We start from the raw sequence: 57,671 nt of genomic DNA, 5'->3' as shown, positions 1-57,671 counted from the left end.
GCGCTGGCAGCGGGCCAGCGGAGCGCCGAGCGCCGAGCCGTTGGTCACGCCAATGCTGGCACGTAATTTCAGGTACGGACCGGCGGCGACGCCGGGGATCCCGACACCGACCACGAACCTGAACTCCGACCCGATGACGAGGCCGCTCGGGCCGGCGCTGATCCCGCCGATCGAGTCGATCATCGGGGCTATCGCGGCGCTGACGTTGGCCGCCGGCTACGCCGTCGGTGCCGGGCTGCCGCCGGTGCGCCGGTCCCGCCGCGCGGCGGCGGCGTGGCTGGCGGGGCTGACCGCCGGGTGGCTGGTGCTGCTCGGCCTGACCCCGGACGGGGTGTGGCTGGCGTTCCCCCTGTTCCTGCTGCACCTGCACCTGCTGCCGGTGCGCTGGGGGATCCTCGCGGTGGTCGTGACGACCGCGGCGGCGGTCGGCGGCGTGACTGGTCACCAGGAGGTCGTCACGCCGGGCGCGGTGCTCGGCCCGGTCCTCGGCGCCGCCGTCTCCGTCGGGACCGTGCTGGGCTACCAGGCGTTGTACCGGGAGAGCGAGCAGCGCCAGCGGTTGATCGAGTAGCTGACCGCCACCCGCGGCGAGCTGGCCGCCGCCGAGCACGCCGCCGGCGTCCTGGCCGAACGCGAGCGACTGGCCCGCGAGATCCACGACACCCTCGCCCAGGGGCTGTCCAGCATCCAACTGCTGCTGCGTGCCGCCCAGCGGGCCCTGCCGGGTCGGGTCGAGGTCGCCGCCGACCACGTCGAGCAGGCCCGCCGGACCGCGCAGGACAACCTGGCGGAGGCCCGGCGGTTCGTCCGCGCGCTGGCCCCACCCGGCCTCGACGGCGGGTCGCTGCCCGCGGCGCTGCGCCGGCTGTGCGCCACGACCGCCGCCCGGTCCGGGTTGGCCGTGCGCTTTCAGCTCGACGGTACGGCGGTGCGCCTGCCGACCCCGCACGAGGTGGCGCTGCTACGCATCGCGCAGTCCGCGCTGGCCAACACGGTGCGCCACGCGGGGGCGACGCGCGCCGAGGTGACGCTGCGGTACGGCGAGCACGGCGTGGTCCTGGAGGTGGTCGACGACGACGGCGGCTTCGACCCCGGCGACGTCGTCGGTCGCGGCGGCGGGTTCGGGCTGGCGGCGATGCGGGCCCGGGCCGGGGAGCTCGGCGGGACGCTGACCGTGGCGTCGTCGCCCGGCGGGGGCACCGCGCTGGCCGTCCGCTTCGCCCACCCGTCGACCGAAGGGACCCCGGCGGGCACATGAGCCGTCCGATCCGGCTGCTGCTGGCCGACGACCATCCGGTCGTCCGTGCCGGCCTGCGCGCCGTCCTCGCGACCGAGCCCGACTTCGAGGTGGTGGCCGAGGCCGCCACCGCCGAGCAGGCCGTCGCGCTCGCCGACCCGGACCGGGTGGACGTGGTGCTCATGGATCTCCAGTTCGGCGCGGGCATGCACGGCGCCGACGCCACCGCCGCCATCACCGCCCGTCCCGGCGGCCCGGTCGTGCTGGTGCTGACCACCTACGACACGGACGCCGACATCCTCGCCGCCGTCGAGGCCGGCGCGACCGGGTACCTGCTCAAGGACGCCCCGCCCGAGGAACTCGCCGCCGCCGTGCGCGCCGCCGCAGCCGGCGGGTCGGCTCTCGCCCCGGCGGTCGCCCACCGGCTGATGGACCGGATGCGCGCGCCGGGCACGGCGCTGAGCCGCCGCGAGACAGAGGTCCTCCAGCTCGTCGCCGACGGGCTGTCCAACCAGCAGATCAGCGGGCGGCTGCACCTGAGCCTGGCCACCGTCAAGACGCACCTGGTCCACGTCTACGGCAAGCTCGGCGTCGACTCCCGCACCGCCGCCGTCGCCGCGGCCCGGGCCCGTGGCCTGATCCGCCGCTGACGGGCCGGGCCCGTCCGCTCGTCCCGCGGCCGGTCATAGCCGGACGACGCCGGCGTACGCGACCACGTCCTGCGGCGGGGCCCCGGGCTGCCGGCATCGACGTCCCGGGCGCGCCCGGTGGGCGGCTCGACGCCGTCGGCGTCCGTTCAGGAGACCGCCTCGATGATGCGCAGGTCGCGCTCGGCTCCGTCACCGAGCACTCGCAGCGCCTGCTGGTAGGCGGGGCTGTGGTAGGCGGCGACCGCGGCGTCGACGCTGTCGAACTCGATCAGCGTCGTGCGCTCCACGATCCCGGACTCGAACGCGCGGGCCGGAAGCCCGCGCGCCAGGAACCTGCCGCCCGCGGCGCGCATCGCCGGCCCGGCCAGCTCGATGTAGGCGGCCAGCTTCCTCTCATCCTTGATCGACTGGAACGTGTTGATCCAGTACGCCTTCGTCATCTTTCCTGCCTCTCGCTCGGAGCGTTCGTGCGGCTCTGCTGGGAACTGGACGGCCGGACACCGGCGCTCGTAACCACCCCGGGGGTGAGCCGGGCCGATTCCGCCGCGGTCATTGATCGGTCTCCCCCCACGCCGCCGTGACCAGGGCCGGGAGGACCTGCGCCGCCGTGCCGCGCAGGTTGACGGCGCAGACCTGATCGAGCGGGGTCGGCTGCGGATTGACCTGGACGACGGTGGCGCCCGAGCGTGCCGCGATGCCGGGGATCTCGGCGGCCGGGTACACGACGCCGGAGGTGCCGACCGCCAGCAGCACGTCGCAGGCGGCGGCCGCGCCGACCGCCGCGGTCAACGCCTCCTCGGGCAGCGCCTCACCGAACCACACCACTCCCGGGCGGACGGGCGCCGCGCAGGACGCGCACCGCGGCGGCGGCATCCGGCGTCCCTCGTCCGGCTGGGCGAGCTCGTCGTCCGTGGTCTCCTCGACGGCCGCCGGGTGGGCCGCCGCCGCGACGCAGCGGGGTGCGAACAGGCTGCCGTGCAGGTGGATCACCGGCCGGGCTCCGGCCCGTTCGTGCAGGTCGTCGACGTTCTGGGTGATGACGGCGCTGCCGGGGACCCGGGTCTGGATGGTGGCGATCGCCAGATGTCCGGGGTTGGGCTCGGCTCGGGACACCCGCGCGCGCCGCCACTCGTACCAGCCCCAGACCAGGTCCGGATCGGCGTGGAACGCCTCCGCCGTGGCGAGCTGCTGAGGGTCGAAGCGCGCCCACAGGCCGGTGAGACCGTCACGAAAGGTCGGCACGCCGCTCTCCGCGGAGATGCCGGCGCCGGTGAGGACGACGACACGGCGGGCGCTGCCGAGGAGTTCGGCGGCGCGGCGGAGCAGCACACCTTCCATGTGTGGAGATCATGCCAGCACGCCACGGACCCCGGCCCGCAACCGCCTCACGGCAGATCCGGATCCCCGTGCCCGGCCGGCCAGGACGGGGGTGGGCCGTCGAGGCTCCGCGCCGCGCGCCGGCGGCACGCCGTCGGGTGTTCCGGCCGCCGTCGAATACTCGGCTGCGGGTGGCCCGGCTCACCCGTAGGCTCCCGCTCGACGGGGCGGTGGGGCTCCTGACGACAGCGGTCGGTCAGCGGGGTCGGAGAGGAGCAGAGGTATGACCAGTCAGTTGTTCGCGGTCAGCTTCGACGCGAACCAGCCACTGCACCTCGCCCGGTTCTGGTCCGGGTTCCTGGGGTGGGAGCTGGCCGACGACCCACACGACGGCGTCACGCTCCTGTCCGACGATGACACCGGGTTCCGCATCCGCTTCCTGCCGACCCGGAACCCGAAGGTCGGCCAGAACCGGATGCACTTCGACCTGACGAGCACGTCCCCGGAGGACCAGCGGCAGACGGTAGCCCGGGCGCTGAGGCTCGGCGCGCGGCACATCGACATCGGCCAGCGCCCCGAGGAGGGTCACGTGGTGCTTGCCGACCCCGAGGGCAACGAGTTCTGCGTCATCGAGCCGGGCAACACGTTCCTCGCCGACTGCGGCTTCATCGGAGCACTCGCCTGCGACGGTTCGCAGGAGGTCGGGTACTTCTGGAGCGAGGCGCTGGGGTGGCCGCTGGTCTGGGACCAGGACCAGGAGACCGCGATCCGTTCGCCGTCCGGCGGCCCCAAGATCACGTGGGGCGGCCCGCCGCTGATGCCGAAGACCGGCAAGCAGCGACTGCACTTCGATCTCGCCCCGCCTGCCCACGGTGATCAGCAGGCAGAGGTCGACCGGCTGGTCTCCCTCGGGGCGACCCGGATCGACATCGGCCAGGGCGAGGTCGACCGGGTGGTGCTGGCCGACCCCGATGGCAACGAGTTCTGCGTGCTGACGCCCCGGTAGCGCGGTGAACGCACCGTCGGCGGCGCGGGGTACCGCGACCCTGGTGGCGGCGCTACGGTGGTCCCGACCTGGAGGTCCACCGACGGCCCGTCGTGGCGGCTGAGGGCCAGCGACAGGTGTCGGGCGTACGGCGCCGAGCCGTCACTGCCCGGCGGACCTGACGATCCTGGCTCGCGCGTCGGCGACCAGGTTGGCCGCGTGGGGGCCGGCGGCGTGGCGGGCCGCGGCGACGGTGTCCGTGACCGCGGCGACCGGGTCCGGGTTGGTCGCGCGGTGCAGGGCGAGCCAGAGCCACCGGTGTTCGCCGTCTTGGAGCTGGGACCGGCGGGCGCGCAGGTGCGCGGGCGGGGTCAGGGCGCGGGCGGCGACGCTGGCGGCGATGTCCGAGTCGTCGCCGAGTCCCGCGTAGCGGGCTGCCTCCGCGGCGGCCCACCAGGCCAGGTCCCGCAGTTCCGGTTCGGGCAGCCCGGTCAGCAGCTCTGGTTCGGGCAGCCCGGTCGGCGCCTTGACGGCGGGACCGAGGGGTCTGCCGGGCCGCGGCCGGCGCGGGTGCAGCGCGGGTAGGTCCGGCACGATCCGGAAACCGATGTCGGCGGCCTCGATCCGGGCCAGGTCCTCGGCGGTGAGGCCGTGGCCGGTGAATCGCTGCACCGCGACCAGGCCCATCATCGACTTGCCGCGGTGGTGGTCGGCGAAGTCGAGGCCGGCGAGCGCCGCGGCGACCGATGGTGGCGCGTCGAGGTCGCCGAACGGCTCCACCCGCAGCAGTACCTCGCCGCGTTCGGCGAACGACAGCCGGGTCACCGCGTTGACGTTCCAGAACATGCTGGCGGCCCGCCCCCCGGCGGACGTGCGGGTCAGCACCGGCGCGGTGGAGCCCTGCCAGCCGTTGTACTCCACGGCGAGCACGGCGCCGCCGACGTCCAGCACCGCGACCCACGGGTCGATCGACTGCCGCCGCAACAGGTCCTCGCTGATCGCGCGCATCGACTCCGGTCGGGCCGGGTCCGCGCCGAAGGCGCGCAGCACGTCCGCGGCGCTCGCCCCGGTCACCACCGTGACCGTCGCGGCCTCGCCGAGGGTGCTGCGGCGCAGCCACCGGTACGCGGTCTCGGGCCGTTCGGGCCGCGCCGGCTCCGGCTCGCCGCGCAGCCGATGGCCGAGCCGGTCCGTACGGGCGTACACGATCTCGGGCCCGGCGGGCGCCTGCCACACCACCAGCTCGTAGTGCTCGGTGTCGCCCTCGTCGGCGTCGTCCCGACCGCGGGCGTGCACCCGTAGCCGGTAGTCGCCCGGCCAGGGCGGGGTGACCCGGCGCAGGTGCGGCTCGACCGCACGGGACCCGACCACCGACGCGCCGCCGGCTGCCGCCCGCCAGCTGACCTCGACGATCTCCTCCCACCCGGTCGCGACGTCCGGCGGTGGTCCGGCCAGGACGCTCAACGTGATCCGGACGTGCCCGGTCCGCACGCCGGTACGGATCACCGCGCCGCCCGGGACGACCGCGACCAGCCCGTTGCCGCCGAAGTCGACCTCCGGAACGGCGGTGCCCTCCGACAGCGCGAACCGGTGCCCGGCCACCGGCGCCGACCCGCTGCAGTGGCGGGGCAGCAGGTACTCGGCGCGGGCCCGGTCGAGCAGCGCGGCGGCGTAGCCGGCGGGCATCGGGGAGTCGCGCAGCAGGAGGACCGCGGTGCCGATCGCGACGCCGAGCACGGCCGGTGGTTCCGTGGCCCAGGGCCGGATGCCGACCCGGCGCAGGACGGCGGCGGCCGTGGCCACGGCCAGCGCGAGCTGGGCCGCGCCGTGCGCCGCGGCGATGTCCCGCTCGTCGGTGATTCCAGGCGCCACCGTCAGCAGGGGAGCCACCCGCGGCTGGGTGGCCAGCCGGCGGGCCAGCGCGGCGACCAGCGGCACCGCGCCGGGCCGGATCTGCTCCAGCACGGCCGCTCCGGTGACCGCCTCGCTCTGCCCGCTCACGCTCGCGACGCCGAAGCTGCCGGTGACCGGCTCACCCAGGAGACCGGTCAGGTCGGGGGCGTCGCCCAGGTCCAACTCCGCCACGGTCAGTTCCAGCGCGCCGAGCAGACGTTCGGTCAGCAGCGGCGGCAGCGAGCCGAGCGCGTCCCGCACCGACGGGTCGCCCGACCGGGCCGGAGCACCGGGGCTGAACCGGGCCACCGCCGGGTGCGCGACCGACGACCCGCGGATCGGCCAGGTGTCACCGTCCTCGACCGCCCGCAGCCGGCCGAGTTCGGCCGCCGGTCGCGTCGGGATGCGGGCGACGACGAGCGGCAGCGCCGCGGCGACCGGGCCCGACAACTCCGCGAGTACCGCATCAGGAACCTCGACCACCGCGCCCGCCGCCCTCCCGTACCGGAGGGCACATCGTAGCCATCGACGATCACTCCCGCCCGCCGCTCTCGCGCCACATTGACGGACATCTCTAGCGCGAACGGCACCCGCGTGGTAGGAATCTGCCAAATCTCTTCTCGGTTACGAAATTTTTCCACAGAGAGGGACCCGATGACGACAAGACGGATCATGGCCACCCTCGTGGCTGCCGCCGTCGGCTTGGCCGTGGCGGCCACACCGACCCGGGCGGCCCCCACGGACGAGCGAACCGTCAGCTACCGCGGATATCACCTGTCGGTCCCCGCCGAGTGGCAGGTCGTCGACCTGGCGGCCGACCCGCACGCGTGCGTCCGCTTCGACCGGCCCGCGGTCTACCTCGGCCACCCGGGGAACGAGCCCTGGTGCCCCACCGGACTCGTGGGGCGAACGGCGGGACTGATCGTCGAGCCGATCGACTCCGTCACCGCCGAACGACTCACTGCCGACACGGCGGTCACGGCGAGCGGGAGGGCGACCGTGGGCAGCCCGGCCTCCCGCGACGGATCGATCCAGGTCGCGGTCCGGGACGCGGGCGTACTCGTCACCGCCCTGCACACGCCGGACACCGAGCCGGCGGTCCGCCGGATCCTGGCCTCCGCACGCCTCGGCCCGGGCGCACGGCCGGTGTCGGTGGACGACGTCCGCGCCGAGGCGAGGTCCGCCACGGTGACCGCGTCGGCGGCGCCCGGCCCGCAGCCGGGCACCTACACCGGCAAGGGCTTCGACACGTGCACCGCCCCGTCGCAGTCGACCATGGACGCCTGGCGGAACAGCTCGCCGTACCGGGCGGTCGGCATCTACATCAGCGGCTCCAGCCGGTCCTGCGCGCAGGCCAACCTGACCGCGAGCTGGGTGACCAACCAGACCAGCAACGGCTGGCATCTCATCCCCATCGAACTCGACCGGCAGGCGCCGTGCGGCACCCGCACACCGAAGATGTCGTACGACCCGGCCACCGCGCGGTCCGAGGGGGCGGCCCGCGCCAGCAGCGCGGTGAGCGCGGCCCGGACGCTGGGCATCCCCGGCGGAAGCGTGATCTACAACGACATCGAGCACTACCCGTCGAGTGAGTCGTGCAAGGCCGCCGTGCTGTCGTACCTCTCCGGCTGGACCGAGCGCCTCCACGCGCTCGGCTACCTCTCGGGCATGTACTCCAGCGGCTCCTCCGGGGTCCGGGACCTGTGCAGCGCCTACCACGACAGCCGGTACACCCGCGTCGACCACCTCTTCTTCGCCTGGTGGAACGGCGTGGCGGACACCGACGCCGGCGACTACTGCGCGGACGCCTACTACGCCAACCGGCAGCGCATCCACCAGTACACCGGCGACAGCTACGAGACCTGGGGCGGCGTACGGATCTACATCGACCGCGACTACCTCGACGTGTCGACCGGCACCACCCCGCCACCGGACGGCTTCAGCACCACCGTCGACAACACCACCACAGGTCGCTTCACGGCGAGCGCGAACTGGGGTACGTCGGCCTACTCGGCCCAGCGGTACGGTACCGACTACCGGTTCGCCTCCCCGACCCCCGCCAGCGACACCGCCTGGTACCGGGCGGACGTACCGGAGACCGGCTCCTACGAGGTCTCGGTCTGGTACCCGGCCGACCCCGGTTACAACGACGCGACCCCCTACATCGTGGCCACGACGGGCGGTAACCAGACCGTACGGGTGAACCAACGCCTCAACGGCGGCCGCTGGGTGTCGCTCGGCGTGTTCACCCTGGGCGCGGGCGACGGCAACAAGGTGGGCGTGAGCCGGTGGACCAGCGGCGTCGGCTATGTCGTCGCCGACGCGGTCCGCATCACCCGCGTCTGACCGGTGCCACGTCACCGCGGCGGGGTGCCTCCGCCGCGGTGACGCGTCGCTCCCCGTTCGGCGAGGGCTGGGCCGCCGAGGTCGAGTCGCCCCGCCCGTCGCCCGGTCGGGCCCGCCGGTCAGGGCGTCTTCGCGCCGAGCGTCTTGTGCAGCCAGGCGAGTTGCTCGAGCTGGTGGCCGCCCCCGCCGCCCTCGTGGTCGTTGAACTCGTACACGCGCAGCTCCTTGTCGCCGCCATAGCGGTGGTAGCCGGCGAAGCAGGTCGAGGGTGGACAGGTCTGGTCCATCATCGCGATGGAGAAGAGCGCGGGCGCGGTCGCCCGGGGCGCGAGCACGGCGGCGTCGAAGTACGACAGCGTGTGGAACACCTGGCTGGTCCGGTCGCGGTGCAGCTTGAGGTATTCGACGATCTCGCCGTACGGGCCGCGGCCGGCGACCTGCGCGCCGCGCCGGAAGTCGCACAGGAACGGCACGTCCGGCATGACCGCCGCGACGCTCGGCAACAGCGCGGCCACCGCCAGCGCGAGGCCCCCTCCCTGGCTGATGCCGGTGACCACGACGCGGTCGCCGTCGACTGCCGGATGCTCCTGCGCAGCCTGGGCGAACCGCACGGCGTCGGTGATCAGCCTGCGGTAGTAGAAGCTGTCGGGATCGGTGATGCCGCGGGTGAGGAACCCGGGAACGGTGCCCGCGGGGTACGGGTGCGGGTCCGCGGTGACGCCGGACGAGGCGCTCCAGCCCTGGCCCCGGGTGTCCATGATCAGGTGCGCGAAACCCGCCGCGGCCCAGAACAGCTTCTCGTGGGGCAGGCCACGGCCGCGACCGTAGCCCAGGTACTCCACGACGCAGGGCAGCGGCGCCGCGGCGTGCGTCGGCAGATGCAGCCAGCCGTGCACGGGTTCGCGGGCGTATCCGGCGATGGTGACCGAGAAGGTGCGGATCTGGGTGAGACCCGTGTCGACGGGCTCGTACGCCGCCCGGCCGGGTTCGTCGGCGCTCAGCGTTCGCGCCCAGAAGTCGTCCAGGTCTGACGGAGCAGCCAGTTCGGGTCGGTACGCCCGGCACTCGGCCAGGGTGAGATCGGTCAGCGCCACGGCACAACCTCCTGCAGGCGGACGTCGGATGTCGATTGCGGCGGGACGCCGTTGGGCATCCTGCCAGAGGCGGTACGGGGTCGCACCTGCTGGTCACTCCTCCGCGGTGGCGTCGGCCACGGCCGACGCGAACCAACCCGTGATGGTGGTCGGGTGGGTGATGGCGGTGCCGACGACCACGGCCCACGCTCCGGCGCGTAGGGCCTGGGCCGCCTGGGCCGGGGTGTGTATCCGCCCCTCGGCGAGCACCGGCACGTCGACGGCCGCCGCCAGCCGGGCGACCAGCTCGAGGTCCGGCCCCTCTCCCCTGGTGGTGTAGGCCGTGTACCCGGCCAGCGTGGTGCCGACCAGGTCCGCGCCCGCGTGCGCGGCGGCGACGCCCTCGTCCAGGGTGGAGCAGTCGGCCATGACGAGGGCGCCGGTCCGCTCGTGGACGGCGGCGATCGTTTCGGCGAGGGTCAGGCCGTCGGGCCGCGGCCGGCACGTGCCGTCGAGCGCGACGACGTGGGCGCCCGCCCGGGCGACGGCCACCGCATGCCCGAGCGTGGGGGTGATGAAGACGTCGTCGGCGCCGTCCTTCCACAACCCGATCAGCGGGAGGTCGACCGCGTTCCGGATCGCGGCGATGTCGTCGAGTCCCTGGGCGCGGATGCCGGCGGCTCCGCCGCGGGCGGCGGCGAGGGCGACGCGGCGCATCGTGTCCGGATCGCGCATCGGCTCGCCCGGATACGCCTGACAGGAGACCACCAGCCGGTGGCGGAGCTGCTCGACCAGCGAGGTCATGACACGGTCTCCCAGGCCAGCGAGGCGGCGCCGAGAAGCGGGGCGTCCGCACCGAGAGCCGAGGCCAGGACGGGCACTGCGTCCAGACCGGGCAACGCCTCCCGCTTCACCGCGTCCCGGAGCGCCTGCCACCAGGGCTCGCCGAGGCCCGTCACGCCACCGCCGATCACGACGGCGTCCGGGTCGAGCACGTTGACCAGCCCACCCACGGCGGAACCCACGGCCGTTCCGCCCAGCAGGACGACCGCTCCGGCCGCCGCGTCGCCGCCCTGCGCGAGCGCGGCGACGGCCCGTAGGTCGTCGACCGGCCGGCCGGTCCGCCGCGCGTACTCGGCGGCCAGTCCGGGCCCGGACGCGATGGCCTCCAGGTGCCCGCGTCCACCGCAGGTGCAGGGCAGCGACCGGGCGTAGCGGGAGGGCTGGTGACCGGCGTGCCCGGCCGCGGAGTGCGCGCCGGCGAGCACGGTGCCGCCCACGACGAACGAGGCGCCGACGCCGGTGCCGACGGCGACGAAGAGCACCGTCTCGCAGCCGGCCGCGACGCCGTGGCGCGCCTCGCCGAGGGCGTGCGCGTGCACGTCGTTGACGACCGTGACGGGCAGGCCCAGCAGCTCGTGCAGCCTCCCGCGCAGGTCCGTGCCGGCCCAGCCGGTCAGCACGTCGGTGGCCGAGAGCACCCGGCCTGTCGTACGGTCGACCACCCCGGCGCTGCCGACCCCGAGCGCGTGGACGAGCGGGGCCGCCGACCTCGCCCGCAACCGGCCGACGAGGCCGGCGGCGGTGTCGAGGACGGCGGACGCGCCGGCCCGGCCGGGGGTCGGGGCGGTGGCGCGGTCGACGACCTCGCCCTGCCTCGTCACGAGGGCGGCTGTCGTCTTGGTGCCACCGATGTCGAGCGCGGCCACCGCCTCGGCGGCGGCGGCTGGGGGCTTGCTTGCCTCGGCCATGGTCAGAGGAGCCCCGCCAGTTCCAGCTGGGTACGCACCCGGGCCGCCTCGTCGGCGTCGAGCGGTCGCAGCGGAAGGGAGACCGCGTTGCTGTCGATGACGCCGAGCAGGACGAGGGCGGTCTTGAACGCGCCGACGCCCCTGGTCGCCCCGGCCGCCGTGGCGGGGTCGGCGGCGTCGACGATGCGGAACAACCGGGTCAGGCGGTCCTGCTCGCGACGCGCGGCGTCCCAGTCGCCGGCGACGCAGGCCCGGTGCAGCCGCACGTAGCCGGCCGGGTCCACGTTGCCCAGCCCCGGGACGGAGCCGGAGGCGCCGGCCAGCATCATCGCGTCGACGACCACCTCGTGTCCGGTCAACAGGTCGAAGCCGGCCTCCGGTGCGTGCTCCGCGATCGCCAGCACCAGCTGGCGGAAGGCGACGTCGTCTCCGCTGGAGTCCTTGACGCCGGCGAGCACCCCGTCCACCGCGAGACGGGTGAGCAGGTCGGTGGTGAGCTTGGTGTGCACGCAGACCGGGATGTCGTAGGCGAGCACGGGAAGCTCGGCCGACGCGGCGATCGACCGGAAGTGCCGCTCGACCTCGTGCGGGCCGACGATGGCGTAGAAGGGGGCGGTCGCCACCAGCGCGTCGGCGCCCAGCCGCGCCGACGCCTCGGCCCGGTCGCGCACCCGCCGGGTGGTCGGCTCGATGCAGCCCGCGATGACGGGTACGGCGCCCCCCACGGTCTTGACGACGGCCTCGAGTGCCTGGTCCCGCTGCCGGTCGGTGAGGAAGACGGTCTCGCCCGAGCTGCCCAACGCGAAGATGCCGTCGACGCCGGCGGCGAGCATCCGCTCGACGAGCCGTTCGAGGGAGTTGACGTCGACCTCGCCCTCCTCGGTCAGGGGGGTGACGGTCGGCGGCACGACTCCGGCGAACCGCGGGGCTGGGGTGGTCACGCTGTCTCCTCGACGTGTAGGGGGGTGGTGCGGCCCGTCACCGCGCTGGCGAGTTCGACCAGCTCCGCGTTGCTGGTCCCGGCGGGAACGGGGTGGTGACACCGGAACTCGTGGGTGTCCGCGCCGTCGGTGTTCGCCCGTTGTGCCGGCGGCATCTCGGCGGCGCAGTGGTCGGTGGCGTTCCAGCAGCGGGTCCGGAACGGACATCCGCTGGGCGGCCGGGTGGCGGACGGGACAGGACCGACGAGCGGGATGGGATCGATGGGCGAGAGCAGACCCGGGGTGGCGGAGAAGAGCGCGCGGGTGTACGGGTGCCGTGCCCTCCCGGGGAGCAGGGCGGCCGGCGCCTGCTCGACGATCCGGCCGAGGTACATCGTGATCACGCGGTCGCTGATCCGCTTGACGGTCTGGATGTCGTGGGAGACGAAGACCATCGCCAGCCCGAGCCGGTCCTTGAGGTCCAGCAGCAGGTTGAGGATCTGGGCGCGGACCGAGACGTCGAGGGCGCTGGTGGGCTCGTCGGCGATGACCAGTCCCGGCTCCAGGGCCAGGGCGCGCGCGATGGAGACCCGCTGCCGCTGGCCGCCGGAGAGCTGACTCGGCAGCACCTCGGCGACCGAGCGCGGCAGCCCCACCAGGGCCATCAGCTCCGCGACCCGCGCCTCGCGCTGCGCCCTGGTGCCCCGGCGGTGCACGTCGAGCGGGTCGCGCAGGATGTCGCGGACCGGCATGCGGCGGTTCAGCGAGGTGGCGGGGTCCTGGAAGACCATGCCGACGCCCGCGCCGATGTGCCGGCGGCGTTCCGCCGCGCTCATCGACCACACGTCCCTGCCGGCGAAGCTGACCACCCCGCTCGTCGGCCGCTGGAGCCCGACGAGCACCTTGGCCAGGGTGGACTTGCCGCAACCGGACTCGCCGACGATGCCGACGGTCTCGCCGGGGCGGACGGCCAGGTCCGCGCCGGTGAGGGCGTGCACCCGCGCCCGGTTGAACAGGCCGTTGCCGCGGGTGCGGTGCAGCACGTGCACGCCGTGCAGCTCGACGATCGGCTCGCGCGGAGGTGTCCCGCTCATCGGATCAGCTCCTTGTCGCTGACGGTGACGGTGACGGCCGGGTGGTGGCAGGCGTACCCGTGCTCGGCGGTGCCGGTCAGCCGGGGAACGGTGTCCCGGCAGACCTCGGTCGCCATCGGGCACCGGTCGGCGAATCGACAGCCGGACGGGAAGTCGGCCGGCGCCGGCACCACGCCACGGATCTGGGTGAGCCGCTCGGCGCCGGCCTCCAGGGAGAGGACGGACCCGAGCAGTCCCCGGGCGTAGTGGTGCGCCGGGGCCTCGATCACGTCGGCGGTCACCCCGGTCTCCACGATCTGCCCGCCGTACATCACGACGACCCGGTCGGAGACGTCGCTGACCAGCGCGAGGTCGTGGCTGACCAGGATCAGGGCGAAGCCCAGCTGCTCCCGCAACCGCAGCAGCAGCTCCATCACCTGCGCCTGCACCGTGACGTCGAGCGCGGTGGTCGGCTCGTCGGCGATGATCAGGCTCGGGTCCCGGGACAGGGCCATCGCGATCACCACCCGCTGCCGCTGCCCGCCGGAGAGCTCGTGCGGGTACGCCGTCAGGGTGCGCCAGGGGTCCAGGCCCACCAGCCGCATCAGTTCCTCGGCCGACCGGGTGCCACCGCGGCGGATCATCTGCGCGAGCTGGACGCCGACGCGCAGCGCGGGGTTCAGCGCGGAGAGGGCGTCCTGGTAGACCATCGTGATCTCCCGACCCATCAGGGCGCGCCGGCGCTTCGTGCTCATCGCCAGCAGGTTCTCGCCCCGGAAGTGGATCTCCCCGCGCACCCGCGCACCCTGGGGCAGGAGGCCCATGACGGCCAGGGCGGTCAGGGACTTGCCCGAGCCGGACTCCCCGACGAGACCGACCACCTCGCCGGGACGGACGTCGAACGTCATGCCGTCGACGATGTCGACGCCCTGGTGACGCCCCTCGAAGCCGATCGACAGATTCTTGATCTCGAGGACGGGCCGGCCCTGCGGCAGGGGTCGTGCGCGCTCACGCAGCCGCTGCGCCGCGAGGTCGAGACCGGGCAGCGGCACGACCTCGCCGGAGCCCGGCAGCGCCGGCTCGGCCGGGTCGGCGACCGACGCGGTGGTGGCCCGCCGGGCGGCCGGGGCGGCCCAGGCGTCGGACATCCCCTCGGAGAGCACGTTCAGGGCGAGCACGGTGAGCAGGATGAGCAGACCCGGGAAGAAGGTGGCCCACCAGCCACCGATCTGCACCATCTCCTTGCCGAAGGCGATGACCGAGCCCCACGAGGACTCGGCCTCCTGGGGCGCCAGCCCGCCGCCGATGAAGGAGAGGGACGCCTCGAAGACGATCGCGTCGGCGACCATGACGGTGACGAAGACCAGGATGGGGGCGGCGCAGTTGCGCAGCACGTGCCGCCAGAGGATGTGGGGCCGGCGCGCCCCGATGATCCGCTCGGCCGCGACGTAGTCCTCGCGGTACTGCGAGAGCACGTTGGCGCGGACGATGCGCGCGATGGACGGGGTGAAGACGAAGCCGATCGCCAGCACGAGGACCAGCAGGCTGTTCTTCCCGAACGAGATGATCAGCAGGGCGGAGAGCACGATGGCGGGGAACGCCATGACCACGTCGAGGCAGCGCATGACCACCTCGTCGACGGCGGTCCGGCTGGTGCCCGCCAGCGCGCCGAGGAGACCGCCGACGAGCAGGGCGATGCCGGCCGCGCCGAACCCGACGATCAGGGAGCGTCGGGTGCCGGCGACCAGGCGCGAGAAGACGTCGCGGCCGAGCTTGTCCAGGCCGAACCAGAAGTCGCCGTTCGGGCCGGTGAGCGCGGGGCCCAGCCCGGCCTGCGCCGGGTCGTGCCGGAGCAGGAGCGGCGCGAAGAGGCCCACCACGACGACGAGCAGCACGAAGCCGAGCGCGATCCGGGCGGTGGGACGGAGCCGGGTGAAGGCGACGCCGGGGCGGGAGAGCTGGGCGGTGAGCGTCCGGCGCATCAGTGGCCTCCGCGCAGTCGGGGGTTGGCGAAGAGGTAGAGGATGTCGACGATCAGGTTCACCACGACGAACCCGAGGGCGATCGTCAGCACGGTTCCCTGCGCGAGGGCGGTGTCGTTCTGCTGCACCGCGCTCATGATCTGGGTGCCCATGCCGGGCAGCGAGAAGATGGCCTCGATGACGACGGTGCCGCCGATGAGGTAGCCGATCCGCAGGCCCAGCGCCGTGAGCGGGTTGACCAGCGCGTTGCGCAGCACGTTGCGGCCGACCACGACGCGCGGCGGCAGGCCGGCGCCGATCGCGGTGCGGACGTAGTCCTTGTCGAGCTCCTCGACCATGGACGTCCGCACGATCCGGGCGAGCGAACATCCCACCGGTACGGCGAGCGCGAGCGCGGGCATGACGAGGGACTGGAACCAGAGGCTGGGCGAGTCGGCCGGGTTGACGTAACCGCCGGTCGGGAAGATGGGGCGACGGACCGCGAGTTCCTGGATGAACAGGAGGGCCAGCCAGAAGGACGGCATGGCGATCCCGGCCATGGAGACGAACCGGATGGCCTGGTCGGGCCAGCGGTCCCGGTACAGCGCGGCCGGGATGCCGAGGGCCAGGGCGATGACCAGCGCGCCGAGCACGCCCAGCGCCGTCAGCTGGATCGTCAGGGGCAGCGCGGTGGCGATCTTGTCGGCGACCGGCACCGAGGGCGGGAAGGTCATGCCCAGGTCGCCCCGCACCAGGTCGCCCAGGAAGTGCAGGTAGCGCAGCGGCAGTGGGTCGTCGAGGCCGTTGGCGGCCTTGAACGCCGCGACCTGCGCGGGGGTCGCTTGGTCCCCGAGGACGGACAGTGCGGGGTCGATCGGGGAGAACTGCATGATCACGAAGACGAACAGCGTGATGCCCAGCCCCAGGGGAATCAGGGTCAGGAGTCGTCGCGCGACCAGGCTCAGGACGGTCAGCATGGTGTCTCTTTCTCGTCAGCGGGCACCGGTGTCCCGCCCCGCCCGGGGACAGCCCGGGTCGGGGCGGGTCGGCAGGTTCCGGGCCCCCGATCCGGGGCTCAGCCGCTGCGGCTGGTGTCCAGGAAGTACAGGCCGGTGGTCGCGGCGCCGGAGAAGCCGGTGACCTTGGCGGGGTCGTAGGCCGTCACGACCTTCGTGTGCAGGATCGGGTAGAGCGGGACCTCGTCGGCCACCATGTCGAGGGCCTGCTTCCACAAGGCCTTGCGGGCCGTCTCGTCGGAGGTCTGCGCCGCCTTGTCGAGCAGGGCGGCCATGGCCTTGCGGTCCGCGTCGTTCCAGCGGTAACGCTTGCCCGGCCAGGTCTCGCCGTAGTAGAACCAGCGCATCAGCAGATCGGTGTCGATGCCGAAGACGCTCGGGTCGCCGGTGGCCATCAGCACCCGGAAGGTGTCCTTCGGCACGACGTCGCCGTAGATGGCCGCGGACGGCACCGTGTTCAGGCTGGCGTTGACGCCGATCTTCTTCCACTGCTCGACGACCAGCGGGGCGACGTCCTTCACGACGGAGTTGTCCGTGGTGTCGAGCTGGATCGACAGGTTCGTGACCCCGGCCTGCGCGAGCAGGGCCTTGGCCTTGTCGGGGTTGTAGTCGTAGACCGTCGCTGCCTTCTGGTAGTCCTTGTTGCCCTCGTCGAGGTAGCTCGTCGCCGGGCTGCCGTACCCGCTGAGCGCCGTCTTGATGACGGCGTCCTTGTCGATCGCGTAGTGCAGGGCCTGGCGTACCCGCTTGTCGTCGAACGGCGCCGCCTTGGTGTTGAACATGAGGAAGACCTGGTTGAAGGCCTGCTTCACGTCGACGGTGTACTTGCCCTTGAGTGAATCGACGTTGAGGTACGGCACCGACTCGATCGCCTGGACCCGGCCGCCCTGCAGATCCGACACCCGGGCCGCGGCCTCCGTGGTGGTGTTCCACGTCATGGTGTCCGCCTTGGCCGGGCGGGGGCCGTTGTAGCTCGGGTTCCGGCTCAGCTTGATACCGGACTCCTTCGACGCGCTGTCCATCTTGAAGGGACCGGAGCCGATCGGCGCCGTGTCGAAGGCCTTCGCGGCGGCCGCGTCGGCGGTCTTCGCCTTGGGGAGGATCTTGATGACGGCGATGCGCTCGGCGAACAGGGCGAACGGGTACTTCAGCGTGAACTCGGCGGTCGTCGCGTCCTTGGCGGTGACCGAGTCGATGAACGGGACGAACCCCTGCATCAGCGGCGGAGCCGCGGGGTCCGCCGGCTTCAGTACCCGGTTGAAGGACCAGGCGACGTCCTCGGCCGTGACCGGGGCGCCGTCGGAGAACTTGGCGCCGTCACGCAGGGACACGGTGTACGTGCGTCCGTCGGCGCTGGCGACCGGGAACGCCTTAGCCAGCGCGAGATACGGCTCGCGGGTGATCGGGTCGAGGTCGACGAGACCTTCGAAGATGTGCTGGTTGACCGCGGTCGCCACCGCTGACGAGGCGTTCGCGGGATCGAACCCGCTGGAGAGGGTGAAGGCCATCGTCGCCTCGATCGACTTTCCGCCCTTGCCGTTCGAGACGGCGTTGGTCGAGGCGGGGCCGCCGCTGCACGCTGCCAGCCCCAGCGCCAGAGTTGCCGCGGTAGCCACCGTGGCCAGCGAGCGAACCTGGCGCGGTGCGCCGAACCGTCTCCTCAACGGCGGGTGGGTGGTGCTCACGTAAATGCCTCCATAGGCTCTTCATGCGCTCCGCGTGACCGCTCAGCGCTGCGGGGGTTTGCGGTAGGGGTATGACGTCTGACGTCTGATGCCGATAGGCTGAGCGTGACAGATCCGTGAAGGAAGGGCAAGGGGCAGATGACGACGATCGACGCGAGTCCGCTACGCGGGCAGGAGCGCCCGGGTCCCCGCCGCCAGGAGGTCGTGACAGGGATCAAGGAGTACATCCTGCGCAATCGCCTCAAGCCAGGCGATCTCCTGCCCACCGAGACGGAGCTCTGCGAGGCCGTCGGCGCCAGCCGGTCCAGCGTCCGCGAGGCGGTCAAGATCCTCTCGGCCCTCGACATCGTCGAGGTGCGACACGGGCACGGCACCTTCGTCGGCCGCATGTCCCTCAACGCACTGGTGGAGAGCCTGGCCTTTCGCGGCCTGCTCAGCGGCGAGGAGGACCACCACGTGCTGGGGCAGGTCGTGGACGTCCGGCAGACGCTCGAGCAGGGCCTGGCGGCCGAGATCATCGACGTCCTCGACGACGGCCACCGCGCAGACCTCTCCGCGCTCGCCGAACAGATGGCGGAGCTGGCCGCCCAGGACAAGGACTTCCTCGAAATCGACCGGGCATTTCACCTGAAGTTGATGGAGCCCCTGGGCAACGACCTGCTCCTCCAGCTGACCGAGGCGTTCTGGCAGGTCCAGGCCATTGTGGCCCCCACGCTGCGCACGGAGCCCGAACACCGGGTGATCACCGCCCAGCGGCACCAAGCCATCGTGGACGCCATCCTCGGCGGGGATCCGGCGGTCCTGAAGGCTGCCGTGGCCGATCACTATGCGCCCATTCGCGCGAGCATCGCACGTGCCGTCCAGTGAGGACGGAAACCGCGCGCTACCTGCCACACCCGTTCCGCACCGCGCCCCGCCGATCGCACCGGCCGAACGCCACGGCTCGCTGATCGACGTCCGGGACGTAGCGGCCCGGCCCGCGCTCGCCGACAACTCGGCGTGCCGGGCCGGCGCCCCGCAGTGACCCGTCTCACCCCTTGTCACAACGATCCCTCGTGCGGTGTCTCGTACCCGAACCCCCTGCGACGGAGGAGACACCATGACTGGGAAAACCGATGTGGTCGTGATCGGCGGCGGATACGCCGGCGTCCTGGCGGCCAATCGCCTGACCGGGCGGGACGATGTGGCGGTGACCCTGATCAACCCGCGCCGGATCTTCGTCGAGCGGATCCGTCTGCACCAGTTGGTGGGCGGTTCCGACGACGCGGTCGTCGACTACCGGGAGGTCCTAGCCGAGGGCGTCCGGCTGGTGGTCGACACCGTGACACGGATCGACGCGGCCGAGCACAGCGTGGCGTTGGCGACCGGCGGAACGGTCGGCTACGACTACCTGATCTACGCGGTGGGCAGTGGAAGCGCCGACCCGGGTGTGTCCGGCGCAGCCGAGTTCGCCTACCCGATCGCCAGCCTGGAGGAGGCGCAACGGCTGCGGCCGGTCCTCGACGCCACCCCCGGCACGGCCCCGGTGACGGTGGTCGGAGCGGGTCCGACCGGCATCGAGACCGCCGCCGAGTTGGCGGAGGCGGGCCGCACCGTGACCCTGGTCTGCGGCGCGGTGCTCGGCCCGTACCTGCACCCCCGGGGTCGTCGCGCGGTGGCCAGGCGGCTGGCCAAGCTCGGTGTGACCGTGCTCGCAGGCCGCGACGCGACGGCGACGGCTGTCACTCGCGACGGCGTACAGCTCAGCGACGGTCGCGAGTTGCCGAGCGCGGTGACCATCTGGACGGCCGGATTTGGCGTGCCGGACCTGGCCGCGCGCAGCGGGCTGCGCACCGACGCCCTGGGCCGCCTGCTCACCGACGAGACGTTGACGAGCGTGGACGACGTGCGCATCGTCGCGGCCGGGGACGCGGCGGCGCCGTCGGATCTGCCGTTCCGGATGAGCTGCCAGGCCGCCACGAGGATCGGCGCACATGCCGCCGACACGGTGCTCAGGCGGCTCGCGGGTGAGCAACCCGCGCCCGTCAACCTGGGGTTCTTCGGCCAGTGCGTCAGCCTGGGCCGTCGCGGCGGCATCTTCCAGTTCGCCGCCAGGGACGACACCGCGAGCAGGTTCCACCTCGCCGGCCGCCCGGGCGCGACACTCAAGGAACTCGTCTGCAAGCACACGATCAAGCATCTGGCGGACGAGGCACGCGTGCCCGGCTCGCTCACCTGGGTCAGGGACGACAGGCGCCAGGAGTTGCTGCGGGCCAGGCACGGCGAGGTGCTCGGCCGCCGCTGAACGGGCAGCCGAGCCAGGCACCCGTGGAAGATCCGTCCGACTACGACGAACCGGACCGCATGTAGTGCAACGGCACCCCTGACGCCTGGCACCGTTGCACGACATGCGTTCGGCACCGGTCCTTGGGCGACGCACCGTCGTCGGCCTGGCGGGCACCGCCGCGTCGGGAAGTGTCCCTCTCTGACCCAGGAGCCCACGAGTGCGCGTCAGCATGGCAACCAGCGCCGGCAGGGCCGGCCGGCTGGACGAGGACTTCGCCGGCGCTGTTCCCGGCGCCGCCGTGCTGCTGGACGGCGCCGGCATCCCGGGTACCGAGTCGATCTGCCGCCACGGTGTCGCCTGGTACACGCACCGTCTCGGCGGCGCGCTGCTCGGTCGGCTGTCGCGCGACGACGGGCGAGACCTCGCGGACATCCTCGCCACCGCGATCGGCGAGATAGCCGCCGACCACCGCGGCACCTGCGACATCACGCACCCCAGCAGCCCGCAGGCGACCGTGGTGATCGTCCGCGCGCACCGGGGCCGCCTGGACCATCTCCTGCTCGCGGACTCCTTCCTCGTCCTCGACCAGGTCCGCGGCGGCCCGCGGGTCATCACCGACGAGCGCGAGGTCACCGCCAGGCGCACCTGCTCAGCGCCTCTGGACGGCGTTCTGCGGGGAACGGCGGAGTACGACCGCATCCGGGAGTCCTGCGTCGAGGCGCTGCGCGCTCGCCGGAACCGGCCAGGTGGCTACTGGATCGCGAAGGACGATCCACGCGCGGCGGAGGAAGCGGTGACCGGCAGCCTGCCCCTTCCCGACCTGGGCAGCGTCGCCCTGCTCAGCAACGGCGCCAGCCGCATCGTCAGCCCCGTACGGCCTGACCGACTGGCCCGGCGTGTTGGAACTGCTCGACACGGGCGGGCCGGCCGACATCATCCGCCGCGTCCGGCAGGCCGAGGCCCTGATCTCCACAGACCCCGATGCTCCGGTTCCCGACGACGCCACGGTCGCCCACTGCACTGGTGTCTCGTCGCCGTGAACCTGCGACGTCAGCCGGTGGCCTCCGGCGAAGGCGGCGTGTCGAACGGCCATGGCTGGGGGCCGAAGAGGCCGGTACACGCCGAGAGCAACCCCTGCTGCGCCTCGGCCAAGCGCTCGTTGGCCGGCCCCCGGTCGACGTCGGGGTCGTTCTCCACAAAGAGCCTGTCGACCTCGAGACCGGCGGCGAGCAACTGCCGGCCGGCCTCTCGGACGCCCGGGTCGGTGGCGTTGACGGCTCGCGAGGCGGCCCGCGTGCCCGTGCCGAACCGGACATCGTGCTCCGCTGTCGCGCGGGCCACCAGGAGGCACGCGGAGGCGGCGTGGCGGTCGGCCGGCGCGCTCGGGCTGGCCGGGGTGGAGGCGGGGGCCTCGGTCGAGGCGCAACCGGACACGAGCAGCAGGGAGACAGCGGCGAGTCTGCGGATCACCGCGGGAGAATAGCGATCATCCGCCCGTGGCCGGGACACGAGGCGCCCCTGTGCCGGTCACGCACGGGGTCGTCGGGGTCGGTCGGTCTCGGCGGTGCCTGCGCGGTCGACGTCCCCGGGCGCGAACGGACTGCGCATGCGGGTCATCGCGGCGGCGCTCACGTCCACGGCCTGCCCTCGGTCGCGGTCGGTATCCACGTCTCCCTCCGGGCCGAAGGGGTTCAGGGCGGGCGGTGTCACATCTGCCAAAGCGCACTCCAGGGATCTACGGTGCGGCGCGCAACGGGTTCGCTGGTTGCTGCGAGCCGGGAAGGGAGCGGGTGGTGGGGGCGGGCCATCGGCCGTCGCTCACCCGCCCCGACAGCCTACCGCTCCCGGGCACCACAGCGACGGCTGGCCGCGCGAGCGGTGCCGCCGACGGGTGGAGTGCGGACACGTGCGCCGACGGGGGTGGTGCCCACTGCCGCCACCGGCGGATCGCTGTCCGGCTCCGCGGGCCGACGGGGTGTCCGGTCTCCGCGGGCCGACGGAGATCGCCTTCGGCGCAGCGGTTAGCCTGTGCGGGTGCGGGAGGCGAAGTCCTGGAGCGACCTCGATGGCTGACGCCGACGACGTCCGCCGTCTGGCGCTGGCGCTGCCGCACGTGGTCGAGGTCGACAGCGAGGGCTTCGACTTCCGGGTCGCCGACAAGGGCTTCGTCTGGTCCTACCCGGAGCGCAGACCCGGCACGTCGCGGCTGATCCACACCGACATCGCGGTGTTGTACGTGGGCGACGAGGCGGAGAAGCAGGCGTTGCTCCTCGGCGAGCCCGAGGTCTTCTTCACCACGCCCGCGTACGACGGGCTGCCCCTGGTCATGCTGCGACTGGCGCAGGTGGACGTCGACCGGCTGACGGAACTCGTCACCGACGCGTGGCGCATGCGGGTCCCGGACTCGCTCGCCGGCGACCTCGACGGGGGCACTGATCCGCCACAGGTCGGGATCAGGGCTTGACCCGAACCCGTGGGTCCGGGACCAGCGTCTGGGCGTACGGGTGGCAGAGTGCGTGCGCCGGGCTGGGGTGGAGGGGTCGCCGGCAGGGCGCTGCCGTCGGCAGGACGGACGACGCGGTCGCCGGTGCGCCCGGCCCGCCTACGTGGCCTCGCCCGACTGCGGGCACACCCCGGGGACGCCCGATGAGTACGATCGCCTGGATCGGCGCGGGCGCAACGGGTGCCCGCCTGGCCCGTCGGCCGCAGGGGGTCACGCTGGTGAATGCTCCCGTGCTGGACAGTCTGGACCGCACCACCGTCATCTGCGGTGACGAGGTCACGGAGCCCAAGCCCGCGCCAGAGGGCCTCCGGCTCGCCTGCCGCCGCCTGGGCGTCAGCCCGGCCGCGACCACCTACGTCGGCGACGCGGAGGTGGACCTCCGGTGTGCCGCGAGCGCGGGAACGGCGGCTGTCCACGCCCGCTGGGACGGCTCGACCACGGCGGTGCAGGACGCCCCGATGGTGGCCCACCACCCCGGCGACATCGTCGAACTGCTCTGTTGCCGGGTGCCGGCAGATTCCCGCATCGGAGTGCCCGCCGAATGACGCAGCCACCTGGAAACAGCGATCCCACCGGCACTCTCCGGATACTGCACCTGTCCGATCCGCACCTGACCGAAGGCGGGTTCGACGAGGACGGCGTGGACGCCGCCCGGGCCCTCGACATCCTCATGGAGACGCTGGACGACGTCGAGGACGTCGACGTGGTGCTCACCACCGGTGACATCGCCGACGACGGCTCGGTCGGGGGTTGTCGGCGCGCGCGAGACGTCATCGGCGCCTTCGCCCGACAGCGCGACGTGCCACACGTCTACACCACGGGCAACCACGACCGGCGGGCCTCCTTCGTCGAGGTGTTCGGTAGCGGCCACCTGGCCGCCGACGGCACGGACGTCGCCACCGCCAGGGGACCGGCCGGCACCTGCACGGCCGTCAGCCACGTCCGGGGCCTCCGCGTCGTGACCGTGGACAGCCTCGTTCCCGGCTGCGGCCACGGCCACATCGGGGAGGAGCAGCTCAGCTGGCTTCGGCAGGTGCTCGCGACCCCCGCGCCGCGGGGAACGATCGTCGCCCTGCACCACCCACCCGTCGCCGTCGCCCGGCATCCCCTGTCCGGCCTCCTGCTGCGCAACCCCGATGCGTTCTCGCACGCCCTCGCGGGCAGTGACGTACGGGCTGTGCTGTGCGGGCATCTCCACCACGAGATGTCCGCCACGATCGGAACCGTCCCGGTGCACGTCGCGCCCGGAATCGTCACCCGCATCGACCTTGCCGCCCCGCCGGGATACGTGAAGGGTGTCCTGGGGCCCCGGGCGGCGGTCGTCGAGCTGGGCGCCGAGCGGGCGCCCATCACCTACACCGTGACGGCGCGTGATCCTCGCGCCGGCGAGGAGGTCTATCTTGTCGCACTCGCGGCGTCGTGACCCGAGCAGGACGCGGGAACAACGGGACGGTGGCCGCACGACGCCCTCCGTCGCCGACGTCCACGAGGCCGCGGCCGCGCTGTCCGAGCACGTGGTGCGTACGCCCGTGCTCCACTCCCCCGAGCTGGACGCGTGGGCCGGCCTGTCGGTCCGCGCGAAGGCGGAAGCGCTGCAGCGGACCGGCAGCTTCAAGGTGCGGGGGGCGCTGAACAAGGTCCGTACGCTGGGCGCGGCGGAGCGCGGTCGTGGACTCATCACCGTCAGCGCCGGCAACGCCGCGCTGGGCGCCGCATACGCCGCGAAGGTCTACGGCGCCGCCCTGACCGTGGTCATGCCCGCGACAGCGGTCCGCGAGAAACGCGAGGCAGTGGCGGAGCTGGGCGCGCACGTCGTCACCGAGGGCATCCGTGACGCTGCCGCGGCCTTCGACCGAGCCGCTGAACTGCAAGCCGACGGCGGCCTGGTCTTCCTGCACCCGTTCGACGATCCCATGGTCATCGCCGGTGCCGCGACCGCCACCCTCGAACTCCTGCAGGACTGTCCCGATCTCACGCGCCTGTACGTTCCGTGCTCCGGCGGCGGCCTGCTCGCGGGCGCCGCGATCGCCGCACGAGCGGCCGGCGCGGACATCGAACTGGTCGCGGTCCAACCCGTCGGCTCGGCCAGCCTCGCCCGATCGCTCGAAGCGGGAACGCCTCTCCGCCGACAACGCGTCGAGACGGTCGTCGACGGACTGACGGCGCCCGCCCCGGGCGAGCTCAACCTGCGGATGATCGCAGCGGCCGACGTACGGGTGAGGACGGTGACCGACGACGCCACCCTCGCGGCCGTGGCGGCGCTGGCCCGCCGTTCCCGGCTGATCGCCGAACCGGCGGGTGCGGCTGCCCTCGCCGGGGCGCGAGCGGACGTCGAGGACGGGCTCGGCGCAGGTGGCCCGGTCGGGGTGCTGGTGTCCGGCAGCAACGTGTCCTGGCAGTTGCTGGCCGAGCTTCTCGTCGGGCGCCCCGGCGGTGCCAACTGATCATCGTCGGCACCGGCGGCGTCCGGGTGGTCACGCCACCCGGCGACGGCCGACGAGGTGATCACCGTGGGAACAGGTCCATCAACGAGAAGGGTGTGGATGTCAGGTGACCGACCAGGATCTGAAGCCGTACCTGGCCGCCGCGGCGGCCAATCTGACGTACAACGCGCCGCTGGGCCGGGATCGGGCGGCGGACCTGGTTCGACGGCTGGCCCCCACCGGGGCGTCCTGGCGAGCCCTGGACCTGGGCTGCGGCAGCGGCGAGTTGCTCCTGCGACTGTGCGCGACCCACGGCATCGCCGGTGACGGGGTGGAAAGCGACGCCGACGCCGTCGCACGGGCCCACCTGCGCGCGACCGAGCTGGGAGTCGCCGACCGGGTCACCTTCCACAGTGCGAACGCCGCCACCTGGGACCGGCCCGCGGACCTCGTCGTCAACATCGGCGCCGGCCACATCTGGGGCGACACCACGCAGGCCCTGGCCGCGCTGCACCGCCTCACCCTGCCCGGCGGCCGACTGCTGTTCGCCGGCGGCTTCTACCAGGCCACCCCCAGCGACCGGGTCCGCGAGACGTTCGGCGAGCTTCCCGACCTGTCGAGCCTGACCCGGCTCACCGTGGACGCCGGGTTCCGGCCCCTGCACGTCGCCGTGTCGACCCTCGCCGAGTGGGACGACTTCGAGTCCGACTGGCGTGCGGGCATCGAACACCTGCGTACGCCGCGGGCGCGGGCGTTCGCCGACCAGCGGCGCGACGAGTACCTCGACGGCTACCGGAACGTCCTCGGCTTCGGATGGCTGATCCTGACCCCGGCCTGATCACCGGCCAGCCCCGCACGACCGACCACCCCGCTCGGGCTCGATCACCTGATCGGCGGGACGCGACGCGGTAGCGGTCCGGCCGGCGGAGTGCGACGGCGGCAGCTCACCCGCGGGTCGCGCGCTCCTCGTCCGACGGAGACGGCAGCCAGGGCCAAGGCAGGTCGCGGAAGGCGGCCTCGACGACCAGCCGCTCGACGTCGCGCAGAAAACGCTCGGCGTACGGCGGCGGCAGGTAGCTGCTGTCCCCGGTGAGGGCGATGCCGATGCCCCTGGGCTGGTCGTTGATCTCGACGCGCATCCGCCACGTGAAGTGGTCGAGGCTCTCGGCGGGCGTGACCGACGTGCCGGCCAGGGCGGCCCGGACCTGCGCCTCCTCGACCGGTCCGGCGGGCAGGTCGGTGTCGGCGGCGAGCCGGACGTCGTTGACGTAGCAGTGCGGGCTGACGCCGGCCTCCCAGGGCAGACCCGCCGCCTCGAACGCGCGGCGCAGCTCCGTCGGGTCGTAGTAGGAGTGCCGGTACGCCTCCAGCGCGGCCCGCCACACCCTGGGCAGCAGGTCGTCGAAGCTCGGCCGGTCGGTCGAGTCGACCACCACCAGGCCCACCTGGTTGAGCTTGGCGATCGCCTCGGCGTAGCCGTCGACGGCCCGGTTGTTGGCCATCGAGTGCAGACCGCAGACGTCGTTGCCGGACCATCGCGACACCACCGCCGCGACCGCCGCGACCAGCACGGTGGAGCTGGTGGCGCGGCACCGCCGGGCGGCCAGCCGGACGGCGGTGCCCGCCGCTTCCGAGACCAGCACCGTCCGCTGGAACCGGGGCGTCGCCGGCGGGGCGACCCAGGGCAGCGTCTGCGCCGGCAGCCGCGCGAAGCCGCGCACCCAGTAGGCCACCGCCCGCGCCGACCGCCACCGGTCGACGTCCTGCTCCCGGCGGGCGACGTCGACCGACTGCGGCCCCGCCGGAGTGTCGACGGCGCCACGGATAAGCAGCAGCCGCAGCTGGCGCAGTAGTGCCTCGACGGCCTCGAAGTCGACGGTGACATGGCTGAAGACGATGACGACGTGACTGATCCGGTCACCGGCGCGGACCAGCGCGACCCGCTGCGGCCACTCCCGGGCGTGGTCGAACGGGGTGGCGGCCAGTTGGTCGGCCACCGTCGCGGCCACCGCCGCGGCGTCGTGTCGTTCCGCCGCGAACTGCGCGGCCGCCGCGTCGACCACCAGGACGGACAGTTCGCCGGCCGCGGCGACGACCTGGCGCCTGTCGCCGTCGACCGTTCGGATCCGGGTGCGCAGCGAACTGTTCCTGCCCACCAGGACGCCGACCGCCCGCAGGACGCCCGCCAGGTCGGCCGGGCCCCGGCGGGGCGTCGCGACGATCCGCCGCAGACTCATCAGGGTCTGCTCGCGCCCGCGGCGCCGCATCGCGGCCCACAGCGCCTGCTGACCCCAGGTGAGCGGCGCGGGTGACGCGGACTCGCCGGCGAACCCGACGCCGAGCCGGGCGTGCCCCGTCGGGGGCGGCGCCGACGGGCCCACCCGCTCAGGCGATTGCATGCGGTGCCCCCCACCGTTGGCGTACCGGCCGTCCTCCGACACGGCGGATCAGCTCAGCTGCCCGCCCACCTCGGCGGACCCGGTGGCTGCTCCGCCGGCCCGGGCCGCGCCCACCAGCGCCACCAGGTCGTCGAGGGTGTCCAGGGGGCGGCCGGGACCGTTCAGCTCCACCTCGACGCCGTACTCCAGCTCGATCGCGTCGACCAGGCGCAGCAGGCCGAGGGAGTCCACGCCGAGGGCGACCATCGACCCGCCGGCCAGCACGTCGGCCGCCGCGACCTCCCCGGCCGTGGCCTCGCTCACCAGCTCCGCGATCCGCTCGCGCAGGTCGGTGCCACCCATGTCAGAACTCCTTTGCGGACTGCCGGACGATCTCGGCGATCTCGGCGATGGTCGGGGTCTCGAAGAAGTCGTCCAGCGGCACCTCGACCCCGAGCCGCTGCTGGATCCGGCCGCTGATCCGGGTGATGGTCAGCGAGTGCCCGCCCAGGTCGAACAGGTCCTCGTGCACACCGACGTCGGGAATGCGCAGCACCTCCTGCCAGATCTGGCGCAGCTGCTCCACCACCGGGTCGTCGCCGGTCGCGTCGGCGGCGGTCCCGCCCGGGTCCCGGGGCGCCGGGGCGGGCAGCGCGGCCCGGTCGACCTTCCCGTTCGGGCTCAGGGGCAGCCGGTCGAGCGCCACGTAGTCGGTGGGCAGCACGGCCTGCGGCAGGCTCAACGCCAGGTGCTGTCGCAGCTCCGCCGGCTGCGGGGCGACCCCGGCACGGCCCACCACGTACGCGACGAGGCGCGGCTCACCGGCGTCGTGCCGCAGCGCGGTGGCCGCCGCGGCCACGCCCGGATGGTCGAGGAGCCGGGCGTCGACCTCCCCCAGCTCGACCCGGTGCCCCCGGATCTTGACCTGGTCGTCGAGGCGACCGAGGAACTCGATCCGCCCGTCGGGCAGCCACCGGCAGCGGTCGCCCGTGCGGTAGAGCCGCTCGCCGGGCAGCCCGAACGGGTCCGGCACGAACCGCTCGGCGGTGAGGTCGTCGTGCCCGAGGTAACCGGCGGCCAGCCCGGCGCCGGCCAGGTACAGCTCGCCGGGCAGCCCGAGCGGCACCGGTCGACGGGCCTCGTCCAGGACGTACGCCCGCACGTTCGGCAGCGGCCGACCGATGGTGACCTCGTCGGGATCGGCGGGGATCTCCGCCATGGTCGCGTAGACGGTCGCCTCCGTGGGGCCGTACCCGTTGACCAGCCGGGCGGTGCGTGCCCGCAGGTCGCGCGCGAGGGCGACCGGCAGCGCCTCCCCGCCGGCGACGGCGACCAGCGACGGCGGCGGGCCCCCGACGTCCGGGGCCGGCGCGCCGAGACCGGCGTCCAGCAGCACCCGCCAGCCGGACGGGGTGGCCTGGGCGTGGGTCACGCCGCTGCCGCGGAGAAGCCGCAGCACGGCCGCGCCGTCCAGCGCGCTGACGGCCGAGGCGACGACCACCCGGCCGCCGGTGACCAGCGGCAGGAACACCTCCACCGTGGAGATGTCGAACGACAGCGACGTCAGGTGCAGCCACCGGTCCCGTGGCCCGCTGCCCAGCAGGTCGCGGACGCCCAGCAGCAGGTTGGCGAGCGCGCCGTGCCGCACCGCCACGCCCTTGGGCCGGCCGGTCGAGCCGGAGGTGTAGAGCACGTACGCGAGGTCGTCGGCGTCCGGCGGCCCGTCGGCGGCTCCGGGCGGGACCGGGCCGTCGAGCAGGTCGGTCCCGTCGAGGGCGAGGGTGGGTCGGTCCGTCTCGACGGCGGGACCCGTCACGACCAGCGCCGGGGCGGCGTCGGCGAGGATCGCCTCCCGCCGGGCCGGCGGGAGGCCCGAGTCGACCGGCAGGTAGGCGGCGCGGCAGCGCAACACCGCCAGCACGGTGACCGCCGCCTGCCAGGAGCGGTCCAGCGCGACGGCCACCAGCGCGCCGGGGCCGACCGCGCGCCGGCGCAGCAGCGCGGCGAGCCGTCCGACGGCGGCGTCGAGCTGGGCGTAGGTCAGCGTCCGGTCGCCGTCGACCAGGGCCGGCGCGTCCGGTTCGGCGGCGACCCGGGCGGCGAACAGGGCCGGCACCGTCACGGCGGGGTACGCCCGGGCGGTGTCGTTGCCGGCGCGGGTGACCCGGTCGAGTTCGTCGGCGGGCAACAGCGGCAGGTCCGCCACCGGGCGGTCCGGGTCGGCGACCACGGCGGCGAGCATGGTGCGCAGGTGCCCGCCGATGCGGCGTACGGAGTCGGTGTCGATGGCCGACGGGCTGTGTTGGAGGCTCACCGTGACACCCGTCGGGGCGTCGACGATCTGCACGTGCAGGGCGTTGCGGGCGGCGCCGCAGAACAGGGTCCACTCGACCTCGCTGGCCACCCCGGGGAACGCCGGTTCCGCGCCGCGCCGCCGGTAGGCGACGCTGACCGGGGTGAGGGCCGGGGCGGGCCGCAACCCGGACACGGCATGGGCCAGCGGTACGGCGCGGTGCCGGTACACCTCGCGCAGCCGGGCCCGGACGGCGAGGGCGTGGTCGCGGAAGGTGCCCCGCGCCGGGGCGACCGCGACGGGCAGTTCGTTGACGAACAGCCCGACCCGGTCGGCCTGGTCCGGGGTGCGGGTTGACAGGGCCACCCCGACCGGCGTGCCCTGGTTGCCGTAGCGCCCGAGCAGGGCGTGCAGCACGGCGAACAGCAGCTCGAAGCGGGTCACCCCGATCGACCGGGCGGCCCGGTCGACGCCGTCGACCAGGCCGGCGGGCAGGTCCAGGGTCACCGTCCCGCCGGGCTCCGCGCCGGTCGGCAGCCGACGCAGGCCGGGCAGGACGACGTCGCCGGGACCGGACCAGTGCCGCGCCCAGTGGCCGCGGGCGGCGGGCAGGTCGGCTGCGACGCGTTGCTGCTCGGCGGCGGCGAGGCCGGCGTACCCGTCGGCGCGGGTCGACGGCACGACCGGGCCACCGGCGCGGGCGGCGGCGTAGGCGGCGGCCAGGTCCCGCACGAACACGTCCTTCGACGTGCCGTCGAAGGCCAGGTGGTGCGCGGTGACGAGCAGCAGGTGGGTGCCGTCTGCGCCGGTCAGCAGGGTGAACCGGGCCAGCGGGCCGCTGCCCAGGTCGTGCGGGCGGGCGATCTCCTCGGTGACCCGGGCGTCGGTCCACTCGCCGACCGCGACCGCCGGGCGCACGTCCGCCGGGGCCAGGTGGGGGACGCCCGCGTCGTCGGTGACGACGCGGGCGGCCAGGACCGGATGCTGTTCGGTCACCGCGGCGCACGCCGCGACGAGGGTCCGACGGTCGAGTTCGGCGGCGAACCGTATGCCCAACGCCATGTGGTAGGCCGTGCCGGCGACGCCGGCCTGCTCGGTGAACCAGACGGCGTGCTGCGCGAAGGTCGCCTCGGCGGTGCCCACATGTGCTCCCATGGTCGTGCTGGTGGTCAGTTGTCGAACAGGTCGGTGAGCTGCCGCTTGAGCACCTTGCCGCCCTCGTTGCGGGGCAGCCGGTCCAGCAGCAGGAGCCGGGCGGGCAGCTGGTAGTCGGCCAGCCGGTCGGCGAGGAAACCGCGCAGCACCGGCAGGGACAGCCCGTCCCGGCCGGCCGGCGGGCGGGGCACGACGGCGGCGGCCACGGCCGAGCCGAGCACCGGGTGCGGGACGCCGACGACGGCCGCCTCGGCGATGAGGGGGTGCTCGTGCAGGGCGGCCTCGACCTCGATGGTGGAGACCTTGAACGCGCCGGTCTTGATGACGTCCTGGTGCCGGTCGGTGAGGTACAGGTAGCCGTCGGCGTCGATCCGGCCGACGTCGCCCATCCGGACCCACCCGTCGCGGAAGGTGGCCCGGTTGGCCGCCTCGTCCCGGTAGTACGCGCGGGGGTGGGGAGCGCGCAGCCACACGTCGCCGGTGGCCCCGGCGGGCAGCGGGTTCCCGTCGGCGTCGGCGACCATCAGCTGCCCGCCGGCCGGCCGCCCGACCGCGTCCCGGCGGGACGGGTCGTAGATCATCGTGGTCTGGGCCGGGGCCGCCTCGGTCGAGGTGTAGTAGTTGACGATCGTGGCCTGCGGGAACGCCTCGGCCAGCCGGGCCGCGACCGCCGGGGCGAGCGGGGCGGCGGTGGAGCCGATGAGCTGCACCCCGCCGGTGTCCCGCCCGTGCAGCGCCCCGGAGTCGAGCAGCTCGACGGCGATCGACGGGACGACGAACACGGTACCGGTGCCGGGCGTCTCGACCAGCCGGGCGAACCGGGCCGGGGTGAACCGGGGCAGGGTGAGCGCGGCGGCCTTCGCGGTGAGCGCGTTGACCAGCATGGTCTGCCCGGCGTTGGTGCCGATGGCGAACGCGTGCAGGAACCGCTGCGAGTGGGCCAGGGCCAGCCGGCGCGGGTGGGCCGGCGCGCCCACGGTGAGGTTGGCGTGGCTGGCCGCCACGCCCTTCGGGCGGCCCGTGGTGCCCGAGGTGTAGAGGATCTGGGCGAGGCCGCCCGGGCGGGGGCCGGCGCTGTCGAGGGCGGTTGCGGGGCCGGCGAGCAGGTCACCGGCCGTCCAGGTCGCCACGCCGGGCGGGACCGGCGGGACGGTGGTGTCGTCGCCGTACACGACGGCGGTGGCCCCGCAGTGGGTCAGGGCGTACCCGAGCTGCCCGGCGGCGAGCCGGTCGGACAGCGGCACGGCGACGCCACCGGCCCGCAGCACCCCGCAGTACGCCACGGCGAACCGGGTCCAGTCGCGGGCGCCGAACAGCAGGCCGACCCGGTCGCCGTGGCGCAGGCCCCAACGCCGCAGCGCGGCGGCCACGGCGGTCGCGCCGGCGGACCACTGGGCGAAGGTCAGCGTCGCCACGCCGTGCACCTCGACCGCGACCTGGTCGGGGTGCAGGCCGGTGCGCCAGTCGAGCAGCTCGGGCACAGTACGGATCGTCGCGGCGGTCATCTCAGGCCCTCCGTCCGGCCGTGGCGGCGGGCGCCCGGCGGTCCCGGAGGCCGGCGACGCGGGCGCGGCGCTCCTCGATGCCGACCAGGTCGTCCGGCGGCGCGTCGGGCACCTCGTCGTCGAACCGCGCGAGGGTGGGCGTGAGCAGCGACACCAGCGCCGTCAGCGCGATGCAGACCCCGAACAGCACGTACAGCAGGCCGTGGCCACGGCCCGGACCGACGCCGATCACCGCGCCGACCGTGGTGGCCAGCGCGCCGTCGGGCAGCAGCATCGGCTCGGCGACCCGGGCGGCGAACGGGGCGACGACGCCCCAGCCCAGCGGCAGGGTGGACTGCGCGACCATCTGGTTGAGCGCGAAGACCCGGCCGTGCACGCGCGCCGGCACCTTGGTCTGGATGATCGTGTGGTAGACGCCGTTGACGATGCCGAGGGCCAGGTACATGCCGAACGCGCCCGCGCCGATGAGCAGCAGGTTCGGCCGCAGGCCGGTCAGCACGGCCGCCACGGCGATGCCGCAGGTGCCCAGCAGCACCGCCCGCATCCGGCGCCGGCGGGGGCCGCCCCAGACCAGCATCACCAGGCCGCCGACGGCCGCGCCGACCCCGCCGGCGAGCGCGACCCGGGCCACCTCCTCCAGGTCGGCGAAGCCCAGTACGAGCGGGGAGAGCAGGAACAGCACCGGGAAGAGGAAAAAGTTCAGCGCCGCGAAGAACGCCAGCATGGCGCGGAACTCCCGGCGGCGCAGCGAGTACCGGAAGCCGGCCACGATCTCGGCGCCGATGCCCTCGCGCCGTTGCAGCGCCAGGGTGCGCGGGAACCGCACGGCCGCCAGGACACCCATCGCGAACAGGTACGACGCCACGTCGATGAGCAGGATGCCGCGCAGCCCGACGGCCTGCAGCAGGGCCACGGCGAGCAGCGGCACCGTGAACTGGGTGAGGCCGACGGCGGTCTGGGTGAGGCCGTTGGCGTGGCCGAGGTAACGCTTGGGCACCAGTTGCGGCACCGCCGAGACGAACGCGAGGCGCTGGAACGCCAGCGCCACCGACAGCCACGCCGTCAGCGGGTAGAAGTGCCACACCTCGGCCCGGTCGGCCAGCACGAGCCCGGCCATCACCGCGTTGGCGCCGCCGGCGGCGGCGTTGGCCAGCAGCAGGACGCGCCGGCGGCTGCTCCGGTCGACCAGTGCCCCGGCCAGCGGGGCGACGAGCAGGCCGGGCAGCAGGCCGAGCACGGCGAAGAGGGCGAACCGGGCGAGCGAACCGGTCTCGGTGTAGATCCACAGCGGGATCGCGAAGGTGGTCAGCGCGGTGCCCAGGCCGGAGACGATCTGGCCGGTGGCGACCAGGCCGAAGCGGCGCATGCTGGGCGGCGGCGCGGTGTCCGTCGGGGTCTGCGCGCCCGGTGGTGGGGGGCCGGCGGGCCGGTGGGAGACGGCGGCGAGCTGCCAGGCGGGCCGCTCGGCGTCCGGTTCGGCCGGTGCGGGTGGCGGCACGTCGAGGCGCCGGTGCACGTCGGTGACGATCTCGGCCAACTCGGCGGCCCGGTACTTGAGGAAGTAGTGCCCGCCCTCGTCGACCACGACCAGGGCGGTGCGGTCGGTGAGGAAGTGCCACTCCCGGTACCGTTCCTCGTGGTAGTCGGTGCTGCGGTCGCGGTCGCCGACCACCGAGATCACGGGCGCGCGCAGCGGGGTGACCCGCTGACGCATCAGGTCGGTGAAGTACTCCTCGGAGACCTCGGCGTCGTGGCGCATCGCCCGGACCAGGAACCGGACCTCGTCCGGCGCGAGCGATCCGACGGCGGTGCCCTGCGCCTGCAGCCAGGTGCGGTAGATCCGGTCGCTGCGGAGGCGTTCGGCCAGCCGCAGCCGCAGCAGCGGGCCGAGCGGCCCGCCGGCCGGCCGGGCGAACGGGAAGACCGCGCCGAGGTACACCGCCAGCAGGTCCCGGCCGGCGGCCTCCAGCCGGCGGGCGACCTCCACGGCCAGCGCGCCGCCGGGGCCGCAGTGTCCGTAGAGGATCAGCGGGCCCTCCACCCGGGCCAGGACCTCCGCGACGACGTCGGCCGCGACGTCGGCGAGGGGCGCGGGTTCGTCGGCGAGGCCGATGTCGTGCCCGGGCACGGCCACCGACAGCAGCCGGTACCCGGCCGGTAGCGCGTCGGCCAGCGGTTGGTACACCACGGCGCTGCCGCCGCCGTAGGGGACGCAGAGCAGGGTGGCGACCCGGCCGTCGGCCGGCGCCGGTGGGGTCAGTTCGTGCAGCAGCCCGGCGGGGCCGGCGCCGGCCCCGCCGAGGAGGGCGGCCAGCTCGCGTACGGTGCGGTGGCGGAAGAGGTCCATCACGCTGACCGCCGGCGCCCCGGCGCCCACGACGGCGGGCAGCTCCCGGCGCAGTCGGGCCACCACCTGGGTGGCCAGCAACGAGTGCCCGCCCAGGTCGAAGAAGTCGTCCGTGGCGCCGACCTCGGCCACCTCCAGCACGGCCCGCCAGATGCCGGCCACCAGCGTCTCCACCGGCCCGAACGGCGCCACCCGCTCGCCGCCCGGCGGTGCGTCGGTCGGCTCGGGCAGGGCCCGCCGGTCCACCTTGCCGTGCTCCTGCAGCGGCAGCCGGTCCAGGACCATCCAGCGGGTCGGCACCATGTGCTCGGGCAGCCGGTCGGCGAGGCGGCGGCGCAGGCGCGCGGGGTCCGGCCCGTCCGCGTCGGGCGTCGGCTCCACGTAGGCCACCAACCGGTCGTCGCGCAGCAGCACCGCCGCCTGCCGCACGCCGGGGCAGTCCCGCAGGGTGGCTTCGATCTCCCCCAGCTCGACGCGGTAGCCGCGGATCTTCACCTGGTGGTCGCGGCGGCCGAGGAAGACCAGTTGCCCGTCGGCGTCCCATCGGCCCAGGTCGCCGGTGCGGTAGAGGCGGGCGCCCGGGGGCCCGTACGGGTCGGGTACGAACCGCTCGGCGGTGAGGCCGGGCCGGTTCAGGTAGCCGCGCGCGAGCCGGTCGCCGCCGAGGTACAGCTCGCCGGGCACCCCGACCGGCACCGGGCGCATCCGTTCGTCGAGCACGTACACGCGGGCGTGCGGCAGGGGCCGGCCGACCGGCACCGGCCCGGTGCGCGGGCTGTCGGCGGCCACCTCGTGGGTGGCCACGCCGACGGTGGCCTCGGTCGGGCCGTAGTGGTTGAAGACCCGGGCCGGTCCGGCGACGGCGAGCGGAGCGACGCGTTCCAGGTCGGACGCCTCGCCGCCGAGGATCAGCGCGCGGGCGGGCAGCAGCTCGGCCGGCTCGGCGTCGGCGGTGAGCGCCGCCAGGTGCGACGGAGTGATCTTCAGGTAGTCGATGTGCCCGGCGCGCAGCCGCCCGGCCAGCTCGGCGCCGGTGCCGCGGCGGGGCAGCAGGTGCACCGCGCCACCGGTGGCCAGCGCCAGGTAGAAGAGGGTGACGCTGAAGTCGAACGACATCGACTGCAACAGCCCGTACCGGGCGGCGGGGACGACCGCGAACCGGTCGGCCACCCCGTCGAGGTAGCGCAGCACCTGCCGGTGCGCCACGGCGACGCCCTTCGGCGTGCCGGTGGAGCCCGAGGTGTAGATGACGTACGCGAGGTTCCCGCCGGTCGCCCCGGTCCGCGGTGGGGTGTCGGGCGCCGCGGCGGCCTCGACCGCGATCTCGTCGAGGCGGGCCGCCGGGGCCTCGGCGGGCAGCCGGTCGCGCAGGTCCGCGCTGGAGAGCACCACCGTCGGGCGGGCGTCGGCGAGCATCAGGGCCAGCCGGGCGGTGGGCTGTTCCGGGTCCAGCGGCAGGTACGCGCCGCCGGCGCGGAGCACCCCGAGCAGGGCCGCGGCCAGGTCGACGGACTGCTCCAGCAGGACCCCGACCAGCCGCTCCGGGCCGACGCCGCGGGCACGTAGCGCGTGGGCCAGCCGGTTCGCCCGCCGGTCCAGCTCCCGGTAGCTGAGCGTGTCCGACCCACAGACCACGGCCGGCGCGTCGGGGGTGGCGGCGACGAAGGGGGTGATGAGGTCGGCCAGGGTGTCCGCCGGGCCGGTGACGCCGGCGCCGGCGGCCGGGCGGTCGGCGCGTTGGTCAGCGCGTGCGGGGCCGGCGCCGGCCCCGCCACGTTCCGCCCGGGCGAGGGCGAGCGCCCGGTCCCGCTCGGCGGGGCCGAGCAGGTCCAGGTCGACGACGGGCAGGTCCGGCCGGGCGACCGCGGCCCGCAACAGCGTCTCGAGGCTGCCGGTCAGCCGGCGTACGGTGGCGGTGTCGAACAGGTCGGTGTTGTGCACGACCATGCCGCGCAGGCCGCCGGGGGTCTCGCTGACGTAGAGCGACAGGTCGAAACGGGCGGTGGCGGCGTCCGTGCCGACGCCCTCGGCGTGCAGGCCGGGGGGCCAGGCGTCGCCGCCGCGGGCGTAGTTCTGGAGGGTGAACAGCACCTGGAAGACCGGGGCGCGGCTGACGTCGCGGGCGACGTTGAGTTCCTTGACCAGTCGTTCGAACGGGATCTCCTGGTGGGCCAGGGCGCGCACTACGGTGGTGCGGGTGCGCCGCAGCAGGGCCGCGAAGCTGGGCTCGGTGGCCGGGGCGTCGGCGGTCGCGGCGACCGGGGAGAGGTCGGCGCGCAGGGCGAGGGTGTTGACGAAGAGGCCGACGAGGTTCTCCAGCTCCGGCACGACCCGGCCGGCGACCGGGGATCCGATGGCGAAGTCCCGCTGCCCGCTGTACCGGAACAGCACCGCCTGCAGGCCGGTGAGCAGGGTCATGTAGAGGGTGGCCCGGTGGGCGCGGCTGAGCCGGCGCAGGCCGTCGGTGAGGTCGGCGTCGAGGGTGAAGCGGTGGGTGCCACCGGCGTACGACTGCACGGCCGGCCGGGGCCGGTCGGTGGGCAGCTCCAGCGCGGGCACGCCGGCCAGCGCGCGGGTCCAGTACGCGAAGCCGTCGCCGGTGGCCGGCCCGTCGAGCCGGTCCCGCTGCCAGGCGGCGTAGTCGACGTAGTCGACGGCCGGGGCCGGGGGTGCGGCGCCACCGTCGCGCAGCGCGGCGTAGGTGGCGGCGACCTCGCCGAGGAGCAGGTCCAGCGACCAGCCGTCGCTGACGATGTGGTGCATCGCGAGGTGCACGAGGTGCTCCTCGTCGCCGAGCCGCACGACGAGGGCGCGCAGCAGCGGGGCGTGGCCGAGGTCGAAGGGGGTGGCGACGGAGGCGGCCACCAGCGCGCGGGCGGCGGCCTCCGACGGCGCCGCGGTGACGGTGACCGGCACCCGCACCCGCGGGAGCACGTGCACGACGGGTTCGCCGTCGGCGTTCTCGGTGAACCGCATGCGCAGGCTGTCGTGCCGCTCGGCCGTGGCGTCCAGGGCCGCGCGCAGGAGATCCACGTCCAGCGGCCCGCGCAGCCGGGTGGTCGAGTAGACGACGTACGCGGCGGTGCCGGGGGTGAGCTGCTCGGTGAACCAGATCCGTTCCTGGCCGAACGACAGGCGGGGATCTGCGGGGGGACGGGTGGCGGTCGGCGCGAGGGCAGGGCTCCGCGACGGTACGTCGACGTTGGTCACACGGCGCCTAACTCGGTACGGTGACGGAAGGGAGCCATGAGTGTGCACGCCGCAACAAACGCATCGGATCGGCTGATCGGTCCACAGTGGACCACATGATCGAGCGATCCGGCGCCGGAACGGACCGTCGTACGGTCGGGAATGCGATTCACCGAGATGGCGGTGCCCGCCGAGTGGGCGTCGGAGGCCCTGGTGCACGCCGAGTTCGCCGGTGCCGGGGCCGGCACGGCGCCGCTGACCTGGGCCCAGCAGGTGCTGTGGCGGGCGCTCACCCGGTTCGGGTCCAACCACCGCTTCCTGAACCTGCGGCGTACGGTGACGGTGTCCGCGCGGGCCGGCGCGGACGTGTCCGCCGCAACCCGCGCGGTGGGCGAGCTGGTCGGCCGGCACTCCGCGCTGCGCACCCGGCTGCGGGTGCGCGACGGCGAGCCGCGCCAGGAGACGGCGGCGGCCGGCGTGCTGCCGCTGCTGGTGTGCGCCGGCGCCGGCGACGGGTCCGGGGCCGCGCGGGAGGTCGCCGGCCGCCTCGGCGACGTCGCGTTCGACCACGCCGAGGAGTGGCCGCTGCGGGTCGCACTGGTCACGGTGGACGACCGGGTACGGCAGATCGTGGTGGTGTTCAGCCACACCACGGTGGACGCGCACGCCGCCGAGGTGGTGCTGCGCGATCTGCGGCTGATCCTGCTCCGGGGCTCCCTGCCCACGCCGCCCGGTCCGCAGTCGGCCGAGGTGGCCCGCTACCAGCACGGGCCCGACCGGCGCCGCTCGGAGCGGGCCGTGGCGTACTGGCTGCGGGAGTTCCAGCGCCTGCCCCGCCGGCCGCTGACCCCGACGGGGCCGGGGCTCGACCCTCCGCTGCGCCGGGGTGTCCTGGTCTCCTCCGCCCTCGACACCGCCGCCCGGCTGATCGCCGCCCGGCAGCGGGTCAGCGTGTCGGCGGTGCTGCTGGCCGGGTACGCGGCGCTGGCCGCCCGCGGGTCGGGCCACGACCTGTGCGGCCTGTTCCCGATGGCCCACAACCGGTTCCGCAGCCGGTACGCCGACGCGGTCGCCAACCTCGGCCAGATCGGCTTCTGCGTGGTGGACCTGACCGGGCGTCCCGACTTCGACGAGCTGGTGTCCCGGGTCTGGGCCGCGTCCCTGGACGGCCTGCGGCACGCCTACTACGCCCCGCCCGCGCTGCGGCACGCGTTCGCCGCCCGGGGCGTCGACATCGACTCGGCGTTCCTGCCGCACCACTACTTCAACGACGTCCGGCTGCCCGCCGGCGGTGTCGACCCGGTGCCCACCGCGACCCGCGACGAGCTGCGGGCCGCCATGGGCCGCAGCGCCTTCTCCTGGACCGCCGGCCTGCAACAGGCGGCCTGGCACCTGCTGGCCCACGTGGTCGACGAGCCGACCGGGGTCGGCGTCACGCTCACCGCCGACACCCGGCACCTTCCGATGGACGCCGTCGAGCCGTTCCTGCGCGGGCTGGAGGAACTGCTGGTGGAGGCGGCCTTCGCGGCGGTGCCGTGGCCGTGGTCGTCCGCCCGTGCCGGGCTTCCGGCCGCCGCCGGTCCGGTCGCCCCGGAGGTCACGGGTGCCGAGGAGGTGGCGTACGCGTCGTTCCACGGGGGGCGTGACGCGAGCGCTCCGCTGACCTGGGGGCAGCGCGCGATGTGGCGCACGGTCGAGGAGTTCGACTCCCCCGCCGCGTACCGGGTGCTTGGTCTCCCCCGCACCCTGGCCATCCCGGCACGGGCGGGGGTCACCGTGCCCCGCGCGCTGGTCGCCGTCGGCGCGCTGGTCGCCCGGCACGAGTCGCTGCGCACCCGGTTCCGCCGCCGGGACCGCGAGCTGCACCAGGAGGCGGCGGCGACGGGGCGGCTGCCGGTCCTCGTCCACGCCGTGACCCGGCCGGCCGACGATCCGGACGGCCGGCGGATCGCGGTCGCCCTGAGCGACCGGCTGCGCGAGCCGCGCTTCGACCACGTCGCCGAGTGGCCGCTGCGCGTCGCGCTGGTCACGGTCGACGACCGGGTACGGCAGATCGTCGTGGTGTTCAGCCACTCCGTCGTGGACCTGCACGCCGCCGACACCGTGCTGGGCGACCTGCGGGCGCTCCTGCTGCGCGGCGCGCTGGACACGCCGCCCGGTCTGCAGTCGCTGGACCTCGCCGAGCGGGAGCGCCACGTCGCGGTGCGGCGCTCGCAACGGGCGGTGGCGTACTGGGTCCGGCAGTTGGCCGGCCTCACCGGAAGCCTGTCCGACCCGACACGCCCCACGGCGGCGGCCCGCCACCTGCGCGGCTCGCTGGTGTCCGTGGCGCTGCACCACGCGACCGGCCTGGTGGCGGCCCGGCACGGGGTCAGCACCTCCGACGCCCTGCTGGCGGCGACCGCCGCCGTGCTGGACGCGGGCAGCGGACGGGACGCCTGCGGGATCGTCGTCATGGCCAACAACCGCTTCCAGACCGACCACGACCGCGCCGTCGGCACCCTGAACCAGATCGGGCTCTGCCGGCTGGACCTGGCCGACCGGCCCGGCTTCGCCGAGCTGCTGTCCCGCGCGCGCCGCTCGGCCCTGGACGCCTACCGGCACGCCTACTACGACCCGGCGGCGTGGGAGCACGCGATCACGGAGCTGGGCCACGACCACCGGAGCTTCCTCGCCCCGTTCTGCTACCTCAACGACGCCCGGCTGTCGCGCCCCGCCCGCCCCTCGACCGCCGATCCGGACGAGGCCGGCCTGCGGGCCGTGATGGCCCGGACCGCCTTCCGGTGGCTGCCGGAGCTGGCGGAGTTCCCGTGGCGCTGCCGCCTCCAGGTGCGCGACGCGCCCGGCGCGGTCGAGCTGATCGTCACCGCCGACGCCCGCTACCTGACGGCCGGGCGGGCCGAGGGGTTGCTGCGCGGCGTCGAGGCGCTGCTGGTCAAGGCAGCCTTCGGCGACTCGGGACGCATGGCGGCCGACGAGTACCCACGGCCCGAAGCCGGGCCGTCGGGCGACGCCGAAACTTACCCCGGCGGGAAGGACGGATGCCATGCCCACGCAGTACACGATCCAGGTCGACATGGAGGACGTTGACGGCAACTGGATCATCGTCCACCGGTCGCCGGACGTCACCGACGACCGCGACCCCAGCAGCCTGGCGCACTGGGTGGCCGACACACACGTGGTCGCCGACGGCGCCGACTGGCGGGTGCGGGTCTGGCTCGGCCACGATGCCGGTGCCGACACCGAACCGGTGTGCTCGCTGCTGGTGAACGAGTACGAACCCTAGGCACGCGTCCGGGCCTCGGGCACTGCGGGTGCGGGCCGCTCCGGAGCTCGCGCCGTCGTCGGTGTGGACGACCTCGACCCGCAACGGTGGGCGGCAGACGTCCCGTCCTCAGGTGCCGCAGAACGTGCGGTAGGCGCCGAAGTCGGGCGGGGCGGCAGCGGCGTGGCGCTCCAGCCCGGGGCGCTCGTGGTAGGGGGCGCTCACGGCGTCCAGCAGTCGTTCGAGCGGGGTCAGCTCGCCGTCGGTAGCGGCGGCGAGTGCCTCCTCGACGAGATGGTTGCGGGGGACGTAGACCGGGTTGACCCGGTCCATCGCGTCGGCGTCCGGGGCCAGGGCACGCCAGCGCGTCAGCCAGTCGTCGATCGCCGCGGGGTCGGGGAAGAGGCGGCGGGCGGGCTCTGCGCGGCCGCGGGCGGCGTCGGAGAGCGCGCGGAAGAACGACGTGTAGTCGACGCCGCCGCTCTGCATCAGGGCGAGCAGCTCGTCGACCAGCGGTGCGGCGATGGTGGGGTCGAGGTCGTCGGGCAGACCGAGCTTGGCCCGCATTCCGGCCGTCCAGGCGGCGTGGTACTGACGGGGAAACCGGTCGAGCGACTCCGCCGCGACGGCGACCGCCTGCTCCTCGTCCTCGTGCAGGAGCGGCAGGAGTGCCTCGGCGAGCCGGGCGAGGTTCCACTGGGCCGCCAGCGGCTGGTTGCCGTAGGCGTAGCGCCCACCCCGGTCGATGGAGCTGTAGACGGTGGCCGGATCGAACGCCTCCATGAAGGCGCACGGTCCGTAGTCGATGGTTTCACCCGCGATGGTCATGTTGTCGGTGTTCATGACCCCGTGGACGAACGCGACGAGCATCCAGCGGGCCACCAGCGAAGCCTGCGCGGCGATCACCGCCTGGAACAGCGCGACGTACGGCCGCTCGGCCCCGGCGGCACCGGGGTGGTGCCGCGCGATCGCGTGGTCGGCGAGGCGGCGGAGCAGGAGTACGTCGCCCGTGGCCCGGGCGTACTGGAAGCTGCCGACGCGCAGGTGGCTGCTGGCGACCCGGGCGAGCACGGCGCCCGGCAACAGGGTCTCCCGGCGCACCGTCTGCCCCGTGGCCACCACGGCGAGGGAGCGGGTCGTGGGGATGCCGAGGGCGTGCATGGCGCGGCTGACGACGTACTCGCGCAGCATCGGGCCGACCGCGGCCAGGCCGTCGCCCCCGCGGGCGAACGGGGTGCGCCCGGAGCCTTTGAGATGCAGGTCGCGGACGTGGCCGTCGGCGTCGACGAGTTCGCCGAGCAGCAGCGCGCGCCCGTCGCCGAGGCGCGGGACGTACCGGCCGAACTGGTGTCCGGCGTAGGCCTGGGCCACCGGGGTGGCGCCGCGTGGCACGCCGGCACCGACCAGCAGGCGCACGCCGTCACGGGTGCGCAGCCAGGCGGGGTCGAAGCCCAGTTGGGCGGCCAGCGCCTCGTCGAGTACGAGCAGCCGCGGGTCGGGCGGCTCATCGGCCTGCCAGGGGACGGCCAGCTCGGCGAGCTCGTGCGCGAATCGGCTGTCGAAGGTCACGGAACGTGACGGTGCGGGGCTCACCCCTCGACAGTACGGGGTCTACGGCGGAGCCCCACCCGCCGGCCGGCCGGGCCCCGTTCGCGCCGTCGCCATGGCCGCCCGGCGAGGCCGGGGGACGCCTGCGCCGCTGGCAGAGTGCGTCTCCTGCGGCGGGGGACGTGGCCGCCCCACCATCGCTGCCCACCCTTGCGCCGGCGCCGCATCGACCGGTATACATACACCACCCTTAATAGTTAGGTTTCTTAAGAGTTGGAGGTGGACGCGGTGCGGACACGGAAGACCTTGCTGGCCGCCGGCGTCGCGGGCCTGCTGGCCGCGGCGGTGGCGCTGGTCGCGGTGCCGATCGCCCACTCCGCCGTCGTCGACGACGAGGCGTGCCGACCCGACGGGCTGTACCGGACTCCGGGCGTGGCCGTCCCCTACTGCACCGTCTACGACACCGCCGGGCGCGAGCGCCTGGCAAACGGCCACTCCCGGCGCGTCATCGGCTACTTCACCAGTTGGCGGACCGGACGCAACGGTGTGCCCGCCTACCTCGCCAACCAAATCCCCTGGGACAAGGTCACGCACATCAACTACGCGTTCGCGCACGTCGACGCCGGCAACCGCATCTCCGTCGGCAACCCGACCGCGCCGAACAACGCGGCCACCGCCATGACGTGGCCAGGCGTTCCGGGCGCCGAGATGGACCCGGCGTACGCGTACACCGGGCACTTCAACCTGCTCAACAAGTTCAAGAAGCAGCACCCGAACGTCCGCACGCTGGTGAGCGTCGGCGGGTGGGCCGAGACCGGCGGCTACATCGACGACAACGGCAACCGGCTCGACGCGGGCGGCTTCTACCGCATGACCACGACCGGCACCAACACGGTCAACACCGCGGGGATCAACACCTTCGCCGACTCCGTGGTCGCGTTCCTGCGCACGTACGGCTTCGACGGCGTCGACATCGACTACGAGTACCCCACCTCCAACAACAAGGCCGGCAACCCGCTGGACTTCGCGCAGGCGGACGCCAAGCGCGCCGGGCTGAACGCCTCCTACCAGGTACTCATGAAGACCCTGCGGGAGAAACTCGACGCGGCTGCCGCCGCGGACGGGAAGTACTACCTGCTCACCGTCGCCGCCCCCGCGTCCGGCTGGCTGCTGCGCGGCATGGAGTCCCACCAGGCGGTGCAGTACCTCGACTACGTCAACATCATGTCGTACGACCTGCACGGGTCGTGGAACCACTTCGTCGGCCCCAACGCCGCGCTGTACGACAACGGCGACGACGCCGAACTTGCCGCGGGTGGCGTCTACGGCGCCTACGGCAACATCGGATACCTCAACACCGACTGGGCGTACCACTACTTCCGCGGCGCGATGCCGAGCGGCCGGATCAACATCGGTGTGCCGTACTACACCCGCGGCTGGCAGGGCGTCACCGGCGGCGCCAACGGGCTCTGGGGGCGGGCGGCCCTGCCCGACCAGACGAAGTGCCCGGCCGGCACCGGCTCCTCCGTCGGTTCCACCACCCCGTGCGGCAACGGCGCCGTGGGCATCGACAATCTCTGGCACGATCTCGACACCGCCGGCGCGGAGGTGCCGGCCGGGGCGAACCCGATGTGGCACGCCAAGAACCTCGAACAGGGCATCACCCCCGACTACCTGCCCGCCTACGGGTTGACCCCCGGCACCGACCCGGCCGACCGGCTCACCGGCAGCTACGCCCGGCACTACTCCCCCGCCCTGGTCGCGCCCTGGCTGTGGAACGCGCAGAAGAGCGTCTTCCTCTCCACGGAGGACGAGCAGTCACTCGGGGCGAAGGCCGACTACGTCGTGGACAAGGGAATCGGCGGCGTGATGATCTGGGAACTCGCCGGTGACTACGCGTACGACCCGGCAAAGGGCCAGTACGCGATGGGCGACACGCTGACCGGCCTGCTGCACGACAGGTTCACCGCCGCGCCCGCGTACGGAGCGCGCCGCGCCACCACCGCACTGCCCACCCGGACCATCGCGGCGACCGTCTCGGTAGGAGGGTTCGCCCTCGGCGACAACAACTACCCGATCAACCCCGAGCTGCGGCTGACCAACAACACCGGCAGCACCATCCCCGCGGGGGCGCAGTTGGAGTTCGACTACCCCACCACCACGCCGACCCTCACCCAGCAGTCCGGCTGGGCGTTGACGGTCGTGTCGACCGGCCACACCGGCGGCAACCGCGGTGGGCTGAAGGGCGACTACAACCGGGTACGCCTCACCGTCCCGGCCGCCATCGCACCCGGGTCGCACGCCGAGGTGACCCTCAACTACCAGCTACCGATCTCCGGACCGGCCAACTTCACCCTCGCCTTCGACGGCCAGACGTACGCACTGGCCAGCGACTTCGCCCGTGGGGGCGAGCCGGTGACACCGTCGCCCGGCCCGACGGGCTCGACCCCGCCCGGCGGCGGGACCTGCACGGCGCCGGCCTGGTCCGCCGGCACTGCCTACGCCGGCGGGGCACGGGTGTCGCACGGCGGGCGCACGTGGAGCGCGAGGTGGTGGACTCAGGGTGAGACGCCGGGCAGCGCGGCGGTCTGGTCCGACGAGGGGCCCTGCACCGGCGCGCCGTCGCCCACCGCGAGCGCGTCACCCACGGCGACGGGCAGTCCGTCGCCGACCGGGGGCACGTGCACGGCGCCGGCCTGGTCGGCCGCCACCGCGTACAGCGGCGGCGCCGTGGTCTCCCACGCCGGTCACCGGTACAAGGCACGGTGGTGGACCCAGGGCGACGTACCCGGGTCGAGCGGCCAGAGCGTCTGGACCGACAACGGCCCCTGCTGAGATCTCCGGGCGGGCCGCCGGAGAGTCGGCGGCCCGCCCGGTCCCGGGGTCAGCGCCAGCCCGCCTTCTTCCAAGCTGCCGCGTTCAGCCGGAACCGGTCCCCGGGGGCGACCGCGTGCCATCCTCTGTCGACAGTTGTCATCGTCCATCCAGAGGAGACGTCACACATGCGATCTCGGTTGCTCTCCATCGCGTCCGCGCTGGCGCTCGTCACGAGCGGCTCGGTGCTGGCGCTGATGCCCGCGAGCCCGGCCAGCGCGCACTGCAGCGGCCACGGCACCCACCCGGATCTGTACAGCGGGGGCGCCATCTCGTTCGGGAACGGGACCAACATCCGCGCCTACCCGCACGTCGACTGCGGCAGTCGCGGACTCGGATACCCGAGCCAGGGGATCGACGTCCACTGCGCCACCTACACCAACGCGCTCTGGATCTTCCTCCGCAACACCACCACCGGAGTCAACGGGTGGTCCCGGCTGGACGCCCTCAACGTCTCGCAGCCCACCACCATCGCCGACTGCTCGAGCGCGGTCGCCACGCACCGGCTGGCCTGAGCGCCGCGGCCGACGTCGGGCGGCGCGCGACCTACCGTCAGCGATCCGGGACCGGGCTGAAGGTATCCGCGCGCCGCCGGACCCGGCCTCCCCCACGGACGTCGGGTCGCCGTCGCGAAAGACCGCCGTCCGCCGGGGGCGCCACCGCCACGGGGGGCTGCTCGCCGCAGCCGGTGACACCCTGCGCCGCGGCAGCGGCACCGACCTCGGCGGCCGGGCTACCGCGCGGATCCGTCCGGTCCCCGACGCGGGCGAGCCGCGATGGCGAGGAGGTCCCGGGCCGGTCCCGTAGGCCGTTGACCCGCCGGCCAGACCGCGCGGAGCGGGCGGCTGAGATCCACGCCGGCCACCGGGACCCGCACGAGACGGCCGGCGGCCAACTCGTCGTCGATCGCCAGGTTGCTCAGGACGGCGGGGCCGGCGCCGGCGGCCACCGCCGCTCGCATCGCGCTGGTGGTGGACAGTTCCAGCAGCGGCGGGGCGAGCGGCGCGTGTGCGCGCAGCGCCGTTTCCAGGGCGTGCCGGGTGCCGGAGTTGGGCTCCCGCTGCACCAGGCGGGTCGCGGCGAGTTCGGCGGCCTCGATCGGCCGGCGCCGCCGCGCCCACCGATGGCCGGGATGGGTCACGACGGTGAGTTCGTCGTGGGCGACGACGCGTGAGTCCAGCCCGGGGGCCACCTGCGGCCCCTCCACGAAGCCGAGGTCCGCCGCGCCGCCACCGACAGCCCGTGCGACGTCCGTGGAGTTCATCGCGTGCAGGCTGACCGCCGTCTGCGGTCGCTGTGCGGCGAGCCGGACGAGCCATGTCGGCAGCAGGTGCTCCGCCACGGTGAGGCTTGCGGCGACCCGCAGCCGCACGTCCCGCTCGGCGCGCAACGAGCGGATGCCGGCGTCGAGTGTCGCCGCCGCCCGCAGCACGTCGCGTGCCCAGTCGGCCACCAGCCGGCCCTCGGACGTCAGCGTGGACCCGCGCGGACCCCGCTCGATCAGCGGGAAACCGACGAGCCGCTCCATGGTGCGGACCCGGGCCGTGACCGCCGGCTGTCCGATCCCGCGTGCCTGTGCCGCCCGGCCGAGACTTCCGGTGGCATCGACGAGCAGCAACAGCTCGAGCGCGTCCAGGTCCGGAACTCGCGACAAATCCACGCCAACACCCTACGCCGACCCATCAGCCGCCCTGATGACCCCATCACCCGGAGCCACCTAGTGGGCCGACCGCCACTGCTGCACTGTCAAGGGGATCTCACCTCTCGGGAGGCACCGTGGTCAACGGAGACCGGAACAGGCCCACCCTGGCCGTACGCGACGCTCACCGCCGGCACGAGGGCGCTCGACCGCGGCAACCCGGGTCACGACCGCGCCGGGCAGCGAGCGCCATGCCCGGGCTGCTCCTGGTCGCGACGGCCACGGCGGTGGCGTTCGCCGTGACGCGCGTCCTGCCGGCCGTGCCCGCCTCCACGGTCGCCGTGGCGCTGGGGATGCTCGTGGTGAATCTCGGCGCGCACCGGCCGGCGCTGCGTCCCGGCACCCGGGTGGCCTCCCGGCACCTGCTGCAGCTCGCGGTGGTGCTCCTCGGCCTACAGCTGAGCCTCGGCCACCTCGCGCAGATCGGCGTCGCGGGCCTCGCCGTGGTGGTCGGCACGGTCGTGGTCACGTTCACCGGGACCCGGCTGCTCGGGCGGCTGCTCGGGGTCTCCCGCGCCCGCTCGCTGCTGGTCGCCACCGGCTTCTCCATCTGCGGCGCCTCGGCGATCGCGGCGATGGAGAAGGTGACGGACCACCACGACGACGACGCCCCCGCAGCGGTGGCGCTGGTCACGCTGTGCGGCAGCCTCGGCATCGTCCTGCTGCCGCTGCTACGCGGGCCGCTGGACCTGGACCCGGTCGCGTTCGGCGAATGGGTCGGCGCCAGCGTCCACGACATCGGGCAGACGGTCGCCACCGCCAACCAGGTGCCCGGCGCGCTCCACACGGCCGTCACGGTGAAGCTGGCCCGGGTCGCGCTCCTCGCGCCCCTCGTGGCCACGGTGGCCCTCGCCGCGCGCCGGGCCGCGGGAGGGGTGTCCGACGCACCGCACCGCCGGCCGCCGGCGGTGCCGCCGTTCCTCGTCGGGTTCCTCGTCGCGGTCGCCCTCGCCAGCACCCCGCTGATCCCGGACCGGCCGGCAGCCGCCGCGCGTCACGTGCAACATGTCCTACTCGTCGCCGCGCTCTTCGGGCTCGGCACCGGCATCCACCTGCCCACCCTCCGGCGCACCGGCGGCCGCACCCTGGCCCTGGGGATGGCCAGCTGGCTCCTGGTGGCCGGCACCGCCTACGTTGGCGTGCGGCTCCTCGGCGACTGACGGCCGCGCCATCGGCGTCACTCCCCCGACAACACGTGGTCCGCACGGCCGTCGTCTCCTGCCTTCGGCACGGCCGGCCCCGGCCGGCTACCGTACTCGGGGCTCGGCTCGCCCCGAGCCGGGCGGAGCGGGGTGGGAGGTTCCGATGCGCCTGCACGTGGGGTGCGCCATGTGGACGCACAAGTCCTGGCAGGGGCGCTTCCTGCCGCACCCGCTGCCCGCCCACGAGCGGCTGCGCGCCTACGCCGAATGGTGCACCGCCGTCGAGGGGAACACCACCTTCTACGCGACCCCGGGGCGGGAGACGGTGGCGTCGTGGGCCCGGCAGACCGACCCGGACTTCCGGTTCGTGCTCAAGCTGCCGAAGGTCGTCACGCACGAACGCCGGCTCACCGGCGCCGACGAGGACCTGCGGGTGTTCCTCGACGCGATCGAGCCCCTCGGCCCACGGACGCACGCCCTCTGGATCCAGTTGCCCGGCTCGTTCAACCCCACCGACGTACCCTCGCTCGCCCGCTTCCTGCGCGGGCTCCCCGCCGACCACCGCTACGCCGTGGAGGTCCGCCACCCCGCGTTCTTCGACGACCCCCGGGCGGTGCGGACGTTGGAGGACACGCTCGACACGGTCGGCGCGGAGTGGATCCCCTTCGACACCACCGCCTTCTTCCGCACCCCGCCGACCAGCGACGCGGAGCGGGAGGCGTGGACCAGGAAGCCGCGTACGCCGCTGCGCACGCGGGCGTTGACCGATCGGCCGATCGTCCGGTACCTCGGCCGCGACGACCCCGCGCGGACCGTCGAGGGCTGGCAACCGTGGCTCGACGTGGTGACCACCTGGCTGCGCGAGGGCCGCACGCCGACGATGTTCGTGCACACGCCGGACAACGCCGACGCGCCCGAACTCGCCCGCGGGTTCCACGACGAGGTGCGGGCGCGCCTGCCGGGCGTCGAGCCGTTGCCCGAGCCGACCCCGGTCGGGCCATCGACGCTGTTCTGAGCGGCCGCTGCCGCGCACGGACCAGGGCCCGTAACCCGGTCGGCGGAAGCCGCGGCCGCTGGTAGGTTCGCTCGCCGTGACGGCAATCAGGAGCGAACGACTCGGCAGGCGCTTCACCTGGCTCCTGGCGGCCAGCACCACGTCGGCGTTGGGCAGCGGGATGGCCACGGTGGCGGCGCCGCTGTACGTGGCGTCGCGGACCGACGACCCGTTGGTCGTGTCGGCGGGCGCGGCGGTGGCGTGGCTGCCGTGGCTGCTGTTCTCGCTGCCCGGCGGGGTCCTCGCCGACCGGGTCGACCGGCGTCGGCTGATGATCGCCATCGACTGGGTGCGGGTGGCCGCCCTGCTGGTGCTGGCCGGCGCGATCGTCACCGGCGTGGCCGGGGTGGCGCTGCTGTACGCCGTGCTGTTCGTGGTGAACGCCGGTGAGGTGGTGTTCCGCACGGCCGCCCAGGCGGTGCTGCCGGCGGTGGTGCCCCGGTCGCGGCTGGAGCGGGCCAACGGCTGGCTGGGCGCGGGCACCACGGTCATGCACAACATGGTCGCCGGGCCGCTCGGCGGGTTCCTCTTCGTGGTGGCCGCCGCCATCCCGTTCGCCGTCAACGCCGGCACGTACGCCCTCAGCGCCGTCCTCGTCGGCCTGATGGCCGGGTCGTACCGCGGATCGCCGGAGCCGGGCGGACGCCGCTCGGTACGCGCGGAGGTCGCCGAGGGGTTCCGCTGGCTGCTCTCCCAGCGGCTGCTGCGCACCATGACCCTGCTGATCGGGCTGCTCAACCTCACCCTCACCGCGGCCCTCGCGGTGCTGGTGCTGCTCGCCACGCAACGGCTGGGCCTCGGCTCGGTCGGCTACGGCGCCCTCTTCACCTGCCTCGCGGTCGGTGGGCTGCTCGGCTCGGCCGTCGGGGACCGGCTCGTCGCCGCGGTCACCGCGACGTGGACCATCCGGATCGGCCTGCTGGTGGAGGCGGGGCTGCACCTGGCGCTGGCCGCCTCCCGCAGCGCGGTGGTCGTCGGGGTCGCGCTGTTCGCCTTCGGGGTGCACAGCGCGTTGTGGAACATCGTCGCCAACTCGCTGCGGCAGCGGTTGACCCCGGCCGCGTTGCAGGGCCGGGTGGGCAGCACGAACCTGTTCATAGCCGCCGGCGGCAACTGCCTCGGCGCGCTGCTCGGCGGGGTGGTCGCCACCCGGTTCGGGCTGACCGCGCCCTACTGGGTGGGGCTCGTGGTCGCCCTCGCGGTGATCGCGGCGACCTGGCGGGTCTTCGACCGGGCCACGGTCGCCGCCGCGTACGCCGATCCCACCCCGGCGGCCCCGCAGACTCCCGCCACCGTCGTCTGAGCAGAGCCGATGCCTCGCTCTCCGCGCCGCCGTTTGTCCGCAGCGCGGGGACCCGACCGCACCGCGCCGATCGCGGGGGCGGCTTCGCCGGGTACGCCGCGATCCCGCCCTACCGCAGCCGGTTCACCGAGTGGCACGAGTTCGCGCCGGACATGGTCGCCGACTCCCGCGCCAGTGCGGCCCGCTACGGCGGGACCCGGTCTTCATAAGATCGCTGCGGAGCTGTGCGCGGCCAGCCCGGAGTTCGCCGAGCTGTAGGCGCGGTCGAACGTCCGTTCTCGCTCCCAGGGCATCAAGGCGGTCACCCACCCCACGCGCCGGGGATCTCACGTTCGACCACTCGCTCTTCCGGCTGCCGGATCGGGCGGACCTCAACGTGGTGCTGCACACTCCCCACCCCGACACCGCCACCGGACAGAAGGTGGCAAGCCTGGTGGCGGCACACCCCGGATAAGCTGACACTGCCTCGACAGCGCCCGGGTGCGCACGCTGGGATCATGAAGGCAATCACGATTCCCGCATTTGGCAGCGTCGACGTTCTGCGTCTCGACCAGGTCGAGACTCCCGAGCCCGGCCGGGATAGGTGTCCATCGCCGTGGCCCACGCGGGCGCGAACTTCGCCGAGGTGCTCTACCGGCAAGGGTTGGTGGACGTTCCGCTGCCGTTCGTACCCGGCATCGAGGTCTCCGGCCACATCCGGGCGCTCGGCGAGGGCGTGGAAGGATTGTGCGTCGGGCAGCCGGTCGCCGCCCTGACGATGTGCACAGCGGTGGCTACGCGCAGGTGGTGACGACCTCCGCGGACCTGGTGGCATCGCTGGATGGTCACGACCTGGACCTACGGCTCGCGGCGGCGCTGCCGTCCAACAGCACCACGGCGTTGCTGGCCGCCGGTCAGGGGGTGAGCTGATCCACCAGCTCAGCCCTTCCTGCGCTTGGCATAGACCAGCTGGTGTTCCCAGCCCCGATTGGATATCAACCTGACTCCGTCTGTGTGCCACCACATGAGGACGCAGAGCAGGAACGCGGCAATCCCGAGACCGGCCGGTATGAAGGACAGCTCGACCCACAGCGGCGTGACGTAGGGCCTGTTGTCCGGAGGCGGACGGTCGAACTGGACAAACACGAAGATGGCAGCGGCGGTGAGGAGGATGCTGGGCACCGCCGCGGTCAGCCATACCCCGCGCGCCCATCTCGTGCCTGCGGCATTGCGGACCCGAACGCGCAAGCGCGTACCGCATTCGCCGCAGCTCAGCTCCGACACGCTGGTGCCATGAGCCGGCCTACGGACCGGAATGGGAAAGGTAACGTAGGTGTGAATCGTCTTGTTGCCCAGACGCTCCACGCGTACCCGATGACCCAGTCGCTTGCTCGGGTAATCGCCGACTGCGCCGCGCATCTCACCTCCGACGTGCAGAGGTACGAGCATACTGCGAGCGCTGGTTTCACGGCGTCAGTGATCTGGTCACGGCTGTTTCAAGATCATAGAGCGCTTAGATGGGCCTGGTCACGGTGGGCGTGGGGAAGAGTCTGTCGACGTAGGAGGAGGCTCCCGGTAGGCCGGTGGCGGCGCCTCGACGCCGGCCGGCATGCACCACTCGCCCTGGCCCATCTGGTAACGGTGACCCCATCACCCGTCGGCCTGCGGCTTCGCGGTCAGCGGCACGGCCGCCTGGCGGTACGTCCGAGAGGCCATCGACCTGCTCGCCGCGCACGCCGAGGACCTGAACGCGGCCATACGGCGCATCGCCCGGCTCGCTCGCGAAAACCGAAGTCGGGCGCCAGCATCCGTACCGCACCTTCTGGGAACGCTGCGATGAGGTCCTGCGTACCGGCGGTGTTCCCGTGCCTCTGGCGAGTGGTGGCTCGCCCGGGCGTTGACCCTGGCGCAGGAGGCTGGCGACGCGGAGTTCGCCGCCTACGTGTTCGGCCGTATGGCGCAACGCGCGGCTAACGCCGTCGACTGCGATCGCGTGCTCGGACTTGCCCGCGCGGCTGGACGCAGCGGCAGTGGCGGGGCACAGGTGCAAGCCTTCGCGGCGGTACAACGCGCGCACGGCCACGCCATCGCTGGCGACACCTGCGCATTCCAGGCCGCAGTCGACGACGCTCAACAACTCGTCGCCGCGGATGGCCTCGCGCCCGGCGAACCGGCGGCCCACGTCGACGACCTCGCCGTCCCGGGCGAACGCAGCCACCAGTGCGTCGAGGTCCTCGTCGTTGACAGCCTCGACGACGCGGCGATGGGCCCGAGGAGTTGGTCCCCGGCGACCCCGGCGACCGGGCCGGAGGCCGCCGGGGTGACCGGTGGCGGTCATGACGATGCCGCTGATCTTCCAGGCACCGCTGGCCCGGAGCAGGTCGAACCGGTAGGTGCCGCAAACACCGCGGGATCGCCGCCGTTGAGGCTGGTGTAGTCCACCCGCACCGCGTCGGCGCACACGGCTTTGCCTCGGGCAGCGCGGGCTCGACGAGAATCCTGGAGCGGTTGCCGTGGCCGGCAGCTTCCTGCACGACTTCTTGCAGCTTCTCCGGGCGCCACTCGGCGGGCCCTCATGATCGGCACCTTGTTTGACGCCATCGCGGGAGCGGTCTGCTGCTTTCCGTGTGGGTCGCCGCGCTGTGCCTGGCAGGCAGCAGAATGCGGAGAAGCCGTAGTGGAGCGAAACGCCACCCACCGCTGCGACTCGACCCGGCCCCGACCGAACAGCACCTGCCGCACGCTCTCACGGCCGATGGACCACCAAACGGGACCCGGTCATGCTGGTGCCGCCGCACGACAGTGCGCAGATTTGTCGATGTGCGGACGCATTAGTTTCGCGCTCACGATTATTGGCCGAGCGTGCTCCTACGCCACGCCGAAACCATGGCCCAGGTGGGCAGCGAGGAGTTCGTCGTGCTGCTCGGTTGTGACGACGACGGCTCGAACGCGGCGCGAAGCTGGCCTCGCCACCGGTTAGGTGAGGGCGCTGGTGGACCCGCGGATCACCAGCCTGGTGGGCAGGATCGTCTCCGCCCGCCCCGCTGGTTTCAGCAGCTGTTCGGCCGCCGCACGCCCCTTGTCGTAGTGCGGCTGGTGCACGGTGGTCAGTGCGGGGGTGGCCCAGGCTGCTGTTGGTGCGTCGTCGAACCCGACGACCGAGAGCTGCTCCGGCACGGCGATGCTCCGCTCGGCCGCGGCCAGCAGGGCGCCGAGCGCGAGCTCGTCACTGGCGGCCAGCAACGCCGTCGGCCTGCTGGGGCCGTCGAGCAGCGTGCCGGCGGCTCGGTAGCCGGCCTCTCGGCTGTACGGTCCGCACTCGACCACTGGCACATCGGCCCAGTCGATCCCGGTCGCGGTCAGCTCGTCGCGGTAGCCCGCGAGCCGCTGCCGGATGACATGGAACCGGGCGCTGCGCTGTCGCATCGCGTCGGCCGGCCCTGACCGGCCGTCCGCCTGTAGTGGGAGCGCGAGGACGGCGATGCGCCGATGCCCGAGGTCGATCAGATGCCGGGCCGCCGCTGCGGCACCGGCCCGGTCGTCGATCCCGACATGCCCCGCGCCGGTCCGCGCCGGTCCGTCCACCACGACCACCGGTAGCCGCCGCCCGATCGCTGCGTCTACGCGAGTGTCGCCGTCGAGGTCGCAGTGCAGGACGAAGCCGTCCACGACCGCCCGCTGAACGAAGTCGTCGCTGCTACCCCGCGGGATGAGGACCAGGCCGACACCGGCCTGCTCGCATACGTCGCCCAGCCCGGTGACGAAGAGCGCCTCCGCTGGGTCGACGAGAGCGAAGGTCAGCGGGTCGTCGAAGACCAGCCCGATTGCACCGGCCCGGCGCCGGCTGAAGGTGGCCGCGATCGGATCCGGCCCCGGGTAGCCCAGCTGCGCCGCCTCGCTCAGGATCCGCTCCCGCAGTTGCGCGCTGAGCTGGTCCGGCCGGTTGTACGCGTTCGACACCGTCGCCTTAGAGACCTGTAACGCCCGCGCCACGTCGGCCAGGGTGAGGCCCCGGCCCGGGCGCCCTCCTCCGGTGCGCTTCCGCTCGGCATCGGTCATGCGACGATGGTAACGTCTGAACTAGTTAAGACTGAACCAGTTCAGAGGATGGTATGGCGATGCGTTTCCGGTCCCCGTACGCGGCGGTCGCGGTCGCGTTCCTCCTGTGCGGTCTGATCTTCAGCACCTCCATGGCGCGATTGCCGGCCCTTCAGGACGGGCTCGCACTCAGTGATGGAGAGCTGGCGGTGGCCTTGGTGGGGCTCAATGGCGGCGCGGTGGTAGGTCTCCAGGCCGGTGCGGTGCTCTGCCGCCGTCTTGGTAGCAGGACAACGCTGCGGTCGGCGTTGCCGGCATTCGCGCTGCTCTTGATCCCGATGGCGCTGGCACCCACGATGCCGGCGCTGGTCGCCACGTTCGCCGCCTCCGCGGCCGTCAACGGTGTGATCGATGTGGCGATCAACGCCAATGGTGTGGCGGTCGAGCGGCGATACCGGCGGGTGGTGCTCTCCCGGCTCCACGCCATGCTGACCTTGGGTGGCATCGTCGGTGCCGCCGCAGGCGCGACCGCAGCCCATTTCGGCGTGGGCGTGGAGTCGCATTTCACGGTGACGGCCGTGGTGGGGGCGGTCGCCGCGTCATTGTCGACCCGAGGCCTAGCGCGGGACGAGAACGCGGGCGAGACGCCGGTCGAGGTCGCGAGGAAGAGGTCTGGCGAGGCGGCCAGCGCAACCACGGCCCGACAAACCACCATGTCTATCCCCTCTGCCCACCACTTGCCCGCGCCGAGCCGCGCCGACTGGGTCCTCGGCTTCGGTGGCCTCGCCTTCTGCGTGATGCTCGCGGAAGGCAGTGCCAACGACTGGACCGCCGTCTACCTGCACGATCTCGGCGGCAGCGACGCCCTCGCCGCCAGCGGTGTCGCGATCTTCCTCACCGCCATGACAGTCGGGCGACTCGTAGGCGACCACATCCGCCAGCGGATCGCCGCCGCCCCGCTCGTCCGCGGCGCCGCTCTGCTCGCGGCCACCGGTCTGGGTACAGCCCTCCTGATCGGCCATCCCGTCGCCGGACTGGCCGGTTTCGCCCTGCTGGGACTCGGCCTCTCGGTGACGCTCCCCGTTATCCTCGGCGAGGCCGCCCACCGGGCGGCCGGTAACGACGAGTCTCCGGCGGCGACAGTCGCCCGAGTCTCTACCGTCGCCTACCTGGGCAGCTTCCTTGGCCCCGGCCTGATCGGCACCCTGGCCATTGTCACGAGTCTGGAGACAGCCCTCCTTCTGCCCGCTGCCTCCGCCGCCGTGACCGCTCTCGGCGCCGGGCTGCTCGCGCCCCGACGCCAGTCCACGAAACCGGTCGTCACCCACGAGCCCTGCAGCTAGGCAGTGTCTCGAAGTGCCTGTAGCCTGCGCGCCCACCTCGCCCGACACGCCGCATGGAAGCTCGCCGCCGGCCATGCTCGACAAGCTCATCGAGATCCAGCGATGGCGCCATGACCGGCCATCATGACTCATCTATGCGAAAAGCCGCCTCAATCGGGTTCGATCCACCGACGCTCAGCGCCCTGACCAGGGGTCAGACGCCGTTTCTGGACCTGATGACGCACCTCTTACCAGCATTCCGTGTTGAGCGGCGCCAGGATACTGTGGTCACCGTGACGAACACGCAATTTCGGCGCGTGTACCGCAATTCGGGGCACGAGGTGTGGTTCGTGCTGGTCCCCGCGATGCTCGTCGGGGTGCTCCTGGTCGTCCGATTCGCGAGCTACGACGACGTACCGGTTATCGCCCCGATCGGGGTCGCCCTCGTGTTTGCCGCGGTGGTCGGCTACGCCATCCGGTCCGTCTATCGGACTGCCACTATCGCCGACGACGCACACGTGACGATCGTGGGTTTGACCGGCACACGTCAGATCGCGTGGCGGGACGTGCAGGGCATCGAGATCGAACTGCGCCGAACCCGGCCGCCGATGCAGGTGGCCGTGGTGTACGACGCCGCAGGTGGCAAGCGCGACCTGCCACACGTAAATGACCACAGCCTCGTAACGGCCCTGCCCGCCGAGGTCGACCAACTGCGCCGGATCTGGGAGCTGCGCCGGGGCGCGGACTGGAAGCTCGCCGCGCCCGCCGCCGCCCAGATCGCATACGACCGCCGGTATCCGACGCCGGCGTGGGCGATCGGCCTGGTCGGCGGGTTTGCCGGGTTGGTCGTGGGCGTCGCCCTGTTCTTCATCCTGCTGGCCAGCAGCGCCTACGCCGACAGCGACGGGTTCGCCTCGACGTATCTGAGCCCCTTCGTGCTGTCGGGCGGGCTGCCGGTCGCGGGGGCTGTGCTGACCGGGGTCGCCGTCGCGGTCCGCCGCCGGCGGGACCACCCGTCGCGGTAAGTCATCTTCCAGCAATCCCACCAGGTTGCGAACCGGGCCGTCTGGATGAACTCGCGTCCGACCGGTTGCGCCCACGACGTCGGCGATGGGCATGCCGGCAGTCCATGGAGGAGCGTCGCGTTTCCCCAGGTCAGGATCACGAGCCAATCGCCATTGCTCCCAATCTGCTTCCAATCCAAGGGGCAAGACGGCGAAAGCCCTTACCGGTGGTTCCGGTAACGGGCTTCCGACCTGCATCCATCTATGGTGGGCGATACTGGGGGTTGAACCAGTGACCTCTTCGGTGTGAACCATGCATCGATCACGGCCGGCCGCACGTCCCGCCCGGCAGCGCGTTCTCTCTCTCTCTCTCTCTCTCTCTCCCCGTTACCTTTTTGATCGTCCCCAGCCGGGGACCCTCGGTCGCCCGGCCCGGTATGACTTACTGCCCCTGTCGTACGGATGATCCGGGGGGTG

At 73.6% G+C, this 57,671-nt stretch carries 45 protein-coding genes and 4 pseudogenes (1 of these 49 running past the window's edge); 28 read left to right on the top strand and 21 right to left on the bottom strand.

The window, feature by feature from the left end; translation table 11 throughout:
• Window positions 1-114 carry the start of a hypothetical protein gene (locus ACGF7U_RS30490; RefSeq protein ID WP_393112590.1) on the bottom strand. It extends 183 nt beyond the left edge of the window, so the window shows 114 of its 297 coding nt (coding positions 1-114); it begins with the start codon at window positions 112-114; the stop codon falls past the left edge of the window.
• A 19-nt stretch (window positions 115-133) separates the two neighbouring features.
• On the opposite strand from ACGF7U_RS30490, the gene ACGF7U_RS30485 reads away from it, so the two are divergent.
• The 4 genes and pseudogenes from ACGF7U_RS30485 to ACGF7U_RS30470 all read left to right on the top strand — a co-directional run bounded on the left by ACGF7U_RS30485 (window position 134) and on the right by ACGF7U_RS30470 (window position 1,887).
• On the top strand, window positions 134-571 hold the full coding sequence (locus ACGF7U_RS30485) for a hypothetical protein (RefSeq protein WP_393112588.1): 438 nt from the start codon (window positions 134-136) through the stop codon (window positions 569-571).
• Window positions 572-817: pseudogene (locus ACGF7U_RS30480) on the top strand (histidine kinase); the annotation flags it as partial. It abuts the gene before it with no gap.
• Between the two features lie 84 nt (window positions 818-901).
• Entirely contained in the window at window positions 902-1,258 is a 357-nt protein-coding gene (locus tag ACGF7U_RS30475) for a sensor histidine kinase (protein WP_393112586.1), read from the top strand.
• Window positions 1,255-1,887: a response regulator gene (locus ACGF7U_RS30470; protein ID WP_393112584.1), complete on the top strand. Its 633-nt coding sequence runs from the start codon at window positions 1,255-1,257 to the stop codon at window positions 1,885-1,887. The genes ACGF7U_RS30475 and ACGF7U_RS30470 overlap by 4 nt, the downstream gene beginning before the upstream one ends.
• 146 nt (window positions 1,888-2,033) lie before the next feature.
• On the opposite strand, the gene ACGF7U_RS30465 is transcribed toward ACGF7U_RS30470, so the two are convergent.
• Both ACGF7U_RS30465 and ACGF7U_RS30460 read right to left on the bottom strand, forming a co-directional pair.
• On the bottom strand, window positions 2,034-2,327 hold the full coding sequence (locus ACGF7U_RS30465) for a DUF1330 domain-containing protein (RefSeq protein ID WP_393112582.1): 294 nt from the start codon (window positions 2,325-2,327) through the stop codon (window positions 2,034-2,036).
• A gap of 109 nt (window positions 2,328-2,436) precedes the next feature.
• Window positions 2,437-3,225, bottom strand: a complete 789-nt coding sequence (locus ACGF7U_RS30460; RefSeq protein WP_393112580.1) for an NAD-dependent deacetylase — start codon at window positions 3,223-3,225, stop codon at window positions 2,437-2,439.
• Between the two features lie 262 nt (window positions 3,226-3,487).
• On the opposite strand from ACGF7U_RS30460, the gene ACGF7U_RS30455 reads away from it, so the two are divergent.
• Window positions 3,488-4,210 (top strand): VOC family protein, encoded by a 723-nt coding sequence (locus tag ACGF7U_RS30455; RefSeq protein WP_393112578.1) that lies wholly within the window; start codon window positions 3,488-3,490, stop codon window positions 4,208-4,210.
• A gap of 141 nt (window positions 4,211-4,351) precedes the next feature.
• Here the strand turns inward: ACGF7U_RS30455 and ACGF7U_RS30450 are convergent, their stop codons facing one another.
• A complete protein-coding gene (locus tag ACGF7U_RS30450; protein WP_393112576.1) occupies window positions 4,352-6,565 on the bottom strand; it encodes a DUF6461 domain-containing protein in 2,214 nt (737 codons plus the stop codon).
• A gap of 711 nt (window positions 6,566-7,276) precedes the next feature.
• Between ACGF7U_RS30450 and ACGF7U_RS30445 the strand changes: the two are divergent.
• Window positions 7,277-8,428 (top strand): annotated as a pseudogene (locus tag ACGF7U_RS30445) (glycoside hydrolase domain-containing protein); the annotation flags it as partial.
• Between the two features lie 119 nt (window positions 8,429-8,547).
• Here the strand turns inward: ACGF7U_RS30445 and ACGF7U_RS30440 are convergent.
• From ACGF7U_RS30440 to ACGF7U_RS30405, 8 genes are all read right to left on the bottom strand, one after another.
• Window positions 8,548-9,522 carry an acetylxylan esterase gene (locus ACGF7U_RS30440; protein ID WP_393112574.1) on the bottom strand — a complete coding sequence of 325 codons (975 nt, stop codon included), beginning with the start codon at window positions 9,520-9,522 and terminating at the stop codon, window positions 8,548-8,550.
• Between the two features lie 93 nt (window positions 9,523-9,615).
• Window positions 9,616-10,305, bottom strand: a complete 690-nt coding sequence (locus ACGF7U_RS30435) for an N-acetylmannosamine-6-phosphate 2-epimerase (RefSeq protein WP_393112572.1) — start codon at window positions 10,303-10,305, stop codon at window positions 9,616-9,618.
• Window positions 10,302-11,252, bottom strand: coding sequence for an ROK family protein (locus tag ACGF7U_RS30430; RefSeq protein WP_393112570.1), 951 nt, complete (start codon window positions 11,250-11,252; stop codon window positions 10,302-10,304). The genes ACGF7U_RS30435 and ACGF7U_RS30430 overlap by 4 nt, the downstream gene beginning before the upstream one ends.
• A gap of 2 nt (window positions 11,253-11,254) precedes the next feature.
• Window positions 11,255-12,193, bottom strand: a complete 939-nt coding sequence (locus tag ACGF7U_RS30425; protein WP_393112568.1) for a dihydrodipicolinate synthase family protein — start codon at window positions 12,191-12,193, stop codon at window positions 11,255-11,257.
• Window positions 12,190-13,266, bottom strand: a complete 1,077-nt coding sequence (locus ACGF7U_RS30420; RefSeq protein ID WP_393112566.1) for an oligopeptide/dipeptide ABC transporter ATP-binding protein — start codon at window positions 13,264-13,266, stop codon at window positions 12,190-12,192. Before ACGF7U_RS30420 ends, ACGF7U_RS30425 begins: the two co-directional genes overlap by 4 nt.
• On the bottom strand, window positions 13,263-15,227 hold the full coding sequence (locus ACGF7U_RS30415) for a dipeptide/oligopeptide/nickel ABC transporter permease/ATP-binding protein (RefSeq protein WP_393112564.1): 1,965 nt from the start codon (window positions 15,225-15,227) through the stop codon (window positions 13,263-13,265). Before ACGF7U_RS30415 ends, ACGF7U_RS30420 begins: the two co-directional genes overlap by 4 nt.
• The gene (locus ACGF7U_RS30410; RefSeq protein WP_393112562.1) at window positions 15,227-16,183 is read right to left on the bottom strand and encodes an ABC transporter permease; all 957 of its coding nucleotides are present in this window, start codon (window positions 16,181-16,183) and stop codon (window positions 15,227-15,229) included. The genes ACGF7U_RS30415 and ACGF7U_RS30410 overlap by 1 nt, the downstream gene beginning before the upstream one ends.
• A 98-nt stretch (window positions 16,184-16,281) precedes the next feature.
• Window positions 16,282-17,907 (bottom strand): ABC transporter substrate-binding protein, encoded by a 1,626-nt coding sequence (locus ACGF7U_RS30405; RefSeq protein ID WP_393112560.1) that lies wholly within the window; start codon window positions 17,905-17,907, stop codon window positions 16,282-16,284.
• Between the two features lie 138 nt (window positions 17,908-18,045).
• Here ACGF7U_RS30405 and ACGF7U_RS30400 point away from each other — a divergent pair, with 138 nt between their 5' ends.
• The 8 genes from ACGF7U_RS30400 (at window position 18,046) to ACGF7U_RS30365 (ending at window position 25,937) form a co-directional block, all read left to right on the top strand.
• Entirely contained in the window at window positions 18,046-18,774 is a 729-nt protein-coding gene (locus ACGF7U_RS30400; RefSeq protein ID WP_393112558.1) for a FadR/GntR family transcriptional regulator, read from the top strand.
• Window positions 18,775-19,006: 232 nt separating this feature from the next.
• Window positions 19,007-20,191, top strand: a complete 1,185-nt coding sequence (locus ACGF7U_RS30395) for an NAD(P)/FAD-dependent oxidoreductase (protein WP_393112556.1) — start codon at window positions 19,007-19,009, stop codon at window positions 20,189-20,191.
• Between the two features lie 199 nt (window positions 20,192-20,390).
• Complete coding sequence (locus tag ACGF7U_RS30390; RefSeq protein WP_393112554.1) at window positions 20,391-21,656, top strand: hypothetical protein; 1,266 nt, start codon at window positions 20,391-20,393, stop codon at window positions 21,654-21,656.
• 582 nt (window positions 21,657-22,238) lie between these two features.
• Window positions 22,239-22,637 carry an MmcQ/YjbR family DNA-binding protein gene (locus tag ACGF7U_RS30385; protein WP_393112552.1) on the top strand — a complete coding sequence of 133 codons (399 nt, stop codon included), beginning with the start codon at window positions 22,239-22,241 and terminating at the stop codon, window positions 22,635-22,637.
• Between the two features lie 182 nt (window positions 22,638-22,819).
• Window positions 22,820-23,221 carry an HAD family hydrolase gene (locus ACGF7U_RS30380; RefSeq protein ID WP_393112550.1) on the top strand — a complete coding sequence of 134 codons (402 nt, stop codon included), beginning with the start codon at window positions 22,820-22,822 and terminating at the stop codon, window positions 23,219-23,221.
• A complete protein-coding gene (locus tag ACGF7U_RS30375) occupies window positions 23,218-24,099 on the top strand; it encodes a metallophosphoesterase (protein ID WP_393112548.1) in 882 nt (293 codons plus the stop codon). Before ACGF7U_RS30380 ends, ACGF7U_RS30375 begins: the two co-directional genes overlap by 4 nt.
• Window positions 24,077-25,120: a threonine/serine dehydratase gene (locus ACGF7U_RS30370; protein WP_393112546.1), complete on the top strand. Its 1,044-nt coding sequence runs from the start codon at window positions 24,077-24,079 to the stop codon at window positions 25,118-25,120. The genes ACGF7U_RS30375 and ACGF7U_RS30370 overlap by 23 nt, the downstream gene beginning before the upstream one ends.
• A gap of 106 nt (window positions 25,121-25,226) precedes the next feature.
• On the top strand, window positions 25,227-25,937 hold the full coding sequence (locus ACGF7U_RS30365; protein WP_393112544.1) for an SAM-dependent methyltransferase: 711 nt from the start codon (window positions 25,227-25,229) through the stop codon (window positions 25,935-25,937).
• A 106-nt stretch (window positions 25,938-26,043) separates the two neighbouring features.
• On the opposite strand, the gene ACGF7U_RS30360 is transcribed toward ACGF7U_RS30365, so the two are convergent.
• The 5 genes from ACGF7U_RS30360 to ACGF7U_RS30340 are packed head-to-tail and all read right to left on the bottom strand — an operon-like array spanning window position 26,044 to window position 37,987.
• On the bottom strand, window positions 26,044-27,498 hold the full coding sequence (locus ACGF7U_RS30360) for a condensation domain-containing protein (protein ID WP_393112542.1): 1,455 nt from the start codon (window positions 27,496-27,498) through the stop codon (window positions 26,044-26,046).
• Window positions 27,499-27,546: 48 nt separating this feature from the next.
• On the bottom strand, window positions 27,547-27,840 hold the full coding sequence (locus tag ACGF7U_RS30355; protein ID WP_393112540.1) for a phosphopantetheine-binding protein: 294 nt from the start codon (window positions 27,838-27,840) through the stop codon (window positions 27,547-27,549).
• A 1-nt stretch (window position 27,841) separates the two neighbouring features.
• Window positions 27,842-30,925 (bottom strand): amino acid adenylation domain-containing protein, encoded by a 3,084-nt coding sequence (locus tag ACGF7U_RS30350; protein ID WP_393112538.1) that lies wholly within the window; start codon window positions 30,923-30,925, stop codon window positions 27,842-27,844.
• Between the two features lie 14 nt (window positions 30,926-30,939).
• Window positions 30,940-32,430, bottom strand: coding sequence for an AMP-binding protein (locus ACGF7U_RS30345; protein WP_393112536.1), 1,491 nt, complete (start codon window positions 32,428-32,430; stop codon window positions 30,940-30,942).
• A 1-nt stretch (window position 32,431) separates the two neighbouring features.
• Window positions 32,432-37,987 carry an amino acid adenylation domain-containing protein gene (locus tag ACGF7U_RS30340; protein ID WP_393112534.1) on the bottom strand — a complete coding sequence of 1,852 codons (5,556 nt, stop codon included), beginning with the start codon at window positions 37,985-37,987 and terminating at the stop codon, window positions 32,432-32,434.
• A gap of 141 nt (window positions 37,988-38,128) precedes the next feature.
• Between ACGF7U_RS30340 and ACGF7U_RS30335 the strand changes: the two genes are divergently transcribed.
• Complete coding sequence (locus ACGF7U_RS30335) at window positions 38,129-41,056, top strand: condensation domain-containing protein (RefSeq protein WP_393112532.1); 2,928 nt, start codon at window positions 38,129-38,131, stop codon at window positions 41,054-41,056.
• Complete coding sequence (locus ACGF7U_RS30330) at window positions 41,013-41,252, top strand: hypothetical protein (RefSeq protein ID WP_393112530.1); 240 nt, start codon at window positions 41,013-41,015, stop codon at window positions 41,250-41,252. The genes ACGF7U_RS30335 and ACGF7U_RS30330 overlap by 44 nt, the downstream gene beginning before the upstream one ends.
• Before the next feature lie 108 nt (window positions 41,253-41,360).
• Here ACGF7U_RS30330 and ACGF7U_RS30325 read toward each other — a convergent pair whose 3' ends face one another.
• Window positions 41,361-42,800: a YdiU family protein gene (locus tag ACGF7U_RS30325; RefSeq protein ID WP_393112528.1), complete on the bottom strand. Its 1,440-nt coding sequence runs from the start codon at window positions 42,798-42,800 to the stop codon at window positions 41,361-41,363.
• Window positions 42,801-43,067: 267 nt separating this feature from the next.
• On the opposite strand from ACGF7U_RS30325, the gene ACGF7U_RS30320 reads away from it, so the two are divergent.
• Window positions 43,068-45,614, top strand: a complete 2,547-nt coding sequence (locus ACGF7U_RS30320; protein WP_393112526.1) for a glycosyl hydrolase family 18 protein — start codon at window positions 43,068-43,070, stop codon at window positions 45,612-45,614.
• A 167-nt stretch (window positions 45,615-45,781) separates the two neighbouring features.
• A complete protein-coding gene (locus ACGF7U_RS30315) occupies window positions 45,782-46,168 on the top strand; it encodes a hypothetical protein (RefSeq protein WP_393112524.1) in 387 nt (128 codons plus the stop codon).
• Between the two features lie 218 nt (window positions 46,169-46,386).
• On the opposite strand, the gene ACGF7U_RS30310 is transcribed toward ACGF7U_RS30315, so the two are convergent.
• Window positions 46,387-47,313 (bottom strand): LysR family transcriptional regulator, encoded by a 927-nt coding sequence (locus ACGF7U_RS30310; protein WP_393112522.1) that lies wholly within the window; start codon window positions 47,311-47,313, stop codon window positions 46,387-46,389.
• A gap of 230 nt (window positions 47,314-47,543) precedes the next feature.
• Here ACGF7U_RS30310 and ACGF7U_RS30305 point away from each other — a divergent pair, with 230 nt between their 5' ends.
• The 5 genes from ACGF7U_RS30305 to ACGF7U_RS30285 all read left to right on the top strand — a co-directional run bounded on the left by ACGF7U_RS30305 (window position 47,544) and on the right by ACGF7U_RS30285 (window position 51,760).
• The gene (locus ACGF7U_RS30305; protein ID WP_393112520.1) at window positions 47,544-48,512 is read left to right on the top strand and encodes a YeiH family protein; all 969 of its coding nucleotides are present in this window, start codon (window positions 47,544-47,546) and stop codon (window positions 48,510-48,512) included.
• 169 nt (window positions 48,513-48,681) lie between these two features.
• Window positions 48,682-49,509, top strand: coding sequence for a DUF72 domain-containing protein (locus ACGF7U_RS30300; RefSeq protein WP_393112627.1), 828 nt, complete (start codon window positions 48,682-48,684; stop codon window positions 49,507-49,509).
• A 76-nt stretch (window positions 49,510-49,585) separates the two neighbouring features.
• Window positions 49,586-50,851 (top strand): MFS transporter, encoded by a 1,266-nt coding sequence (locus ACGF7U_RS30295; protein ID WP_393112518.1) that lies wholly within the window; start codon window positions 49,586-49,588, stop codon window positions 50,849-50,851.
• 583 nt (window positions 50,852-51,434) lie between these two features.
• A complete protein-coding gene (locus tag ACGF7U_RS30290; protein ID WP_393112516.1) occupies window positions 51,435-51,641 on the top strand; it encodes an alcohol dehydrogenase catalytic domain-containing protein in 207 nt (68 codons plus the stop codon).
• The gene (locus ACGF7U_RS30285) at window positions 51,638-51,760 is read left to right on the top strand and encodes a hypothetical protein (protein WP_393112514.1); all 123 of its coding nucleotides are present in this window, start codon (window positions 51,638-51,640) and stop codon (window positions 51,758-51,760) included. Before ACGF7U_RS30290 ends, ACGF7U_RS30285 begins: the two co-directional genes overlap by 4 nt.
• A gap of 9 nt (window positions 51,761-51,769) precedes the next feature.
• Here ACGF7U_RS30285 and ACGF7U_RS30280 read toward each other — a convergent pair whose 3' ends face one another.
• Window positions 51,770-52,249 (bottom strand): hypothetical protein, encoded by a 480-nt coding sequence (locus ACGF7U_RS30280; RefSeq protein WP_393112631.1) that lies wholly within the window; start codon window positions 52,247-52,249, stop codon window positions 51,770-51,772.
• Window positions 52,250-52,384: 135 nt separating this feature from the next.
• On the opposite strand from ACGF7U_RS30280, the pseudogene ACGF7U_RS30275 reads away from it, so the two are divergent.
• From ACGF7U_RS30275 to ACGF7U_RS30265, 3 genes and pseudogenes are all read left to right on the top strand, one after another.
• A pseudogene (locus ACGF7U_RS30275) lies at window positions 52,385-52,610 on the top strand (transposase family protein); the annotation flags it as partial.
• Window positions 52,588-52,692 (top strand): annotated as a pseudogene (locus ACGF7U_RS30270) (XRE family transcriptional regulator); the annotation flags it as partial. The pseudogenes ACGF7U_RS30275 and ACGF7U_RS30270, both read left to right, overlap by 23 nt.
• 35 nt (window positions 52,693-52,727) lie before the next feature.
• Window positions 52,728-53,267 carry a hypothetical protein gene (locus ACGF7U_RS30265; RefSeq protein ID WP_393112512.1) on the top strand — a complete coding sequence of 180 codons (540 nt, stop codon included), beginning with the start codon at window positions 52,728-52,730 and terminating at the stop codon, window positions 53,265-53,267.
• A gap of 539 nt (window positions 53,268-53,806) precedes the next feature.
• Here ACGF7U_RS30265 and ACGF7U_RS30260 read toward each other — a convergent pair.
• Window positions 53,807-54,889: a LacI family DNA-binding transcriptional regulator gene (locus ACGF7U_RS30260; protein ID WP_393112510.1), complete on the bottom strand. Its 1,083-nt coding sequence runs from the start codon at window positions 54,887-54,889 to the stop codon at window positions 53,807-53,809.
• Window positions 54,890-54,942: 53 nt separating this feature from the next.
• On the opposite strand from ACGF7U_RS30260, the gene ACGF7U_RS30255 reads away from it, so the two are divergent.
• Both ACGF7U_RS30255 and ACGF7U_RS30250 read left to right on the top strand, forming a co-directional pair.
• A complete protein-coding gene (locus tag ACGF7U_RS30255; RefSeq protein WP_393112508.1) occupies window positions 54,943-56,211 on the top strand; it encodes an MFS transporter in 1,269 nt (422 codons plus the stop codon).
• Window positions 56,212-56,345: 134 nt separating this feature from the next.
• Window positions 56,346-57,215: a PH domain-containing protein gene (locus tag ACGF7U_RS30250; protein WP_393112506.1), complete on the top strand. Its 870-nt coding sequence runs from the start codon at window positions 56,346-56,348 to the stop codon at window positions 57,213-57,215.
• Window positions 57,216-57,671: the final 456 nt, after the last annotated feature.

Origin of the sequence: Micromonospora sp. NPDC047670 (assembly GCF_043204915.1) — a bacterium.
Taxonomy (GTDB): domain Bacteria; phylum Actinomycetota; class Actinomycetes; order Mycobacteriales; family Micromonosporaceae; genus Micromonospora.
The sequence above is the reverse complement of the archived record's forward strand: the minus strand, read 5'-3'. Positions and strand labels throughout refer to the sequence as shown.

Bases quoted from the DNA above. Each gene is read 5' to 3' on its own strand.
- ACGF7U_RS30485 (WP_393112588.1), top strand. From the start codon at position 134: ATGACGAGGCCGCTCGGGCCGGCGCTGATCCCGCCGATCGAGTCGATC.
- ACGF7U_RS30335 (WP_393112532.1), top strand. From the start codon at position 38,129: ATGCGATTCACCGAGATGGCGGTGCCCGCCGAGTGGGCGTCGGAGGCC.
- ACGF7U_RS30385 (WP_393112552.1), top strand. From the start codon at position 22,239: ATGGCTGACGCCGACGACGTCCGCCGTCTGGCGCTGGCGCTGCCGCAC.
- ACGF7U_RS30280 (WP_393112631.1), bottom strand. From the start codon at position 52,249: ATGCGCGGCGCAGTCGGCGATTACCCGAGCAAGCGACTGGGTCATCGG.
- ACGF7U_RS30430 (WP_393112570.1), bottom strand. From the start codon at position 11,252: ATGGCCGAGGCAAGCAAGCCCCCAGCCGCCGCCGCCGAGGCGGTGGCC.
- ACGF7U_RS30250 (WP_393112506.1), top strand. From the start codon at position 56,346: ATGCGAAAAGCCGCCTCAATCGGGTTCGATCCACCGACGCTCAGCGCC.
- ACGF7U_RS30400 (WP_393112558.1), top strand. From the start codon at position 18,046: ATGACGACGATCGACGCGAGTCCGCTACGCGGGCAGGAGCGCCCGGGT.
- ACGF7U_RS30260 (WP_393112510.1), bottom strand. From the start codon at position 54,889: ATGACCGATGCCGAGCGGAAGCGCACCGGAGGAGGGCGCCCGGGCCGG.
- ACGF7U_RS30415 (WP_393112564.1), bottom strand. From the start codon at position 15,227: ATGCGCCGGACGCTCACCGCCCAGCTCTCCCGCCCCGGCGTCGCCTTC.
- ACGF7U_RS30410 (WP_393112562.1), bottom strand. From the start codon at position 16,183: ATGCTGACCGTCCTGAGCCTGGTCGCGCGACGACTCCTGACCCTGATT.
- ACGF7U_RS30315 (WP_393112524.1), top strand. From the start codon at position 45,782: ATGCGATCTCGGTTGCTCTCCATCGCGTCCGCGCTGGCGCTCGTCACG.
- ACGF7U_RS30380 (WP_393112550.1), top strand. From the start codon at position 22,820: ATGAGTACGATCGCCTGGATCGGCGCGGGCGCAACGGGTGCCCGCCTG.
- ACGF7U_RS30435 (WP_393112572.1), bottom strand. From the start codon at position 10,305: ATGACCTCGCTGGTCGAGCAGCTCCGCCACCGGCTGGTGGTCTCCTGT.
- ACGF7U_RS30420 (WP_393112566.1), bottom strand. From the start codon at position 13,266: ATGAGCGGGACACCTCCGCGCGAGCCGATCGTCGAGCTGCACGGCGTG.
- ACGF7U_RS30470 (WP_393112584.1), top strand. From the start codon at position 1,255: ATGAGCCGTCCGATCCGGCTGCTGCTGGCCGACGACCATCCGGTCGTC.
- ACGF7U_RS30455 (WP_393112578.1), top strand. From the start codon at position 3,488: ATGACCAGTCAGTTGTTCGCGGTCAGCTTCGACGCGAACCAGCCACTG.
- ACGF7U_RS30305 (WP_393112520.1), top strand. From the start codon at position 47,544: ATGCCCGGGCTGCTCCTGGTCGCGACGGCCACGGCGGTGGCGTTCGCC.
- ACGF7U_RS30355 (WP_393112540.1), bottom strand. From the start codon at position 27,840: ATGGGTGGCACCGACCTGCGCGAGCGGATCGCGGAGCTGGTGAGCGAG.
- ACGF7U_RS30395 (WP_393112556.1), top strand. From the start codon at position 19,007: ATGACTGGGAAAACCGATGTGGTCGTGATCGGCGGCGGATACGCCGGC.
- ACGF7U_RS30375 (WP_393112548.1), top strand. From the start codon at position 23,218: ATGACGCAGCCACCTGGAAACAGCGATCCCACCGGCACTCTCCGGATA.
- ACGF7U_RS30345 (WP_393112536.1), bottom strand. From the start codon at position 32,430: ATGACCGCCGCGACGATCCGTACTGTGCCCGAGCTGCTCGACTGGCGC.
- ACGF7U_RS30330 (WP_393112530.1), top strand. From the start codon at position 41,013: ATGCCCACGCAGTACACGATCCAGGTCGACATGGAGGACGTTGACGGC.
- ACGF7U_RS30465 (WP_393112582.1), bottom strand. From the start codon at position 2,327: ATGACGAAGGCGTACTGGATCAACACGTTCCAGTCGATCAAGGATGAG.
- ACGF7U_RS30300 (WP_393112627.1), top strand. From the start codon at position 48,682: ATGTGGACGCACAAGTCCTGGCAGGGGCGCTTCCTGCCGCACCCGCTG.
- ACGF7U_RS30255 (WP_393112508.1), top strand. From the start codon at position 54,943: ATGGCGATGCGTTTCCGGTCCCCGTACGCGGCGGTCGCGGTCGCGTTC.
- ACGF7U_RS30460 (WP_393112580.1), bottom strand. From the start codon at position 3,225: ATGGAAGGTGTGCTGCTCCGCCGCGCCGCCGAACTCCTCGGCAGCGCC.
- ACGF7U_RS30350 (WP_393112538.1), bottom strand. From the start codon at position 30,925: ATGGGAGCACATGTGGGCACCGCCGAGGCGACCTTCGCGCAGCACGCC.
- ACGF7U_RS30360 (WP_393112542.1), bottom strand. From the start codon at position 27,498: ATGCAATCGCCTGAGCGGGTGGGCCCGTCGGCGCCGCCCCCGACGGGG.